This window comes from Streptomyces sp. NPDC050287 (assembly GCF_044459385.1).
Taxonomy (GTDB): Bacteria; Actinomycetota; Actinomycetes; order Streptomycetales; family Streptomycetaceae; genus Streptomyces.
Window position 1 is genome coordinate 715467 of sequence record NZ_JBITIY010000004.1, and the last position, 56090, is coordinate 771556.

The 56090-nt window shown below is 71.6% G+C and carries 54 protein-coding genes (2 of these 54 cut by a window edge); 22 read left to right on the forward strand and 32 right to left on the reverse strand.

Annotated elements, in window-relative coordinates; all coding sequences use genetic code 11:
• Positions 1-404, reverse strand: partial view of an aldehyde dehydrogenase family protein gene (locus tag ACIBK3_RS18175; RefSeq protein WP_399366673.1) — the start only. 1051 nt of this gene lie to the left of the window's left edge; only the first 404 of its 1455 coding nucleotides appear in the window; it begins with the start codon at positions 402-404; its stop codon lies off the left edge, out of view.
• 103 nt (positions 405-507) lie between these two features.
• Here ACIBK3_RS18175 and ACIBK3_RS18180 point away from each other — a divergent pair, with 103 nt between their 5' ends.
• Positions 508-945, forward strand: coding sequence for a MarR family winged helix-turn-helix transcriptional regulator (locus ACIBK3_RS18180; RefSeq protein WP_399366675.1), 438 nt, complete (start codon positions 508-510; stop codon positions 943-945).
• Positions 946-1080: 135 nt separating this feature from the next.
• Positions 1081-1461 (forward strand): anti-sigma factor antagonist, encoded by a 381-nt coding sequence (locus ACIBK3_RS18185; RefSeq protein ID WP_399366677.1) that lies wholly within the window; start codon positions 1081-1083, stop codon positions 1459-1461.
• Positions 1462-1503: 42 nt separating this feature from the next.
• On the opposite strand, the gene ACIBK3_RS18190 is transcribed toward ACIBK3_RS18185, so the two are convergent.
• Both ACIBK3_RS18190 and ACIBK3_RS18195 read right to left on the reverse strand, forming a co-directional pair.
• A complete protein-coding gene (locus ACIBK3_RS18190) occupies positions 1504-2457 on the reverse strand; it encodes a ribose-phosphate diphosphokinase (protein ID WP_399366679.1) in 954 nt (317 codons plus the stop codon).
• A gap of 488 nt (positions 2458-2945) precedes the next feature.
• Positions 2946-4136, reverse strand: a complete 1191-nt coding sequence (locus ACIBK3_RS18195) for a cytochrome P450 (protein ID WP_399366681.1) — start codon at positions 4134-4136, stop codon at positions 2946-2948.
• Positions 4137-4279: 143 nt separating this feature from the next.
• Between ACIBK3_RS18195 and ACIBK3_RS18200 the strand changes: the two genes are divergently transcribed.
• The gene (locus tag ACIBK3_RS18200; protein ID WP_399366683.1) at positions 4280-4942 is read left to right on the forward strand and encodes a DUF4230 domain-containing protein; all 663 of its coding nucleotides are present in this window, start codon (positions 4280-4282) and stop codon (positions 4940-4942) included.
• Here the strand turns inward: ACIBK3_RS18200 and ACIBK3_RS18205 are convergent, their stop codons facing one another.
• Genes ACIBK3_RS18205 through ACIBK3_RS18230 form a run of 6 tightly spaced genes read right to left on the reverse strand, consistent with a single transcriptional unit; the run spans position 4943 to position 8742 of the window.
• Positions 4943-6706, reverse strand: a complete 1764-nt coding sequence (locus ACIBK3_RS18205) for a complex I subunit 5 family protein (protein ID WP_399366685.1) — start codon at positions 6704-6706, stop codon at positions 4943-4945.
• Positions 6706-7056 (reverse strand): cation:proton antiporter subunit C, encoded by a 351-nt coding sequence (locus ACIBK3_RS18210; RefSeq protein ID WP_030931374.1) that lies wholly within the window; start codon positions 7054-7056, stop codon positions 6706-6708. The genes ACIBK3_RS18205 and ACIBK3_RS18210 overlap by 1 nt, the downstream gene beginning before the upstream one ends.
• 16 nt (positions 7057-7072) lie before the next feature.
• A complete protein-coding gene (gene mbhE / locus ACIBK3_RS18215; protein ID WP_399366687.1) occupies positions 7073-7843 on the reverse strand; it encodes a hydrogen gas-evolving membrane-bound hydrogenase subunit E in 771 nt (256 codons plus the stop codon).
• A complete protein-coding gene (locus ACIBK3_RS18220) occupies positions 7840-8100 on the reverse strand; it encodes a hydrogenase subunit MbhD domain-containing protein (RefSeq protein ID WP_399366689.1) in 261 nt (86 codons plus the stop codon). The genes mbhE and ACIBK3_RS18220 overlap by 4 nt, the downstream gene beginning before the upstream one ends.
• Entirely contained in the window at positions 8093-8545 is a 453-nt protein-coding gene (locus tag ACIBK3_RS18225) for a monovalent cation/H+ antiporter complex subunit F (protein WP_399366691.1), read from the reverse strand. The genes ACIBK3_RS18220 and ACIBK3_RS18225 overlap by 8 nt, the downstream gene beginning before the upstream one ends.
• Positions 8542-8742, reverse strand: a complete 201-nt coding sequence (locus tag ACIBK3_RS18230) for a hypothetical protein (RefSeq protein WP_399366863.1) — start codon at positions 8740-8742, stop codon at positions 8542-8544. The genes ACIBK3_RS18225 and ACIBK3_RS18230 overlap by 4 nt, the downstream gene beginning before the upstream one ends.
• A gap of 278 nt (positions 8743-9020) precedes the next feature.
• On the opposite strand from ACIBK3_RS18230, the gene ACIBK3_RS18235 reads away from it, so the two are divergent.
• Together ACIBK3_RS18235 and ACIBK3_RS18240 are read left to right on the forward strand one after the other, a co-directional pair.
• Positions 9021-9581 (forward strand): VanZ family protein, encoded by a 561-nt coding sequence (locus tag ACIBK3_RS18235; RefSeq protein ID WP_399366693.1) that lies wholly within the window; start codon positions 9021-9023, stop codon positions 9579-9581.
• Between the two features lie 136 nt (positions 9582-9717).
• Positions 9718-10947: a ricin-type beta-trefoil lectin domain protein gene (locus tag ACIBK3_RS18240; protein ID WP_399366695.1), complete on the forward strand. Its 1230-nt coding sequence runs from the start codon at positions 9718-9720 to the stop codon at positions 10945-10947.
• Positions 10948-10956: 9 nt separating this feature from the next.
• On the opposite strand, the gene ACIBK3_RS18245 is transcribed toward ACIBK3_RS18240, so the two are convergent.
• From ACIBK3_RS18245 to ACIBK3_RS18255, 3 genes are all read right to left on the reverse strand, one after another.
• Positions 10957-11193: a hypothetical protein gene (locus tag ACIBK3_RS18245; RefSeq protein ID WP_399366697.1), complete on the reverse strand. Its 237-nt coding sequence runs from the start codon at positions 11191-11193 to the stop codon at positions 10957-10959.
• Between the two features lie 43 nt (positions 11194-11236).
• Entirely contained in the window at positions 11237-12253 is a 1017-nt protein-coding gene (locus ACIBK3_RS18250) for a DNA topoisomerase IB (RefSeq protein WP_399366699.1), read from the reverse strand.
• Positions 12254-12316: 63 nt separating this feature from the next.
• Positions 12317-13126 carry an SDR family oxidoreductase gene (locus ACIBK3_RS18255; protein WP_399366701.1) on the reverse strand — a complete coding sequence of 270 codons (810 nt, stop codon included), beginning with the start codon at positions 13124-13126 and terminating at the stop codon, positions 12317-12319.
• 158 nt (positions 13127-13284) lie between these two features.
• Here ACIBK3_RS18255 and ACIBK3_RS18260 point away from each other — a divergent pair, with 158 nt between their 5' ends.
• The 3 genes from ACIBK3_RS18260 to ACIBK3_RS18270 all read left to right on the forward strand — a co-directional run bounded on the left by ACIBK3_RS18260 (position 13285) and on the right by ACIBK3_RS18270 (position 16337).
• Positions 13285-14322: a PHP domain-containing protein gene (locus tag ACIBK3_RS18260; RefSeq protein ID WP_399366703.1), complete on the forward strand. Its 1038-nt coding sequence runs from the start codon at positions 13285-13287 to the stop codon at positions 14320-14322.
• Positions 14323-14438: 116 nt separating this feature from the next.
• Positions 14439-15095, forward strand: coding sequence for an HAD family hydrolase (locus ACIBK3_RS18265; RefSeq protein ID WP_399366705.1), 657 nt, complete (start codon positions 14439-14441; stop codon positions 15093-15095).
• 57 nt (positions 15096-15152) lie between these two features.
• Positions 15153-16337, forward strand: a complete 1185-nt coding sequence (locus ACIBK3_RS18270; protein WP_399366706.1) for an aromatic acid exporter family protein — start codon at positions 15153-15155, stop codon at positions 16335-16337.
• Between the two features lie 353 nt (positions 16338-16690).
• Here the strand turns inward: ACIBK3_RS18270 and ACIBK3_RS18275 are convergent, their stop codons facing one another.
• The gene (locus tag ACIBK3_RS18275) at positions 16691-17341 is read right to left on the reverse strand and encodes a M15 family metallopeptidase (protein ID WP_399366708.1); all 651 of its coding nucleotides are present in this window, start codon (positions 17339-17341) and stop codon (positions 16691-16693) included.
• A gap of 116 nt (positions 17342-17457) precedes the next feature.
• Between ACIBK3_RS18275 and ACIBK3_RS18280 the strand changes: the two genes are divergently transcribed.
• Positions 17458-18486 carry an SDR family oxidoreductase gene (locus ACIBK3_RS18280; RefSeq protein WP_399366710.1) on the forward strand — a complete coding sequence of 343 codons (1029 nt, stop codon included), beginning with the start codon at positions 17458-17460 and terminating at the stop codon, positions 18484-18486.
• A 114-nt stretch (positions 18487-18600) separates the two neighbouring features.
• On the opposite strand, the gene ACIBK3_RS18285 is transcribed toward ACIBK3_RS18280, so the two are convergent.
• From ACIBK3_RS18285 to ACIBK3_RS18300, 4 genes are all read right to left on the reverse strand, one after another.
• Complete coding sequence (locus ACIBK3_RS18285; RefSeq protein WP_399366712.1) at positions 18601-18915, reverse strand: hypothetical protein; 315 nt, start codon at positions 18913-18915, stop codon at positions 18601-18603.
• Between the two features lie 64 nt (positions 18916-18979).
• Positions 18980-20269, reverse strand: a complete 1290-nt coding sequence (locus ACIBK3_RS18290) for an ROK family protein (protein ID WP_399366714.1) — start codon at positions 20267-20269, stop codon at positions 18980-18982.
• A gap of 118 nt (positions 20270-20387) precedes the next feature.
• Positions 20388-21491 carry a phosphotransferase family protein gene (locus ACIBK3_RS18295; protein ID WP_399366716.1) on the reverse strand — a complete coding sequence of 368 codons (1104 nt, stop codon included), beginning with the start codon at positions 21489-21491 and terminating at the stop codon, positions 20388-20390.
• 169 nt (positions 21492-21660) lie between these two features.
• Complete coding sequence (locus ACIBK3_RS18300) at positions 21661-22632, reverse strand: DUF3626 domain-containing protein (RefSeq protein ID WP_399366718.1); 972 nt, start codon at positions 22630-22632, stop codon at positions 21661-21663.
• A gap of 86 nt (positions 22633-22718) precedes the next feature.
• Here ACIBK3_RS18300 and ACIBK3_RS18305 point away from each other — a divergent pair, with 86 nt between their 5' ends.
• From ACIBK3_RS18305 to ACIBK3_RS18315, 3 genes are all read left to right on the forward strand, one after another.
• The gene (locus ACIBK3_RS18305) at positions 22719-23213 is read left to right on the forward strand and encodes an FBP domain-containing protein (protein WP_399366720.1); all 495 of its coding nucleotides are present in this window, start codon (positions 22719-22721) and stop codon (positions 23211-23213) included.
• Positions 23214-23361: 148 nt separating this feature from the next.
• Positions 23362-24615, forward strand: a complete 1254-nt coding sequence (locus ACIBK3_RS18310) for an aromatic acid exporter family protein (protein WP_399366721.1) — start codon at positions 23362-23364, stop codon at positions 24613-24615.
• Between the two features lie 126 nt (positions 24616-24741).
• Complete coding sequence (locus ACIBK3_RS18315) at positions 24742-25938, forward strand: lactonase family protein (RefSeq protein ID WP_399366723.1); 1197 nt, start codon at positions 24742-24744, stop codon at positions 25936-25938.
• On the opposite strand, the gene ACIBK3_RS18320 is transcribed toward ACIBK3_RS18315, so the two are convergent.
• Positions 25906-26631 (reverse strand): DUF2470 domain-containing protein, encoded by a 726-nt coding sequence (locus tag ACIBK3_RS18320; protein ID WP_399366725.1) that lies wholly within the window; start codon positions 26629-26631, stop codon positions 25906-25908. The two genes, ACIBK3_RS18315 and ACIBK3_RS18320, sit on opposite strands and share 33 nt — an antisense overlap.
• 80 nt (positions 26632-26711) lie before the next feature.
• The gene (locus ACIBK3_RS18325) at positions 26712-27551 is read right to left on the reverse strand and encodes a pentapeptide repeat-containing protein (protein ID WP_399366727.1); all 840 of its coding nucleotides are present in this window, start codon (positions 27549-27551) and stop codon (positions 26712-26714) included.
• Positions 27552-27726: 175 nt separating this feature from the next.
• Between ACIBK3_RS18325 and ACIBK3_RS18330 the strand changes: the two genes are divergently transcribed.
• Positions 27727-27927, forward strand: coding sequence for a DUF5999 family protein (locus ACIBK3_RS18330; RefSeq protein WP_399366729.1), 201 nt, complete (start codon positions 27727-27729; stop codon positions 27925-27927).
• 1 nt (position 27928) lies between these two features.
• Here ACIBK3_RS18330 and sigJ read toward each other — a convergent pair whose 3' ends face one another.
• The 9 genes from sigJ to ACIBK3_RS18375 form a co-directional block, all read right to left on the reverse strand.
• On the reverse strand, positions 27929-28819 hold the full coding sequence (sigJ, locus tag ACIBK3_RS18335; protein ID WP_399366731.1) for an RNA polymerase sigma factor SigJ: 891 nt from the start codon (positions 28817-28819) through the stop codon (positions 27929-27931).
• Between the two features lie 320 nt (positions 28820-29139).
• Positions 29140-30441 carry an alpha/beta fold hydrolase gene (locus ACIBK3_RS18340; protein ID WP_399366733.1) on the reverse strand — a complete coding sequence of 434 codons (1302 nt, stop codon included), beginning with the start codon at positions 30439-30441 and terminating at the stop codon, positions 29140-29142.
• Positions 30442-30774: 333 nt separating this feature from the next.
• Positions 30775-31800: a LacI family DNA-binding transcriptional regulator gene (locus ACIBK3_RS18345; protein ID WP_399366735.1), complete on the reverse strand. Its 1026-nt coding sequence runs from the start codon at positions 31798-31800 to the stop codon at positions 30775-30777.
• A gap of 79 nt (positions 31801-31879) precedes the next feature.
• Positions 31880-33304, reverse strand: a complete 1425-nt coding sequence (locus ACIBK3_RS18350; RefSeq protein WP_399366737.1) for a BNR repeat-containing protein — start codon at positions 33302-33304, stop codon at positions 31880-31882.
• A gap of 56 nt (positions 33305-33360) precedes the next feature.
• Positions 33361-33681 carry an L-rhamnose mutarotase gene (locus tag ACIBK3_RS18355; protein ID WP_358599061.1) on the reverse strand — a complete coding sequence of 107 codons (321 nt, stop codon included), beginning with the start codon at positions 33679-33681 and terminating at the stop codon, positions 33361-33363.
• A gap of 17 nt (positions 33682-33698) precedes the next feature.
• Entirely contained in the window at positions 33699-34784 is a 1086-nt protein-coding gene (gene rhaS, locus ACIBK3_RS18360) for a rhamnose ABC transporter substrate-binding protein (RefSeq protein ID WP_399366739.1), read from the reverse strand.
• Positions 34785-34797: 13 nt separating this feature from the next.
• Positions 34798-35805, reverse strand: coding sequence for an ABC transporter permease (locus tag ACIBK3_RS18365; RefSeq protein WP_399366741.1), 1008 nt, complete (start codon positions 35803-35805; stop codon positions 34798-34800).
• Positions 35798-36883, reverse strand: a complete 1086-nt coding sequence (locus tag ACIBK3_RS18370; RefSeq protein ID WP_399366743.1) for an ABC transporter permease — start codon at positions 36881-36883, stop codon at positions 35798-35800. The genes ACIBK3_RS18365 and ACIBK3_RS18370 overlap by 8 nt, the downstream gene beginning before the upstream one ends.
• 52 nt (positions 36884-36935) lie before the next feature.
• Positions 36936-38453, reverse strand: coding sequence for a sugar ABC transporter ATP-binding protein (locus ACIBK3_RS18375; protein ID WP_399366745.1), 1518 nt, complete (start codon positions 38451-38453; stop codon positions 36936-36938).
• Positions 38454-38703: 250 nt separating this feature from the next.
• On the opposite strand from ACIBK3_RS18375, the gene rhaI reads away from it, so the two are divergent.
• The 6 genes from rhaI (at position 38704) to ACIBK3_RS18405 (ending at position 46508) form a co-directional block, all read left to right on the forward strand.
• Entirely contained in the window at positions 38704-39864 is a 1161-nt protein-coding gene (gene rhaI, locus ACIBK3_RS18380; RefSeq protein WP_399366747.1) for an L-rhamnose isomerase, read from the forward strand.
• 152 nt (positions 39865-40016) lie between these two features.
• Positions 40017-42056, forward strand: coding sequence for a bifunctional aldolase/short-chain dehydrogenase (locus ACIBK3_RS18385; RefSeq protein ID WP_399366749.1), 2040 nt, complete (start codon positions 40017-40019; stop codon positions 42054-42056).
• The gene (locus ACIBK3_RS18390; RefSeq protein ID WP_399366751.1) at positions 42053-43516 is read left to right on the forward strand and encodes a rhamnulokinase family protein; all 1464 of its coding nucleotides are present in this window, start codon (positions 42053-42055) and stop codon (positions 43514-43516) included. The genes ACIBK3_RS18385 and ACIBK3_RS18390 overlap by 4 nt, the downstream gene beginning before the upstream one ends.
• A 69-nt stretch (positions 43517-43585) precedes the next feature.
• Complete coding sequence (locus ACIBK3_RS18395) at positions 43586-44341, forward strand: (Fe-S)-binding protein (protein WP_399366753.1); 756 nt, start codon at positions 43586-43588, stop codon at positions 44339-44341.
• Complete coding sequence (locus ACIBK3_RS18400; RefSeq protein WP_399366755.1) at positions 44338-45843, forward strand: LutB/LldF family L-lactate oxidation iron-sulfur protein; 1506 nt, start codon at positions 44338-44340, stop codon at positions 45841-45843. Before ACIBK3_RS18395 ends, ACIBK3_RS18400 begins: the two co-directional genes overlap by 4 nt.
• Entirely contained in the window at positions 45840-46508 is a 669-nt protein-coding gene (locus tag ACIBK3_RS18405) for a lactate utilization protein C (protein ID WP_399366757.1), read from the forward strand. The genes ACIBK3_RS18400 and ACIBK3_RS18405 overlap by 4 nt, the downstream gene beginning before the upstream one ends.
• Here the strand turns inward: ACIBK3_RS18405 and ACIBK3_RS18410 are convergent.
• A complete protein-coding gene (locus ACIBK3_RS18410) occupies positions 46481-49504 on the reverse strand; it encodes a family 78 glycoside hydrolase catalytic domain (protein ID WP_399366758.1) in 3024 nt (1007 codons plus the stop codon). The genes ACIBK3_RS18405 and ACIBK3_RS18410 overlap by 28 nt on opposite strands.
• 445 nt (positions 49505-49949) lie before the next feature.
• Here ACIBK3_RS18410 and ACIBK3_RS18415 point away from each other — a divergent pair, with 445 nt between their 5' ends.
• The 3 genes from ACIBK3_RS18415 (at position 49950) to ACIBK3_RS18425 (ending at position 54137) form a co-directional block, all read left to right on the forward strand.
• Positions 49950-50807, forward strand: coding sequence for an AAA family ATPase (locus tag ACIBK3_RS18415; RefSeq protein ID WP_399366865.1), 858 nt, complete (start codon positions 49950-49952; stop codon positions 50805-50807).
• A complete protein-coding gene (locus ACIBK3_RS18420; RefSeq protein WP_399366760.1) occupies positions 50804-52162 on the forward strand; it encodes a VWA domain-containing protein in 1359 nt (452 codons plus the stop codon). Before ACIBK3_RS18415 ends, ACIBK3_RS18420 begins: the two co-directional genes overlap by 4 nt.
• 187 nt (positions 52163-52349) lie before the next feature.
• A complete protein-coding gene (locus ACIBK3_RS18425; RefSeq protein ID WP_399366762.1) occupies positions 52350-54137 on the forward strand; it encodes a hypothetical protein in 1788 nt (595 codons plus the stop codon).
• A 76-nt stretch (positions 54138-54213) separates the two neighbouring features.
• Here ACIBK3_RS18425 and ACIBK3_RS18430 read toward each other — a convergent pair whose 3' ends face one another.
• The 3 genes from ACIBK3_RS18430 to ACIBK3_RS18440 form a co-directional block, all read right to left on the reverse strand.
• Positions 54214-54573: a cupin domain-containing protein gene (locus tag ACIBK3_RS18430; RefSeq protein ID WP_399366764.1), complete on the reverse strand. Its 360-nt coding sequence runs from the start codon at positions 54571-54573 to the stop codon at positions 54214-54216.
• Between the two features lie 274 nt (positions 54574-54847).
• Positions 54848-55825 (reverse strand): threo-3-hydroxy-L-aspartate ammonia-lyase, encoded by a 978-nt coding sequence (locus ACIBK3_RS18435; protein ID WP_399366766.1) that lies wholly within the window; start codon positions 55823-55825, stop codon positions 54848-54850.
• Positions 55822-56090 carry the 3' portion of a transcriptional regulator gene (locus ACIBK3_RS18440; RefSeq protein ID WP_399366768.1) on the reverse strand. Its footprint extends 427 nt past the window's final position, so only the last 269 of its 696 coding nucleotides appear in the window; its start codon lies off the right edge, out of view; the stop codon is at positions 55822-55824. The genes ACIBK3_RS18435 and ACIBK3_RS18440 overlap by 4 nt, the downstream gene beginning before the upstream one ends.

Below are 56090 nucleotides of genomic sequence, written 5' to 3' on the forward strand. Positions count from 1 at the left end.
GGGGTGTCGCGGTTCGAGCCGTGCAGGGAGTGGGCGAGGGCGGCGAAGTGCTCGTAGTCGTTGGCCGCGTTCGTGATGTCGACGGCGTGGCACAGCGAGATGGGCTTGCCGACGTCCAGGCTCTCCAGCTGGGCGAGTTCGTCGGCGTTCTCGCGGATCAGCTCGGCGATCCGGTGCAGGATCCGGCCCCGCTCGCGGCCGCTCAGCCCGGACCAGGCGCCCCCGTCGAAGGCCTCACGGGCGGCCCGTACCGCCGCGTCCACGTCGGCGGCGCCCGCCTCCGCGACGGTGGTGACGACCGCGCCCCGGGACGGGTCGACCACCTCGGTGCGCGCGCCGTCGGCGGCCTCGCGCCACTGTCCTGCGATGAACAGCCGGCCGGGTTCGATCTCGAAGGTGGTCATCACCACTCCTCAGCTTCATTGCCAAGATTTCAATCAACAGGATTCCTGTTGGTTCGCAGTCTCTTTACAGACAGGTTTCCTGTCAATGCTCTAGTGTGAACTCATGCTCGACACCCAGGTGACCAAGGCGCCCCCGTCGCTTCTCTACATGGTGAAACAAGTGGAGCTCGTCGTGCGATCCCACCTGGACGAGCTGGTCAGGCCGTCCGGGATCACCGCGCTGCAGTACACGGCGCTCACCGTCCTGGAACGGCACGACGGACTGTCGGCCGCCCAGCTGGCCCGGGACTCGTTCGTCACCGCCCAGTCGATCGCCGACGTGGTGCGGTCACTGGAGAACCGGGGGCTGGTGCGCCGCGAACGCAATGCCCGCAACCGGCGCGAGCTGCTGATCCTGCTGACCGACGCGGGCCGCGCGCTGCTCGCCCGCTACGAGGGGCTCGTACGGGAGCTGGAGGAGCGGATGGTGCGAGACCTCACACCGCACCAGACGCAGCAGTTCCGCCAGGCGCTTTCCAAGTCCTGGCACGCCCTGTCGTAAGGCGGCCGTTGCAATTCGAAGACATATGTCAATCGAACATGCTCAAATGCACTCCATCGAGGGTAACTTGCAGTGCGGGGAACGGATTTGCGTGCACGCCCCGTCGCTGAGGAACCGGTTGGAGGCGATGTCGTCGTGGAGCAGGACCCCGCACCGCCCGCCCGGCATGTGCGCGTCCACCAGGACCGGGGGCACACGGTGCTGGAGTTCCACGGGGAGATCGACATCGCCGCGGCCATGGAGATCATCCCGTACCTGGACCGGGTGACCGGGCGGCCCGAGGCCCGGCTGGTGATCGACCTCAGCGGCGTGGAGTTCTTCGACTGCTCCGGACTGCGCCTGCTCTACCGCGCCCGCAGCCGGATGCTCGACAACGGCGGACGCCTGCTCCTGGTCTGCACGCACCCCCTCACCCTGCGCGTGCTGCGGGTGACCGGGCTGTCCCGGCTGCTGCCGCCGATGCCGACGCTGGACGCGGCGCTGGAGCAGCCCGAGGCCGCGTCCGGCTCGGTGTGACCCCGGTCGACCGGGCCGGGGGGCTCGCCGTGGCGGCCCCGGCTATTCCGTGCGCGGTGCGTCGAACAGGGAGCTGACCGACTCGCCGTTGTGGATACGGCGTACCGCCTCCGCGAGCGCCGGGGCGACGGTGAGGATGCGCAGCTTGTCGGTGCGCTCCTGCTCCGGGACCGGCACCGTGTTGGTGCACACGATCTCCAGGACGTCCGGCTGCTCCCCGATCCGCTTCAGCGCCCCGTCCGCGAACAGGCCGTGCGTACAGGCGACCCGGATCGAGCGCGGCCCCAACTCCCGCAGCCGCTCGAGGAGTTCCAGGACCGTGCTGCCCTTGGCGATCTCGTCGTCCAGCACGATCACGTCCCGGCCGGCGACCTCGCCGATGACGGCGTTGATGCTGACCCGGTCGTCCGCGAACCGCTGCTTGGCGCCCGCGGCAACCTGGGCGCCGATCATCCGGGCGAACGCGGCGGCCTCCTTGGCGTTGCCGAGGTCCGGCGAGACGACGGTGGTCCGGGTGAGGTCGTACTGCCGGAAGTGCGCGGCGAGCTCACGCAGCGCGTGCAGGTGATCGACCGGGACCGAGAAGAAGCCGTGGACCTGGGGCGAGTGCAGCGTCATGGCCAGCACCCGGCTGGCGCCCGCTGCCACCATCAGGTCGGCGACCAGCCGTCCGCCCAGCGAGATACGGGGCTGGTCCTTCTTGTCGGAGCGGGCGTAGGAGTAGTGCGGCATGACCACGCTGATCCGCCCGGCCGAGGCCCCCCGGGCCGCGTCGCACATCAGCAGCAGCTCCACCAGGTGCTCCTGGACCGGCCTGACCAGCGGCTGGATCAGGAAGACATCGCGCTCCCGGCAGTTGGCCTGGAGCTGTACCTCCAGGCAGTCGTTGGCGAACCGGCTGACCCGGGTGGGGCTGAGCGGCACACCGAGATGCGCGCAGACCTCCTGGGCGAGCTCAGGGTGGGCACTCCCGCTGAACACGGCGATGTCTCGCACGCTCTGCTCCTCGCATGATCATTTCGACTGCCCGGCTCATGCTACGGGCCTCGCGAACACCGGTCGCGGACCGTCCACGCGGGCGAGCCCTCGCCGCGCACGCCACCGACGGCTCCTTCCACCCCGTGCACGGCGGATCGGCCCGGCCAGGGCGTCGCCGGGCCGGTCGAGAGCATGGCCCGGCTGATCCCGCCGGCGCCCACCGCCCCGGTCCCGCGCGGCGCCCACCGCCCGGTCCCGCGGCCGCAGCCGCGGCCACGCGGCAACCGGCCTCCTGGAAGCCGCGTTCGCGGGGTTCCTCGGGCGGGACGACGGCGTGGCTGATCGCCGAGGAGCTTCCTGCCCGGCGGGTGGGTGAGATCGAGGTACGGCTGCCCAGGCCACCCCAGGGGGAAGGAGCGTCGTGGTCACGGCTCTCGGAGGACCGTGACCTCAGGCGTACGCCCCGGGCGAGACGCGGGGGGCGGACGCCGCGCGGACACCACCGCTCACCAGAACACCGGCAGCCGGCGCGGACTGCGCGTCATCTGTCCCTCCCGCCACTCGATGGTGTCGAGGGTGAACCCGGCGCGCAGTCCGGGGAACCGGGCGGCCAGCCGGTGCAGGGCGAGGCCGAGTTCCAGGCGGGCGAGCCAGGCGCCGAGACAGTGGTGGGGGCCCGCGCCGAAGACCACGGTGGGCGAGGCCAGGGGTGCGAACAGGTCGGGCGGGCCGGGCGGGAAGACGTCCGGGTCGCGGTTGGCGGAGTTGGTCTGGACGGCGACCACGCTGCCCGCCGGGATGGTCACCCCACCGATCTCGACGTCCTCGGTGGCCCGGCGGATCAGTCCGGGCAGCAGCCTGCCCTCACTGAGCGGAACCGTCCGCAGCAGCTGCTCGACCGCCCTCGCCGCCGCCTCCTCGTCCGCGCCGAGGGCCGGCCAGGCGTCGCGTCCGTCGGTGAGGAGGCGGACGACGATGTTGCCGAGGGCGGTCATGGTGGTCTCGTGACCGGCCACGACCAGCCCCAGGACGAGCATCACCAGCTGCCGTTCGTCGACGCCGAGCTCGTCGCCCGCCGCCACCAGGCCGCTCACCAGGTCGTCGCCCGGATCCTTGCGGCGCTCGGCGACGAGATCGGCGGCGAACACACCGAACTCCCGCATGGCCAGGCCGACCTCCTCGGCGGTGTGCGCGCCGCCGGACAGGGCGTGGTCGGCCCAGAAGCGGATGCGTTCCCAGTCCGCGTGGCCGAGACCCATCAGCCGGGAGATCACCGACACCGGCAGGGGACGCGTGAACCCCTCGATGATGTCCGCCGGTTGAGGCCGCCGGGCGAACTCGTCGAGGAGGGTGTCCACCACCGAGGCCACCCAGGGCCGCCAGCGGGCGATCGCCCGGGGGGTGAACGCCCGCTGGACCGTGCCGCGCAGCCGCTGGTGCGGCGGCCCGTCCTGGTTGAGGAGGCCGTCGGGGGCGTCCAGCAGGTTCGGTACGACGAGCAGCGGCGGGGCGTCCTCGGCGTGCAGGGACTTCCGGTCGAACCGGGGGTCCATGAGCACCTGCCGCACCTCGGCGTACCGGGTCACCAGCCAGACGGGGGTGCCGGTGGCCAGGGTGCCGGGACGGGGCGGGCCGGGCTCGGGGAAGGTCATGCGGTGCATGGGGCGAAGGGGCCGGGAGGTGCTGTCTGCGCTCATCCGGGTCTCCAGACGCGCCGGTAGGGAGGGTTTTCCCACGCTAGTGCGCCCCCGTGCCCCCGTCAGCGGTGTCAATCGGCCAACAAAGCGGTCTGCCAAGCCCTTTGGGGGGAATTCGAACAGAAGGAAGGAGGGCCGTCGCCATGACGACTCCCATCAGGCGCGTGTCCAGACGCATGCCCGGCTGGGCGAAGGCGGTGAGTGCCGTGGTCCTGGTGCTCGTCGTGTTCTTCGCGGGGATCCGGCTGAGTGTGCTGCCGGGCCTCAAGGACCTGTTCGGTACCCAGACCCACGACCGTTCCGGTCCCGCACTGCTCCAGTCCATCCAGGACATCAGCCGTTACGACGCCGCCTCCGGCAATTTCCAGGTCGTCGTCGACCTGGAGAAGGACACCAAGTTCCTGCCCGACGCGATCCGCGGCTCCCGCACCCTGTACGTCGGGGCGGGCTCCGTCGACGCCTACGTCGACCTCGGCAAGGTCGGCGAGAACGACGTGACGGTCAATGACGCCCGTACGTCTGCGACCCTGCGGCTGCCGCACGCCCAGCTCGGCAAGGCGGCCCTCGACGCCGACCGCTCCTACGCGGTCTCCAAGCAGCGGGGTCTCCTCGACCGCCTCGGCGACCTCTTCTCGGACAACCCCAACAGCGAACAGGCCGTGCAGAAGCTCGCCGTGCGGCACATCACCGAGGCCGCGAAGGAGAGCGAGCTGACCAGGCGGGCCGAGACCAACACCACCACCATGTTGAGGGGCCTGCTGGGTTCCCTCGGTTTCAAGGAGGTGCAGGTCAGCTACGGCAGCTGATCAGGAGCCGAGGATCCCCGGCAGGGCGAGGACGCCGAGCAGGGTGGCGCCGGCGAGTACCCAGGCCACGTAGTCGCCGACATGGCCGGACTGCAGGCGGCGGAGCGGCCGGCCCCACCCGGGAGCGGCGAGCAGCCCCGGCCGGCTGACGGCCAGGGCGGCGAGGGCCGCGGCCAGCACGGTCGAGGCCACGCCCAGCAGGACGCCCACCGGGGTCCAGTGCACGGAGGCGACCAGGACTCCGCCGGACCCGGCTTCGTTCACGGCGTGCGCGGCCACGTCGGCGAAGCCGGGGGCCAGTCCGAGGGTGAGCGCTCCGGCGAGCAGCACCGCGGGGACCGCCGTCATGGTGTCGGGGATCCGGCCGAGCCGGCGGGGTGTCTCGGGCCGTTCACCGGAGCCCTTCGTCTCGTATGTGTCCCCGTCCTCGGGCCTGGGACCCAGACCGAGGAACACCCGTGCGGCGACCCGCAGGACCGCGCCGGCGGTGGCGGCGGAGGCCAGGACGTAGAGCACGGTGAGCGGTCCGCCGACGGCCTCCTCCGTGACGGACTTGCCGAGCGCCGTGCCGAAGGGCGGCAGTCCGGCCAGGCCCAGCGCCCCGGCTGCGAACAGCACCGCGACACCGCGCAGTTCACGGGCCTTCCCGTGCAGGGCGTGTTCGTCGACGCTGCCGTACCGGTCGAGGAGGATGCCGGCGCAGGCGAACAGGGAGGCCTTCACGAAGGCGTGGCCCAGGAGGTAGACGGCGATCCCGTCGTCCGCCTCGGGCTTGAGGATGCCGATGCCGATGAGGAAGAGCCCCATGTGGGCGACGGTCGAGTAGGCCAGCAGCCGCTTGATGTGCCGCTGGTACCAGCACATGACCGCGCCGACCACCGCCGTGAGCGCGCCGAGCACCACCAGCGCCCGCTCGAAGTCCGCCGCCGGGACCCCGCCGGGTCCGGAGAACACCGTTCCGTACACCCGCCACACCCCGTAGGCGCCGAGTTCGACCATCACGCCGGACAGCAGCATGCACACGGGTGTCGGCGCCACGGCGTGCGCGTCCGGCAGCCAGAAGTGGAACGGTACGGCGGCCGCCTTGACCAGCAGCCCGGTCAGGACGAGGACGAAGGCGGCGAGGACCAGCGCGTCGGGCCGGCCGTGCGCGTCGAGGCCCCGCCCGATCTGGGTCATCGCCAGTTCCCCGGTGCGGGCGTACAGCAGGGCGATGCCCATCAGCATCGCGTACGCGCCGAGCGAGTTGACGACCCCGAAGGTCAGCGCCCCCTGCACGGCCCGGGCCTCCTCGACCCGGTGGCCGGTGAGGGCGTACGCGACGACGCTCATCAGCTCGAACCACACGAACGCGTTGAACAGGTCGCCCGCGATCGCGAAGCCGCACATGCCCGTCTGGAAGAGCAGCAGCAGCGCGGGGAACGAACCGGCGTGGCCGCGCGGCGGTTCGTCGAAGTAGTGCCACGAGTACGCGAGCGCGGCCAGCGTCAGCAGACAGGCGAGGGCGGCCATGCCGAGGCCGGGGCCGTCGCCGGTCAGGACGATGCCGACGCTGCGGCCGTTCACGGGCGTCCAGCCGCCGGCCCACTCCAGCACGGGCGGCGTGGAGTCCAGGAGCAGGACCAGCGCGAGGGCCGCGGTGCCCGCGGCGACCAGGCAGCCCACGGACTCGGCGACGAGGCGGGACACGAACCGGCCGCCCGCCACCAGCAGGGCGGCACCGAGCAGTGGAACGGCGACCAGGAGCGGCAGCAGGTCGTTCATCAGCCGCGCAGCTCGGAGAGTTCGTCGGGGTCGAGGGTGCCGTGCCGCTTGGCGACCTGCACCACGAGGGCGAGCAGCAGGGCGGTGACGGTGGCGCCGACCACCACGTCGGTGAGCGCCAGCGCCTGCACGACCGGATCGACGACCGGCCGGGAGCCCGGCCGGATGTCGGAGAAGACGGGTGCGGTGGCATCGTCGCGATAGCCGACGGCCAGCAGCAGGACGTAGGTGGCGGCCTGGCAGACGGACAGGCAGCCGACGGCGTGGATGAGGTTGCGGCTGGTGGCGAGGCCGTAGCAGCCGATCAGGAAGACCCAGACGGCGACCAGGTACGGCAGGACGTGCGTCACGGCGGTCACTGGGGGCTCACTTCCCGCGCTCCTTGTCGGTCGGGGTCTCGACGCCGGTGGGATCCTCGATCTCGACGGCCTGGTCGAGGAACCGGGCGAGCAGCACGACGACCGCGCACGCGACCTCCATGCCGATGGCGGCGTTCAGCAGCGGCACGGTGCCGCCGGAGGAGAGCGTGTTGAAGGTGCCGTACGGCAGCAGGGTGTTGGCGAGGAACGCGGTGCCGCCGATCAGGCCGGCGAGGCCGGTGACGAGGTAGGCCGAGGCGGCGATCGCGTCGCCGGCCTCGTACAGGCCGATCGGGCGGACGCGTTCCAGGGCGCGGTAGTCGGCGCCCAGGTAGAGCAGGTGGAGGGCGGTCGCGGCGACCACGCCGCCCTGGAAGCCGCCGCCGGGGCTGAGCTGCCCGTGCGCGATCACGTAGAGGCCGGTGAGCAGGGCGACGGGCAGGACGAGCAGGGCGTAGCGGCGTACGGGGCGGGCGACCGGCTCGGGCGCGGGGCGGGCGCGGTGTTCGTCGCGGGTCTGCCGGAGCAGGACGACGCAGCCCAGGACGGCCGCGAAGAGGATGGTCATCTCGCCGAGGGTGTCGAAGGCGCGCTGGTCGAAGTTGACGGAGGCGACGGTGTTCGCGGTGTGCCGGGTGAGGGCGGCGCGCACGGCCCGGTCGCCGTAGGGGTGCCGGTCACCGCCGAAGCGCGGCAGGTCCAGGCAGGCGGCGACGAGCAGGGCGGCCAATCCCGCGCCGCCCGCGGCCACCAGCCACAGCCGGATCCGCCGGTTCACCGTCCGGGTCCGTCCTTGCGCGCGCGCCGCCGGACCTTGCGGACCGTGAGCAGCAGCAACAGCGGGGTGATCGCGGAGCCGACGGCCAGTTGCGACAGTCCGACGTCGGGTGCCTGGAGCACGGTGAACAGGACCGCGAGGACGACCCCGAGGACGGCCAGCACGAGGGCCTGCCGGACGGGATCGCGGACCAGGACCGCGGTGGTCGCGGCCACGGCGACCAGCAGCAGCGCGACGACGATCACCGCGTCAGCCACGACGCACCCCCCGGAACCCGCCGGACAGCGCACGCGAGGCGATGACGTTCCCGCCGATCAGCAGCGCCCCGACGGCCAGCAGCTTGACAAGTGCGCGGCTCGGCCCGGTGGCCACGCACAGCGCCAGCACCACCGCCGCCCCGACGCCTGCCGCCACGTAGGTCACTCCCCAGGCGCGCGGTGGGTCTTCGGCGAGTTCGTCGCCGAGCAGCCGGGCGAAGACGAGGGTGCCGACCGGGCCCAGCAGCGCGAGGACCAGGGCGAGATCGACGTAGGACGGGCGGTCGTAGCCCTGCGCGAGCAGGAGCAGGGCGGGGCAGGCAAGGGCGGTGGACAGGTTCTGCGCCACCACCCGCCGCCGCAGCGGTCCGGTGGCCACGCCCCACAGGGTGGCGCCCAGGCCGCCGGCGAGTGTCAGAGCCGCCGCGAGTTCCCAGCCGTTCACCGCCCGGTCACCGCCCGCCGCGCTGCCCGGGCCGCCAGCGCTCCGACGGCGGCGGCACCCGCGCCGACGGCGAGTTCCAGCGGGTCCACGGTGCTGATGAAGACCAGCCACAGCACCGCGAGCGCGGCCCACCAGGCGAGGAGTTCGGCCACGACGGGGAGCGTCGTACGCGGGCCGAGGAGGAGTGTCGTACGCAGGTGGTCGAGGAACGTCGTACGCGGGTTCACGCGGCGTGCCTCCTTCGGCCCTGCTCGCTCGCCGGTGCGGCGAAATGTCCGGCATGACACTTCCGCGCCATCCAAACACCGCTCCCGGCCCGAGGTGCGGCGGCGCGCGCTTGTCCCTGCCCGGGGTGCCCCGACCGCAGGAAGGGAAACCGCGGGCGGCGGACACCGGCGTCCGGGCAGATGACATCCTCGGGCGGTTCGCGGGTAACCGCCCTACGACACGGGGAAGTTCACGACTGGAGGACGGCATGGCCTGGGCAGCCTCACGTGCGCGAACAGCGTTGCGCACCCGCACCGCCAAGACCGAGCGCCCCCCGCAGCAGCCGAGCCGGGAACGGCGTCCGCTCCCCTGGCCCCTGCGGCTGCTGGCGATGCTGTGCGCGTTCGTGTTCATGGTGGCGTTCGCCGTCGCCCTGGCGCGACTGACGCTGGAGCCCTCCCCCGCGTCGGTGGATCTGACGCACACCAACCTGCATCCGGGCCGATCCCTGCGGGCCTATCTGGACCAGCCCGAGCTGCGGGACGCCGTCAAGCAGATCGGTGGCAACCTGCTGCTGGGCATCCCGTTCGGCGTTCTCGTGCCGGTGCTGGCCCCCCGTACGCGCGGGATCCTGCGCATCCTGCTGCTGACCGCGGTCGTGATGCTCATGGTGGAGTTCGCGCAGGGCGCGCTGATCACCGGACGCGCCTTCGACATCGACGACGTCATCCTCAACACCGCGGGCGCGCTGATCGGTTACGTCCTGCTGGGGCGGCGGCTGAGCCGGGCGGTGCACGCGCGAAAGCCGAAGCGGAAGCAGAAGGTGTGAGCGGCTGGACATCGGTGAACTATTGGTCTGCACCAAGCCATTGACGGCGAGTTAACTCACTTCTTAAATCAAGAGGCGACGCACACTTCCCCCCACCTCAGTCGGCGCACCCGGCCGCCGTACGGAAGGGAGAGCCGTGGCCCGTCCACGCCTGCTCCGCAGTTGCCTCCTCGCCGCCCTGTCCGCCGTGCTGGTCGCGTCCGCCGCGACCGGCACCGCGCAGGCGGATCCGCCGGCCCTGGCCGCGGCCGCGGTGACGTTCTCCGACACCTTCGACGGGCCGGCCGGAGCCGCCGTCGACTCCTCGAAGTGGCAGACCGAGACCGGCGACAACGTCAACAACCACGAGCGGCAGTACTACACGTCCGGCACCAGGAACGCGGCGCTGGACGGCCAGGGCCACCTGGTGATCACGGCCCGCAAGGAGAACCCGGCCGACTACCAGTGCTGGTACGGGAGATGCCAGTACACCTCGGCCCGGCTCAACACCTCCGGGAAGTTCACCGCGCGGTACGGGCACGTCGAGGCGCGGATGAAGATCCCGCGCGGGCAGGGCATGTGGCCCGCGTTCTGGATGCTGGGCACGCCGGTCAACTGGCCGGACTCGGGGGAGATCGACGTCATGGAGAACGTCGGCTTCGAACCCTCCACCGTGCACGGGACCATCCACGGCCCCGGTTACTCCGGCTCCGGCGGCATCGGCGCCGCGTACTCGCTTCCGAACGGCCAGGCCTTCGCGGACGCCTTCCACACCTTCGCGGTCGACTGGGCGCCGGACTCGATCACCTGGTCCGTGGACGGAAACGTCTACCAGCGGCGCACACCGGCCGACCTGGGCGGCCGGACCTGGGTGTTCGACAAGCCGTTCTTCCTGATCATGAACCTGGCGGTGGGCGGCTACTGGCCCGGCGACCCGGACGGCTCCACCGTCTTCCCGCAGCAGCTGGTGGTGGACCACGTCTCGGTGACGACCGGCGACACGGCCACCGGCGCGGCGATCAGAGGACTGGCCGGAAAATGCGTGGACGTGGACGGGGCGAACTCCGCCAACGGCACCCCCGTCCAGCTCTACGACTGCAACGGCACCGCCGCCCAGCAGTGGACCGTGGGCGGCGACGGCACCATCCGCGCGCTGGGCAAGTGTCTGGACGCGGCCTCGGGCGGCACGGCCGACGGCACGCCGGTGCAGCTGTGGGACTGCGACGGAAGCGGCGCCCAGCGATGGACGGTCAGCGCGGCGCGGGACATCGTCAACCCGCCGGCCGACAAGTGCCTCGACGCCACCGGCAACAGCTCGGCCAACGGCACCCGGCTGCAGATCTGGACCTGCACGGGCGGGGCCAACCAGAAGTGGACGGTCGGCTGACCCGGCCGGTCAGTGCCGGTGCCAGGTGAACTTGTCCCCGCCCACCCAGCGGACCACCTCCGGGTCGTCCAGGTCGTGGATGTGGATACCGAACGCCGCGGCGGCCTCCAGGACGTCGGTGACGGCCCTCGCCTCGCCGACGACCTCGCCGTCGATCTCGACGATGCGGAACGGCGGTGTGCCCGGCTGTACACCGAGCACCAGGATCCGCGGATGGGCGATGTGCGGGCTCGCGCTTTCGGTCATGGAAAAAGCGTAGAACGCGAAGCGCCGGAGCGAGAGGCGTGCGTCACCCGCCCAGCAGATCGAGGACCGCCGCCTCGACCGCGCCCTGGGTGGCCGGACGCCCGAAGTGGCCGTGTTCGCCCAGCCGGGTGAGCGCGGGAGCGATGGTCTGTCCCTCCTCGAACAGTTCGAAGACCTTCGGGTCGATGTAGGAGGCGCGGCACACCGCGGGGGTGTTGCCGAGGTAGTGGCTGACCTCGCGCACGGCCCGGCTGGTCTGCCGGCGCCGGGCTGCCGGGGTGGCTCGGGAGTCCTCGGCGGTGACGGCGAGCGCGACGGCGGCCAGGACCGTGGCATGCCAGGTCCGGAAGTCCTTCGCGGTGATGTCGGTGCCGGACAACCGGCGCAGTGCCTCGTTCAGGTCCCCGCCGTGCAGGTCGTGCCAGGCACCCCGCTCCCAGTACACGAGCAGCCGGTCCCCGCCGCGCGGGCGCCGCAGCAGCCGTCGTACGACGGCCAGTGCCTGTTCGTCGGCGAGGGCGCGGACCATCTCGGTGCCGCCCTTGGCCGGATAGCTGAAGGTGATCTCGCCGCGGCCGCAGGTGACGTGCTCGCGGAGCATGGTCGTCAGGCCGTAGGTCTCGCTCACCCGGGTGTGCCGATCGCTGCCGATCCGGAAGAAGCCGAGATCCAGCAGGCGCACCGCGCAGGCGGTGACCCGGGCCCGGCTCAGGCCGCGGCCGGCGAGGTCGACGGCGACCCGGGCCCGCAGCTCGGGCAGGGATCGGGCGACCTCGCGCACGTGCTCGTGCTTGGCCTGCTCCTGCTGGGCCCGGAACTGTTCGTGGTACAGGTACTGGCGGCGCCCGGCGTCGTCGGTGCCGACGGCCTGGAGGTGGCCGTTGGGCCAGGGGCAGATCCACACGTCACGCCAGGCGGGCGGGATGGTCAGGGAACGGATCCGTGCGAGGTGGTCCGGGTCGGTGAGGGACCGGCCGTCCGTGTCCCGGTACTGGAAGCCGCGGCCCCGGCGGACGCGGGTGAAGCCGGGGCGGTCGCAGGAAGTGGTGCGCAGTCTCACGGGCGTCGGTCCTGGGGTGGGTGCGCTGCCGCTGCCGTCGGGTTCAAGATCCCCGCTCCCGCCTCAGGGGCGCCGCCACTCGTCGCTGCCCAGGTGCGACCCGGCCTGCGGGCCCATCCGGAGCATGCCGCCGTCCACGCTCCAGGAGGCGCCGGTGACGTACGTGGCCTCGGGACCGGCGAGGAAGGCGATCACGGCCGCGACCTCGCGGGCGTCGCCGGGGCGGCCGAGGGGGACGCCGGGACGGTTCTCGGTGTGCGGGTCGGAGTCCTCCTGGCCGGTCATCGGTGTGGCGATCTCACCGGGCGCCACCGCGTTCACGGTGATGCCGTACTCGGCCAGCTCCAGGGCCATGACCTGGGTGAGCAGTCCCAGGCCGCCCTTGGCCGCGCAGTACGGCGCCGCGCCCACCCGCGGCTGGTGTTCGTGGACGGAGGTGACGTTGACGATCCGGCCCCCGTCGCCCTGCCGGATCATGTGCCGGGCCGCCTTCTGCCCACACAGGAAGGGGCCGACGAGGTCGACGTCGAGGACCTCGCGGACGTCGGCCGGCTCCAGGTCGAGGAAGGGCGTCATGGTGCCCGTACCGGCGTTGTTGACCAGGACGTCGAGGCGGCCGAGCCGGTCGCACAGTTCGTCGACGGTCCCGGCGGCGGTGGGCAGCCGGGTCAGGTCCATCTGGGCCACGGCGGCCCGCTGCCCGTGGGCGCGGACCTCCTCGGCGGTCTCCTCGGCGCCTTTGAGGTCGCTGTGCCAGGTGATGCCGACGTCCATCCCCGCCCGGGCCAGTCGGACGGCGGTGGCCCTGCCGATACCGGAGTCGGCACCGGTGATCAGGGCCACCTTGCTGCGCGGTGCGGTGGGAGCGGACATGTCAGGCCTCCTCGTGGACGCGGGCGAGGTGATGAGGCATCGCAGTACCCGGCCGGGTACTGGACAAACCGCCCCGGGCCGCACCGCCCGCGGAAGGCGCCGGCCCGCCCGTCGTGCGGCCCCCGGGGAGCTGGGGAACTCTGGAGGTGGAGGTGACCATGGACCCCGTCGAGGCCCTGGACCGGATCGCGTTCCTGCTGGAACGGTCCCGTGAGCCCACCTACCGCGTGCGCGCCTTCCGTACGGCGTCCCGGGTGCTGTCCGCGCTGCCCGACGAGGAGGTGCGCGAACGGGCCCGCGCCGGGACCCTGGAGATGCTCAAGGGCGTCGGCCCGAAGACCGCCCAGGTGGTGCGCGAGGCGCTGGAGGGCCGGGTCCCCGGCTATCTGGAGAAGCTGGCCGGCGAGGCGGAGACTGCGCTGGTCTCGGGCGGAGAACGGCTGCGGGCCCTGTTGCGCGGGGACTGCCACCTGCACTCGGACTGGTCGGACGGCGGCAGCCCGATCGAGGAGATGGGCCGGGCGGCGGCGGGCCTCGGCCACGAGTGGGCCGTGCTGACCGACCACTCGCCCCGGCTGACCGTGGCACGCGGTCTGTCGCCGGAGCGGCTGCGCCGCCAGCTGGAGGTGGTGGCGGAGCTGAACGAGACCTGGGCGCCGTTCCGGCTGCTGACCGGAATCGAGTGCGACATCCTCGAGGACGGCTCGCTCGACCAGGAGCCCGAACTGCTCGATCAGCTGGACGTCGTGGTGGTGTCCGTGCACTCCAAGCTGCGGATGGACGCCCGCTCGATGACCCGGCGCATGGTGGCCGCCGTACGCGATCCGCACGCGGACGTGCTCGGGCACTGCACCGGGCGGCTGGTGACGGGGCGGGGGCGGCCCGAGTCGGAGTTCGACGCGGACGAGGTGTTCGCCGCGTGCGCCGAGTCCGGCACGGCCGTCGAGATCAACAGCCGGCCCGAGCGGCTCGACCCGCCCCGGCGGCTGCTGCGCACGGCCCTGGAGGCGGGCGTGCTGTTCTCGGTCGACACCGACGCGCACGCGCCCGGCCAGCTGGACTGGCAGATCCACGGGTGCGCGCGGGCCGAGGAGTGCGGGGTGCCGCCGGAGCGCGTGGTCACCACGTGGTCGATGAAGGAGCTGCTGGCCTGGACCCGTCAGGGCCGCACTCCGGACCGCTTGGCGAGCGGCTGACCGGGTACTCGCCGTGACGCCCTGCATGCCGCTCGGTCGGTACGGACGACACGGCGGGCGCAGGGGTACGGGCGCATGGGCGCGAGGACGGACGTGTGGGACGAGAGGACGGGCGCATGGGACGGGCCGCGGTGTTCGACGTCGACGGGACCCTCGTCGACACCAACCACCTGCACGTGGTGACGTGGTGGGAGGCCTTCCGGCAGGCCGGGCACGAGGTGCCGATGCACGCCGTCCACCGGGCCGTCGGACTCGGCTCCGCCGACCTGATCGCCCACCTCCTCGGCGACGACCGGGACAAGGGCCGGGACGAGGAACTCAGCGCCGCCCACAAGGCGTTGTACGGACAGTACTTCGACCGGCTGCCGGCGTTCCGGGACGCCGGGCGACTGCTGCACCGCCTCCACCGGGACGGCTGGAGGGTGGTGCTCGCCACCTCGGCGGGCGGCGCCGAACTGTCCGCGCTGCGCCGCGCGATCGACGCGGACGACGCGATCTCCGACACGGCGAGCGCCGACGACGTCGACGAGGGCAAGCCCTCCCCCGAGCCCGTCCGACACGCCCTGGACCTGGTCGGCGTGCCTGCCGAGCAGGCGGTCTTCGTCGGGGACACCGTCTGGGACATGCGCGCGGGCAGCCGGGCCGGGGTGCGCTGCGTGGGCGTCCTGTGCGGCGGCATCCCCCGTACCGACCTGGAGAAGGCCGGGGCGGCCGAGATCTACGACGACCCCGCGGACCTGCTGGCCTCCCTGGCGGACAGCCCGCTGGCGTGACCCGGGTGACGTGACCCGGGTGCGTGAGGGAACTGTCCGCGCGGATACCCACCGTGCATGACGCGTGTGACAGATGCGGTACGACCCCACGGTGGCCGTCCGGCCGATGCGCTGCGGCGGGAGGCGCGTACCGTCCTGCGGGCCGGCCGGGCCGCCTGGCACGGTCCCGGCCGGGAGCGCGATCTGGTGGTCCAGTCGCTCAAGGCGGCCGCGGCGGCGCTGATCGCCTGGTACGTGGCGAGCGACTGGCTCGGCGACCCGATGGCCTTGATGGCGCCCTGGGTGGCGCTGGTGCTGGTGCAGGCCACCGTCTTCAGCTCGCTGCGGCAGGCCGCACAGCAGTGCACGGCCATCTGCGCCGGGACCCTGCTGGCGTCGGGGGCCCAGGCGCTCACCGGGGACACCCTGGGCGCGCTGGCCCTGTGCGTGCCGGTGCTGATGCTGCTCTCGAACTGGCCCCGCTTCGGCGACCAGGGCATCTACGGGGCGACGACCGCCGTCTTCACCCTCGCCTCCGGCACGGTCTCGGCGTCGGCGGTCGGGCATCGGGTGGGGCAGGCGGTGCTGGGCGCGGTGATCGGGGTCGCCGTCAACGCCCTCGTCTTTCCGCCGATCCATCTGCGGGACGTCCGGGAGAACCTGGCAGCGCTCCCTCAGGAGGCGGGCGATGTGCTGCACCGCATCGCCGACGACCTGAGCGAGGGCGACTGGGACGGGCAGACCGCCGCCCACTGGTCGAGGGGCGCGGCCCGGTTGGAGCGGCGCCTGGACGCGCTGCGGTCGGCCCGCGGCTGGAGCCAGGAGAGCCTGCGGCTGACCGCCGGCCCCCTGCGCGCCGTCCGTCGGCTCCCGCCGCAGTCCGTACCGCCCGCGGAGGAGGACGAACGCTGGAGCCGGGTCACCGGCCACATCACGGCCCTGACCCGGACGCTGACGGTCGCGGCCGACGACGGCCGCACACCGGCCCCGCCCGACGGCCCGGCACTGCGCTCGTACGCCCGTCTCCTGGAGCTCATCGCGGACGCGTGCACCGCTCAGAGCCGCCGGCTGCTGGACCCCCGCGAGGACACCCGTCCGGACGGCGGGACCGAGGGCGCGATGTGGGACCTGTACGAGCGGTTGCAGGAGGAGCTGCGTGAGCACGCCTCCCAGGGGGCCGCCCCGGTGACCGTCCTGGGCACCTTGTTGCTGCAGGCCGAGAACCTCTGGACCGAGACCGTTCCGGGCGCCGGGGAGCAGTGACCCGGATCACCCCGGAACACGGCCAACCGGGGAACACCCAGGGGTGGTTGCCCGTTGAACAAACCGTGGGTGCGGATGGGACAGTGTCCCCGGGCCTCACCTTTTGCCCACAGGGACGATCGTTCGGCTGAAGCCCTGTGGAGCCTTTCGCCGAGAGGCGACCGCCATCCGCGCCCACACCTGAGCCGCCCCGACCGTGATTCCCCCGTCCGGTCGGGGCTTTCCCTTGTCCCGGGGGTCGGCCTGAAGGACTGGGCGAAGGACCGGCAGCAGGTGGCCCGCCCGTGGGAGCTGTCGGCGCACCTGACGGGCGTGAACGCGTTCCCCGCCTGACACAGGGGCCGGCCGACGGGTCAGGCGAGTTCCTTCGGCCTGTAGAGGGCGGCGGACGCCCCGGCCGCCAGGGCCCAGTAGCGGTCGCCGTACGACCAGTGCCACCACTCCGTCGGGTAGTTGACGAGCCCGGCCGCCTCCAGCGCCGATCCCAGAACGGCGCGGAGGGCCCGGGCCTCGGCGGTGATGTTCGCGGCGGCGGTGTAGCAGGCGCCGTCGCTCTGCTCCGGACTGGCGTTCATCTCGGTGCCGAGGTCGAGTTCGCGGCCGTCGGCGTCGGCGAGCGTCAGGTCCACGGCGGCGCCCGCGGAGTGCGGGGCGATCTCGGGCGGGGACACAAAGCGGCTGGCCGCCGTGCGGATGCTGTCGGCGGACCAGTCCGGGTAGCCGGCGCGCAACTCGTCGGCGTACTCCTCGAAGTAGCGGCGCTGCAGCGCCGGCGGCCGGTACCCCTCGACGAAGAGCAGCCGCAGCCCGCCGGGCAGCAGGGCCTGTGCCCGCAGCAGCCGGTCGAGAAGGCCCTGCCGCAGGTGGACCTCGGCGCCGTGGGCGTCCTCGTGCTTGCGGTCGTCCACGAGCAGGGCGCCACGTACGTCGACGAGCGCTTCGCCGCACTCCTCTACGGGGACGGCGGCGACCCGGGCGTCGGACATCAGGATGATCTCGCTCATGAGGCGATCATCGCGTGGCGTTTTCCCGGCCGGAAGGGTGCCGGGAGCCGCGTGTATCGCTTTTGGCCGGGTACTCGGGGGGCGCCCCAGCGACCCACGGCCGTGAGGAGTCGACGGTGACCACTTCAACGGACAGCAGGATCGTCGTCACGGGCGCCACCGGCAACGTCGGCACCAGCGTGGTGCGCCTTCTCTCCGAGGATCCGGAGGTCGCCTCCGTGCGCGGGCTGGCCCGCCGGCTCCCCGACTGGTCGCCGCCGAAGACGGACTGGTCGACGGTGGACCTGGCGTCCGACCAGGCCGATCTGGTCAAGGAGTTCGAGGGTGCCGCGGCCGTGATCCATCTGGCCTGGGCGTTCCAGCCCACCCATGATCCGGCGGCGACCTGGCGCACCAACGTACTCGGCTCGATCCGGGTGTTCGAGGCGGTGGCGGCGGCCGGGGTGCCGACGCTGGTGCACGCGTCGTCGGTCGGCGCGTACTCTCCGGGGCCGAAGGAGCACGCGGTGGACGAGTCGTGGCCGACCCATGGCTGGCCGGACGCCGCGTACTGCCGGGAGAAGGCCTATCTGGAGCGGGCCCTGGACACGTTCGAGCGGGACCACCCCAAGGTCCGGGTCGTACGGATGCGCCCCGCGTTCCTCTTCAAGCGGGAGTCGGCGAGCGAGCAGCGCCGCATCTTCGGCGGGCGCTTCCTGCCGGGGCCGCTGGCCCGGCCCGAGCTGCTGCCCGTCCTCCCGGCCATCCCCGGGCTGCGTGTGCAGGCGCTGCACACGGACGACGCGGCGAAGGCGTACCGGCTGGCGCTGCGCCCGGACGTCCACGGCGCCTTCAATCTGGCGGGCGAGCCGCCCGTCGACGTGGAGCTGCTGGGCGAGATGCTCGGCGCCCGTCCGGTCCGGCTGCCGCGCACCGCGGCCCGCTCGGCGATCGCCGCGGCGTGGGGCCTGCATCTGCTGCCGGCCTCCCCCCAGCTCTTCGACGCGGTCCTCAGGCTGCCCCTGATGGACTGCACCCGTGCCCGTACGGAACTGGGCTGGCGCCCGGAGCACACGTCGACGCGGGTCCTGGAGGAGTTCCTGCACGGCATGCAGCAGGGCGCCGGGGCGAAGACGGAGCCGATGCAGGGGCGCAAGGTGGGCTGACCGGAACCTACCCCTGAGCGGTCCGTTACCTACCCCTGAGCGGTCCGTTGTGCGGCCGCTCAGAGGTATGCGCGGCCCTTCAGAGGTAAGCGGTCACGACGTACGCGGTCACGGTCATGCGGAAGGTTCGTCCGGAACCGGGTGCTCGGGGTTCGCGGAGCCCGAGTGCGGGGTTCCTCGCCGGCCGGTCCCGGACTCGTCCGTGTCGGGGACGTCGCCCGCTGACTCGTCGGCGTCCGTCGACGTCGACGCACTGGATCCACCCGCCTTCGCGGCCTTCGCGGCGTCGGCGGCGTCGGCGGTGTCGCCCTGCGCACCGCCGGAGCCGACCTCCCAGGGGTCCTCGCCGTCGTGAGCCTGCTGGTCCGGCATGTCCCGCGGGACGGGCACTCCGTTCTCGCCGGGTCCTTCGTTGCGGTGGTCGTCCACGGCGCACTCCCTTGCCTGGGGTTCGGGGCGCCACGCGAGTACCTCCGCGCTGACCAGCGAAACGTCAGTGCGGCGCCCGCTCCGCCAGCGCCGTGCGCCAGGCCGGCGCGGGCCCCTCCGGCACCGGCTCGGGACGCCGCCCGCCGCGCGCGAAGAAATCGGCGAGCGGCAGGATCGCGGCCCCGACGGTGACCGCGTCCGGCCCGAGGCGCCCGAGGTCGACCGTCACCTTCTCGGCCGGGTGCCGCAGGGCGTACGCCGTCGCGTGCCGCCGTACGGCGGGCAGGAACCGTGCGCCCACCTGGAGCCCCGCCCAGCCGCCGATGAGGATGCGCTCGGGCTGGAAGAGGTTGATCAGGTCGGACAGGCCGGCGCCCAGGTACTCGGCGGTCTCCTCCAGGACGGCGAGCGCGACGGGGTCGGCCTCGCCGCCCTCGGCCGGATAGGCGGCGGCCAGCATCGCGGTGAGCGCGGTCTCCTCGTCGGTGCCCTCGGGGGGCTGTCCGCCCTCCTCGCGCCAGCGTCGCAGCAGCGACTCGGCGCCCGCGTAGGCCTCCAGGCAGCCGAGCGCACCGCACCGGCAGCGCCGACCGCGCACCCGTACCGTCAGATGTCCCCACTCGACCGCGCGCCCGTGCTCCACCTCGGGTGTCACCAGGCAGGCGCCGACGCCGGAGCCGAAGAGGACCACGACCGCGTTGCGGGCGCCGCGTCCGCCGCCGAACCACATCTCGGCCTGGCCGAGGGTACGGGCCCCGTTGTCGATGAAGTACCGCACGCCGTCGGGGAGTCGGGAGCCGGTGCGCAGCAGCGCTTCGAGCGGGACCGCGTCCCAGCCGATGGTCTGCCCGTGGACGACGGCTCCGTGCTCCGGGGTGTGTTCGACGATGCCGGGGACGCCGATGCCGACGCCGAGGAGCTGCTCGGGAGCGACACCGGTCTGCGCCAGCACCTCGGAGACGCCGTCGCGGATGTGGCCGACGATGCCCTCCACCTCATACCGCTGTTGCGCCAACGGGCGTTCCGCGCGGGCGAGTTCGGTGAGCGTCAGGTCGAACAGCTCGATCCGTACCCGGGTCTCGCCGACGTCCACGCCGATCATGTGGCCGCTGCCGGGAACCACCCGCAGCAGGGTGCGCGGGCGGCCGCCGTCGGAGTCGACGCTGCCGGCCTCCTCGATCAGACCGTCGGCGACCAGGTCGGCGACGACGTTGCTCACCGAGCCGGAGCTCAGCCCGGTCGCCGGGCCGAGGTCGAAGCGGCTGAGAGGGCCGTCGAAGTACAGACGTTGCAACACGGCCGTGCGGTTGGCCCGCCTGAGGTCGCGTACCGTACGCCCGTTCCGCACCGCCATGTGGCTCCTTCCGAACCCGCCCCCGACCGGCAACATACCTCTGCCGGGCCGTCGGACGCGTCTTTCCTTCTTTTCTTAATTCAGGTTCTGAACCAAGCGGTTTGACTCAGTGGTTCAACTAAGCGGTTCTGAACTCAGCACGCGTGAGCGCGTCGATCTCCTCCAAGGCCGCGACGAGTTCCGGAGCGACCGTCTCCTGCACCCATCGAGCCTGGTCGACGTCCGCGCCTCGCGGGATCGTCTCCGTGAGCATGATCAGGTAGAGGTAGGCGCGGTAGAGGGCGAGGCGGAGGCGGGCGGGGCCGTCGAACTCCGCCCGGCCGCCGGCCTCCCGGTAGCCCGCGAGGAACGCGTCGTCCTTCTTGATGTCCCCCAGCAGGGCCAGGGAGACGAAGTCGGCCAGCGGGTCGCCCCAGAACATGCGCTCCCCGTCGATCAGTCCGCCGATCCGGGGCGCCTGCCCCGTCGGGCGGTCCACCAGGATGTTCCCCGGCCACAGGTCGAAGTGGACGAGACGGGGGACGGTGACCTCGTCCAGTACGGGGTGGGCCGACCGCAGGGTTCGGGCCATCTCGTCGACGGGGCGGGGCAGGCGGGGCCGGTAGTGGCGGGCGTCGGCGAGTACGGCCTCCGTCATGGCGGTGAAGGCGGTGCGCCAGTCGGGGGCGAGCGGGCCGAGAGCGCCGGACGGATAACCGAAGTCGGGCCCGGTCACCTCATGCAGACGGGCGACCTGGCGGCCCAACTCGGTGCGCAGATCAGTCTGTTCGGCCTCGGTGAACTCGCCGTTCCAGGGCTCGCCCGGCAAGGCCGTCATCAGCAGGTGCGTGTCCGTTTCCCCGCGGAGCGGGATGACGTGCGGCGCCGCGACACCGGCCTCGGCGGCCCCACGGTAGAACTCCGCCTCGGCGAGCAGCAGTCCGCGCTCGTGGCGCAGACCGGGAACGGTCGCGGCGGGCGCGACCTTCAGCACATACCGGCTGCCGTCGGTGAGCAGGAGTTCCTCGACGGCGTTGTACGTGCCGCCGGTCAGCGGACGGACCCGCGCGAGCCGGTCGGGGTCGAGGCGGGCGGCGTCCAGCACACCCCGCGCCCGCTGCCAGGCACCGGCTGCGCCGGCCGAGTCCCCGGGGCCCGCCTGCCCCGCCGGAGCCCCGGCATCCGACCAACTCGCCGAGTCCGCCGAGTCCGCCGAGTCAGCCGAGTCCACGGTGTCCGCCACGCGCGCCCGCCCCTTCCCTGTCTCCGGTCAGCCGACCGCGCACACGTCCTCGGCGTGGCGGCCTTCCCCACCAGCCCGTTGAGCCACTGCTCGACAACCGACCCGTCGGCGTCCGGCACACGCTCGGGGTACAGCGTACGGAACGCCTCCCGGAACCCCGGTCGGGCGCCTACGCCCTGGGCATGCCGGCGCCGCGGGCCCCGCCCCCGGCACCCGCCGCCGCCACGTCATCGGCCACCACCGCGATTCGAGCGGGGGTTGCGGCAGGAGCCGTACCGCCGGAGCAGGCCGTACCCGCGCCCTCCGGTGCGCCGAAGCGGGCGAGGGTGTGCCAGACCATCTTCAGATCCTGGAGCCGGTACCGACCTGTGCGGGCGGCGTCTCCGATGATCCGCGGATCGATCCAGCCGTCCTCGGCGATACGGGCGCCGAGGTCGGCGTACTCCCGGCCGCGGTAGTCGGCGTGGCGGTACAACTCGGCCACGGCGATCCGGTACCCGGGGTGCCACTCGACCGGGCAGGGCAGCAGCCGGGCCGCCGCCTCGACGGACGTTCCGCGATAGCACGCGTCGAGGACCAGCGCCTCCACGTCCTGCGCGAGGCGGACACCTGCGTGGACCTGGGCCTCGATGTAGTCGTTGAGGGCGTCCTGCTCGTCCGCCTCGGCCAGCGCGATCAGGGACATTCCCGCCGCGACCCCGAAGTCGGCCGGCTCGGCGGCGCTGTCCGGGTAGCAGAAGGTGGTCCGGGCGAGCGCGGCACGGGTGAGCCGGAAGTGCGAGGAGCCGAAGCGCGGGGCGGCGCCGACCACCTGACGGCGGAAGTTCAGCGCCCCGTACACGGGACGCTCCCAAGCGTCCGCGTCGTCGTAGGCGCCCGCGAAGATCCGGCTCTCCCAGCGCCAGCGGTCACCGCCGGAGTGTGCGGTGAGACCGCCGTTGCTGGTGCCCGTGACGAACTGCGAGTGGTACGTGCCGTCCTGGGCCAGCGCCTCGACGACGTTCCGTGCGCGCACCAGCCGGTCCGGGTGGAAGTTCAGCGTGACGCGCACGTCGGGAGCGACGGCCACCCCCTCGGAGAGAGCTGCCACATGAAGCAGTGCGGCTCGCGCCCGCGGCGACGGGACATCTCCGAATTCCATTGGCTTCTCCCCACCTTGCCTGCGTACCCTAGCCGGAAACCTAGCCCCCCTAGGTTTCAGTCACCGTGTCCCGCAGGAGGCTCCCTATGAGACCACTCACCGAGCACGACATCCGCAACTCATTTGTCAACTGCTCGAAGGGAGAGGCAAAGCGGCTGGCCGTACCGCGGAACCTCGGTGAACTCCCCTGGGACCACCTCGACTTCCTGGGCTGGCGAGATCCCGGCGCACCCGACCGCAGCTGTCTGGTCACCGAACTGACCGGGAAGCTCGTCGGCGTGACCCTGCGTTTCCCCTCCTCCCAGCACGGGTTCCTGCACCGCAGCATGTGTTCGCTGTGTCTGACCACCCATCCGGGAGGCGGTGTCTCGCTGATGACCGCCCGCAAGGCGGGTCCGGCGGGCCGCGAGGGCAACTCGGTCGGCCTGTACATGTGCACCGACCTCGCCTGCTCCCTCTACGTCCGCGGCAGGAAGATCCCGGACTCCGGGGCCCGCTTCGAGGAGAGCCTCACCCTGGAGGAGCAGATCGCCCGCACGACGCGCAACCTGTCGGCCTTCCTCGACAAGCTGTACACCTGACCCGCCGACCCACGCCCGCTCGGGCTCCGGCTCTCTCGCCGGTCTACGGCACACTGGCGTACCGGAACGACAACCTACGCTTCCTTGCGGACAATTACGGTCCTCAATGCGTACTTTCGGTACATCTGTGAAAGGGGCAGCCCAAAGGATGCGAGATGTACGTGAGTGGGCGGCGCCCCTCGTGCGGTTCGTGCGGCTGCACCGGGACCCCGCGGTCGTGCAGGCGCTGCGGTCGGCCACCGCGGCGACGGTCGCCTATGTGGTCGCGCTGCGCCTCAGCCCCGAGGCGGCTCCGCTCACCGCACCGCTGACAGCCCTGCTGGTCGTCCAGGTCACCCTCTACTCCACGCTCACCACCGGTATCCGCCGGGTGAACTCCGTCGTTGCCGGGGTCCTGGTCGCCATCGCCTTCAGTCTGCTGGTGGGCCTGACCTGGTGGAGCCTGGCGCTCGTGATCCTGGCGGCGCTGGCCGTCGGGCACCTGGTGCGGGTCGACGAGTTCGTGAACGAGGTGGCGATCAGCGCGATGCTGGTGCTCGGCGTCACCACCGTGGGGAACACGGCGTGGGCGCGTGTCCTGGAGACGCTGATCGGCGCGGTCGTCGGCCTCGGCTGCAATCTGCTGCTCGCTCCCCCGGTGTGGGTGGGCGAGGCCGGGGCGTCCATCGAGGGACTGGCCCGCCGGGTCCGGCAGCTGATGCTGCGGATGGGCGAGGAGGCCGCGGGCCGTACGCCCGTAGAGCACGCGACCGAACGGCTGCACGAGGCACGCCGGCTCGACCACGACATCGTCGAGGTGGACGCGGCCCTGCGGCAGGCCGAGGACAGTCTGCGGCTCAATCCCCGGGTCAAGGAGGGCCTGCTGCACCGGGTGGTGCTGCGTACCGGGCTGGACACGCTGGAGATCTGCACGGTCGTGCTGCGGGTGCTCGCGCGCACCTTCACCGACCTCGCCAAGGAACGCGACCCCGACCCGCTGTTCGGGCCGCAGACCGGCGCCGCCGTGGAGCAGCTGCTGTCGGAGATCGCCGATGCCGTGGTGAGCTTCGCGGTGCTGGTCACCGCGGATGTCAGCCAGAACGCCGACGCGGCGGAGTCCCGGCTGACCGCCGAGCTGCGGCAGGCCTCGGCCACCCGCGACAAGCTGGCCCAGCTGCTGCTGGAGGAGGTCCAGCGCGACGCGAGCCAGTGGCAGCTGGAGGGGGCGGTGCTGACGGAGGTGAACCGCATCCTCGACGAGCTGGACACGGAGCACCGCTCGCGCAGGCTGCTGGAGGAGCTGGACCGCACTTCCCGCGAGCAGCGCGAACGGATGCCGCGCCTCACCCGGCTGCGGGACAGCCTGCACGTGCCCGCCCAGCTGCGCCGTGATCGCACGGCGTCCGGACGCCAGTCCAGGTGACGTCGCTCGTCGGCACGCCCCACGCTCGCGCCCAGCGCAACGCGGGAGGCTGGTGTTGCACGTGACGGGCGATCCGCGTCAAGGTGGCTGTTCGCGACCGCGACGAGCGAGAACCTGAGGTGGGACATGAGCACGGGCGGCTGGAGCAGGCGGCGCTTCGTCGGTGCCCTCGCGGGGACGGCCGCCGGGTCGGGGCTGCCCGCATGCGGCGACGTCCCGCCGTCGGGGGCAGGATCGAGCGCCGCGGGCTCCCCGGGCACCGCGGCCACACCTGGCGCGACCGGCCGCCCCACAGGTCCCCGACCGCTCTGCCTCGGCACCTACACCTCGGTCGAGGGCGGCGGCAAGGGCATCGGTCTCGCCGCCTACGACGCCGACAGCGGCCGCATCACGGGAACCGGAACCCTCACCGGCGTCGGCGACCCGTCGTATCTCGCGGTGCACCCCGACGGGCGCACGCTGTACGCGGTGAACGAGCGCGAGGACGGCGCGGTGACCGCCGTACGCCTGGCCGACCGCGAGGTCCTGGGAAGCCGGAGCACCGGCGGTGCGGGTCCCTGCCATCTGTCGGTGCATCCGGGCGGGCGCTGGCTGCTCAGCGCGAACTACGGCTCCGGCAGCGTGGCCGTGCATCCGATCGACGCCTCGGGCGCGCTCGGTGAGCGCACCGACCTCGTCACGCACTCCAGTCCGTCGCCCGGGCCGGGGCAGGAGGGGCCGCACGCGCACCAGGTCGTCACGAGTCCCGACGGCGGCCATGTGCTCGCCGTGGATCTGGGCACGGACACGGTGTACACGTACCGCCTGGACGAGAAGTCCGGCCGGCTCAGCGAGGTCGCGCGGGCCCACACCCGTGCGGGCGCCGGACCGCGGCACCTCACCTTCCATCCGAAGGGCCGCCACGCCTACCTGGCGAACGAGGTGGACAACACGGTCGCGGTCTGCGCCTACGATCCGGGCACCGGCCGGCTCACGGTGGGCGAGGCCCAGTCGACGGGCACGGGCTCGGGCACCAACTATCCGGCGCAGATCCTGGTGACCTCGAACGGCGCGTACGCCTACCTCGCCAACCGCGGCCACAACAGCCTCACGCGGTACGCGGTGGAGGCGGAGGGGGCCCGGCTCAGGCTGCTGGACACGGTGCCGGTGTCGGGTGACTTCCCGCGGCAGATCGCCTTCTCGCCCGACGGGTCGCTGCTGTTCGCGGCGAACCAGAAGTCGTCCACGGTGAGCGTGTTCCGGGTGAACGTGCGCGACGGTGGACTCCGGCTCGCGGGCGAGCCGTTCAGCTCACCCGTCGCCGTCTGCGCGCTGCCGCTGTAGCGCCCGCGGGGTGGAGGCGGCACCGGCCTGGCCGAGCAGGACGTGTATGCGTTCGGTGAGCCGGGCGACGTCGTCGGCGGGGGCGTGGAACGCCAGTCGTACGTCTCCGTGGGCGCGGGCGCGCTCGATGCGCAGCGTCAGTCCGTGCCGGTCGACGGCGAGGGGCCGCACGCGGACGGCGCCCCGCAGGCTGTCGGAGTCCACCAGCCGGGTCAGCCGTTCGACCGCGTCGGCGTGGCGGTCGGCGAGGTGGGTGAGCAGGCGGGCCTCGGCGGTGGCCAGCGGGTCGGGCGCGGCGGCGGTGAACTCGTCGAGGTCGACGACACTCGCGCCGGACTCCTGGCGCAGCACCACCCGCGAGGCTTCGAACGCCGGGCGGCCGCCCTCGGGGACGAGCCGGCCGGCCATCCAGAGCCGGGCACGGATCCGGCGGCGTATGGGGACGGGCGCGACGTCGGCGAACTCCACGACCGCGGACGGCTCGCCGCGCGGCGCGCAGACGGCCGCCGCGAGCAGGGTGCTGTCCTCGGGCGCCTCCAAGAGCACCCGGCCGTCCTCGGTCACGGTGTGCGCGCCGACGAGCTCCTCGCGTCCGCCTTCCGCGGTCACCGCACAGGACCACGCGGTGGCGAGCACCGACCGGGCCCGCTCCGCCACGGACGGCGCGGCGCGCCGGCTCTGGCTGTCATCCATCGGAAACTCCTTAGGTAAGGCTTGCCTAACCTATCGAAGATCGGGGGCGAAGCCAATCATGGAGAGACCCCGCGATGTCGTCAGGGCCGCGCCCTCCAGTGCACCGGCCGCGAGACCGACTCCGGCAGTCGTGTGCCCGGCCCGCCTTTGGCCGCGTTCAGCTGGGGCTGGGTGAGGAAGAAGGCGCCGGTGAGGTCCGCGTCCGTGAGGTCGGCGTCGCGCAGGTCGGCACCTATCAGGTCCGCGCCGCGCAGATCCGCGCCGGTGAGGTCGGCGGCGATGAGGTAGGCGCCCCGAAGATCGGCTCCGGCGAGGTCGGCTCCTCGCAGACGGGCGCCCATCAGGTCGGCGCCTCGCCGGTTCTTCTTCCTGCCGCCCGTGCCCGCTCGCGCCAGCTCGCTGGTCCTCAGCAGCAGGACGTTGACCTCCTGACGGTGGGCGCCGACGTCCAACGCCAGGAGTTCTTCCGGGGTTTGACGGGTGAGCTCCTCGGTCTTGCGCAGGGCGCGGCGCAGGTCGGCGACGACCGGGCGGGCGGCCGGCAGGGTGAGAGCCTCGGTGAGGTACCACAGCAGTTCGTGGAGCTGGCGGACGACCGGGAAGACATCGGCCATCCGCCGGACCTGCTCACGCGATCCGGTACGCCAGTCCTGTCCGCCGAAGGTGAGCTGCGAGACCTTCTGCCCCGCGCCGAAGCAGTCGTAGACCGTGCAGCCGGTGAAGCCGCGGGTCCGCAACTCGGCGTGGATACCGCAGCGGTGGTCGCCCCGGAGGTTCGGGCAGGGCTTTCCGGCCTGCTTGTCGATCGCGAAGTCCGCCGAGGCGGCGAAGGGCAGGGCCACGCAGCACAGGCCGAAGCACCGCTCGCAGTCCCCGCGCAGGCCGGCCGCTTCGGCCCGGTCTCTCGTATGGTCTGGCATCCCGCCAGCGTACTTACCCGCAGGTCATGTCCCGGCCGCCGCCCGTCGGAACAAGAACTCACCGACGCGTTTCCGCCGCTGTGGGGGTCTCCTCATCCAACGGAAAACAAGCTCGGCTATCACAGTGGTACGAGCCGACCGAGGCAGGAGCCCATCCGGATCGAGGAGAGACGTCATGTGCAGTCACCAGCCGGCGTGCCCCGCCGCGGACAGTCCCGACCACCGCACGGCCGTCATCGTCTCGGCCCACCCCGAACAGGGCTGGAGCCTGCTGTGCAACGGCACCATCGTCTTCGACGACACCGGTGCACTCCTGCCGGACGGGCGGGTGGTGGGCCCGCGCCGCCCCTCGCTCGCGCTGGGCGTGGCCGCCTGACTCAGTCGAGGGCGTCCGGCAGTTCGAGGCCCGCGAGACGCTCGGGGTCGGCCAGGATGTACATCTCGGTGATCCGGCCGTCGACGACGGTGACGCCCATGACCGACTGCGCCCGTCCCTCGACGACGTTGACGAAGCCGACCGCGTCGTTGATGAGCGCCATCCGCGCGAGAGGGGCGAACTGCCGGAACAGCATGGCCTGTTCGGCGACCGTCCTGGCTCCGTGCACCAGCTTCGACGCGGCCAGCCCGGCCAGCGCCCCGGAGTCGACCCGCAGGACGACATCGGGGTGGAGTACGGCGACCAGCGCCTCGAAGTCCCCGGCCAGGCTGGCGGCCAGGAAGGCGTCGAGGACCTGGCGCTGCCGGCCCAGGTCCAGCTCGGCCGAGGGAGTGGCTCCCTGTACCCGGCGCCGGGCGCGGCTGGCGAGTTGACGGGTGGCGGCCGAACTGCGGTCCACGATCGGCGCGATGTCGTCGAAGGGCACCGCGAACAAGTCGTGCAGCACGAACGCGAGCCGCTCGGCGGGCTCCAGGGTTTCCAGGACGATCATCAGGGCGATGCCCACCGCGTCGGCCTGGAGAACCTCCTGCTCCGGGTCGGCCTGCACGAGAGGGCGGATGACGGGGTCGGGGACGTGGGTGTCGTCCAGGGGGTCCTCGCGACGGGCGGTGCGCGAGCGCAGCATGTCGAGGCAGACCCGGCCGACCACGGTGGTCAGCCAGCCGCCGAGGTTGCGGATCTCCCCCGCGTCGACACGGCTCAGCTTCAGCCAGGTCTCCTGAACCGCGTCCTCGGCTTCGGCCAGGGAGCCGAGCATGCGGTAGGCCACCGCTCGCAACTGCCCGCGGTGTTCCTCGAAGCGGTCCGCCAGCAGTTCCGTCTCGTTCATACCGTCCCCCATGTCCGGCCGGCCCTGTGCCCTGTGAAGCCCGATGATCCAACCACGCCCGCGCCGCGCTGTGAAAGCCGTTTCCGCACAGGCACCCGATCGGCGTCGCCGGGCCCTCACCCTGGGCCGAGGGCCCGGGGCTACCGTGCGAAGACCTCGAACGCGACGCCCGGCCTCCCGTCGAACCGCTCACCGGTCGCGGCGGCCTTCCCCGTCAGGAAGCCCCCTGCGTACGCGGGCCGGTCCGGACCCTGACATCAGCCGGTGACAGCAAGCCGGTGACGGCGGGCGTCCGGCGTCCGGCGCCATGGGAGGTGGCCTCACACCTCGTCGCGGGTCAGCGCCAGCAGGCGGTCCAGGACGCGGGGGCCGCCCGCCCGGAGGCCGTCGTGCTCGAACTCGTCGGTGACCCAGGTGCGCAGACCGCGGATCGCGCGGGCCGTGGTCAGGGCGTGGGCGGTGTCCACGTACATGTCGTCGTGGTAGACGGCCGCCGCGACCGGCACCTCGTTGGCGGCGAGGCGGGCCGGGTCGTACAGGGGCGTCCAGTCGGTGCGGGCGGCGAGCAGGTCGGCGGTCTCGCGCAGCGGGCGCAGCGCCGGGTCGCAGTCGAACGTCCAGGGGTGGACGGACTCGCCGGTGAACAGCACAGGGCCGTCGCCCGCGAGGGTCTTGGCGGCGTCGAACTGGGGGAACTCGGCGCGCACCCGTTCTGCCGCCCAGGCGGTGGGGCGCTCGTCCTGGCCGTAGGTCGCCTCGTGGATCAGGGCGTAGAGCGGGTGGCCCGCGTACGACAGGAGGCCCTGGACCTCTTCCTGGAAGGCGTCGGACAGGGCGGTGCCCTGCGGGGTGCGGACGAAGGCGTGTTCCAGGAGGTAGTGCAGGCGGTGGCTGCCCTCGCCGCCGCCGAGGAGGATGCCGAGGGACTGGAAGGCCTCGGCGGTGAGGCGGTAGCCGCCCGGCAGGACCGGCTCGTGGTGCAGGACGTACTCGGCGATCTGCCGGGCTCGTTCGATGTCCTGCGGGTAGCGGGCGTAGTGCGCGGCGACCTTGCGTTCGATCCGGGGGTAGGCGGCCCGGTAGACGTCGTCGGCGTGGGCGTCGAGGGAGGGCAGGCCGCCGGTGATCACGGCGGCGCGCAGGCCTTCGGGGGCGGTGGAGAGGTAGCGCACCGCGCAGAAGCCGCCGAAGCTCTGGCCGAGGACGGTCCAGGGGGCGCCGCCGGTGACGGACGGGCGGATCGCCTCGCAGTCCCGCACGATAGCGTCGGCGCGGAAGCGGGCGAGGTAGTCGGCCTGTGCGGCGGGGCCGCCGCGCAGCGGGAGGGTCTGCCGGTTGGCGGGGGTGGAGTGGCCGGTGCCGCGCTGGTCCAGGAGCAGGACGCGGAACTCCTTGAGCGCGCGGCCGAGCCAGGCCTGCTTGCCGACGAAACGGTTCGCGCCGAAGCCGGGGCCGCCCTGCAGGTAGACCAGCCACGGCAGGTCCTGGTGCGCCTTGTCGCTCCCGACGACCTCGCGGGCGTAGAGCTCGATGCTCTCCCCCGCCGGGTCGTCGTGGTCGAGGGGCACGGTGAAGCGCCGGTCGGTGAGGACGACGCCGGGCTGGCGGTAGGTGAGGCTCAACAGGGCTCCCGGGACGGACGGATTACGGGCGCGTCCCAGTTCAGCACATGTTCCTCCGGCGGCCGACCCCCGGGATCATGAAATCGTGCTGAATGGCGGTTCAGCGTGCTGAGCGGGCCGGGCGTCAGCTCCCCCGGGTCGGCCTGCTCAAAGGGGGAGCCCTGCGTCACCTGTTTCAGCGCGCCGACAGGGCCGGGCATCACACCCCGGTCGTCCCGCTCACGCGCCGGCGCCCCCCTGCCCGGCCGGGTACGGCGCGCCGACAGGGGCCGGGGATCACCACCCGGTCGGCCCGCTGCTCAGGGCCCGGCGCCCCGCCGACCCGTCACTGGTTCAGCGTGCCGACAGGCTCGAGCGTCGTACCACCAGTTCGGGCTGGAGCACCACCCGGCGGTGCTCGTGCGCGCGGGGTGCGGTCTCCGCCTCGGTCTCCTCGAGGAGGAGCTCGGCGGCCAGGGCGCCCATGGTGACGGCGGGCTGGCGGACCGAGGTGAGCGGGACGGCCGCGGCGGCGGCGAACTCGATGTCGTCGTAGCCGACGATCGCGAGGTCGTCGGGGACGCCGACACCGGCCGCGTACATGGCCTGCAGGACACCGAGGGCGAGCAGGTCGTTGGCGCAGAACACGGCGGTGGGGCGGTCGGCGAGGCCGAGCAGGCGCGCGCCCGCGTCCCGGCCGGCGGCCACGTCGAGCCGGTCCGTGGGCAGTTCGCGCAGCGCGCCCGGGCCGAGACCGGCCTCGGCGAGCGCGTTCAGGGCGCCCGTCCGACGGTCACGGACCTGGTTGAGTCCGGGCGGCCCGCTGACGTACGCGAGGGAGCGGTGGCCGGCGTCGACGAGGTGGCGTACCGCGAGGGCGCCGCCCGCCACGTCGTCGACGGAGACCGAGCACTCGGTGGTGCCCTCGGCGACCCGGTCGACGAGGACGAACGGGATGCCGTGGCGGCGGAACGTCTCGATGTTGCGGCCGGACGCGTCCGCGGGCGTCAGCAGCACGCCCCGCACCCGCTGCTCGGCGAAGAGCGAGAGGTAGTCGGCCTCCTCGCCCGGGTTCTGGGCGCTGTTGCACACCATCACACCGAGTCCGGCCTCACGCGCGGCCCGCTCGGCACCGCGCGCGACGTCGACGAAGAAGGGGTTGCCCATGTCGAGGACGAGCAGCCCCATGATCCGGCTGCGGCCCGCGCGCAGCTGACGCGCGGACTCGCTGCGGACGTAGCCGAGCCGGTCTATCGCCGACAGCACCCGCGCCCGGGTCTCGGTGGCGACCGTGTCCGGGCGGTTGATGACGTTCGACACCGTGCCGACGGAGACCCCGGCGGCACGGGCGACGTCCTTGATACCCACCGAATGCGCCATCAGGCAGGTACCTCCAAGGCGGCGAGGGACGACAGGAAAGCCTTCACAGTACCGTCCTGACGTCGCAAGACGGACCCGGTCACGCGGGCAGTGCGAAGTCGACGACGTGGAGCGCCGAGGGCGTGGTGCCGCTGGACTTCTCCTGGTACATGAACGACAGGACGTTGTCGGCCTTGATCCGCAGCTCGTCGATGACGACCTCGCCGAAGGCGTTCAGGTCGCTGCCGTCGTACAGCAGCGTCCAGTCGGTGTACCCGGAGGACTTCGAGGCGCCGGCGATACGCCCGTAGGGGAAGACCGCGTACGCGTTGTCGTACTTGTCCAGGACCAGCTTGGTGCGCTGACTGGAGTTGAGCGCGACCGGGATCTCCGTCTTGGTCCAGGTGCCGGAGGAGTTCTTGCGGACGTGGAAGGCGCGGCCGTTGGCGGTGCGGTCGCCCACGTAGTTGGTGGTGCACTGGCCGAAACGGCCGGGGACGTAGCTGATGATCGCGTGCGGGAGGCCGGAGGAGTCGGTGGACTGGCTCTCCTGGTTCATCAGCGAGTGGTCGGGGTTGAGGGAGTCGACGACCAGGCCGCTGTCGGTGACGGCCACGGTGTCGGAGCTGCCGGTCGTCCCTACGACGGTGCCCGCGTCGTTGCGCCAGGTGCGGCCGCGGTCGGTCGAGTAGACGTAACCGGTGTCGTGGTTGGTGATGCCGCCGCTGTTGCACATCACGGCGGCGTTCTGCTCGCGCCAGGTGAAGAAGGAGTGCAGGCGGCCGTTGACGTCGTAGTCGATGCCGTGCAGGTACATGTTGCGGGCGGTCGAGGAACCGTGCGAGCTGGTGTACGTGCCCGTGGAGCTGGACCACTCCCCCAGTGCCGTCCAGGTCGAACCGTCGTACTCGGCAAGGGCGTTGCGGCCGTTCCCGGAGATCCCGACGCGGTAGCTGAGCTGCAGCTTGCCCTCGGGGGTGGAGATGAACTGGGGGTAGGTGAACTGCGAGGTGAGGGCGAGACCGTCCATGGACGTCTGGACGGAGCCGAAGACCGAGGCGGTCCAGCTGGTGGTGGCTGGATTGTCCATCAGCCCGGCGACGGACTTCACGTAGAAGTAGCCGTTGCTGTGCGAGTCCATGTTGAGGTGCAGACGGCCGTCGACCTTGGAGACGCCCATGGAGATGACGTTGTGCGAGTCGCTGGCCTTGAGGACGTGTGACAACGTGACGGTCGACCAGCTGCTCCCGCCGAGAACACGGCGGCCGACCACGGCGTTGCCGGTGGAGGTGTACCAGGTCGCGTACTGGTAGCCCTTGTAGGTCAGCAGGCCGTTCTTCTGGAACGAGTTGTTGTTGACCAGCCCGTCGTAGGAGACGAAGAAGATGGCCTGACCGTCGAGTTGGGTCGTGCTCTTCTTGGTGACGGAGGGGCCGGGGTCGGCGGCACGGGCTGTGCCGGAGGTGAAGACGGGGGTCATGACGGCTCCGGCGATGGCGGCGCCCAGCAGTGTACGTCTCTTCATCTCGGGGGACTCCATTGTCGTGCGAAGGAAGAGGAGGAGAGGGGGACGAGCGGGGATCAGGCGAGGTGGAACACTTCGGTGAGGGGTTTCATGGCCTCGTCGGGTCTGGCGCCGTCCAGGGACTCGAAGAACGGCGCCATCTCCGCCTGCCAGCGGGCGTTGACCTCGGTGGCTTCCATACCGGCCTGGGCCGCGGCGAAGTCCTCGGTCTCCAGGTAGCCGACGAGCAGTCCGTCATCCCGCAGGAAGAGCGAGTAGTTGTGCCAGCCGGTGGCGGAGAGTGCCTCGAGCATCTCCGGCCACACGGCGGCATGGCGTTCGCGGTACTCGGCGAGCCGGTCCTCACGGACCTTGAGGAGGAAACAGACGCGCTGCATGAAGTACCGCTCCCGAACTAGAAGTTGAACTGGTCGATGTTCTTCGCGTCGAACACGGTCGGCTTGCCGAGGCTGATCACGCCGTCCTTGCCGATGGTGTACTCGCCCATGTCGCCGGCCTTGAAGGTCTCGCCCTCCTTGCCGGTGATCTGCCCCGAGACCAGCGCGACGGCGGTACGGGCGGCCAGCGCGCCGAGCTTCGCCGGGTCCCACAGCTCGAAGCCCTCGACCGTGCCGTTCTTGACGTACTTGCGCATGTCGTTGGGCGTGCCGAGACCGGTCAGCTTGACCTTGCCCTTGTACTTGGAGCCGGACAGGTACTGGGCGGCGGCCTTGATGCCGACCGTGGTCGGGGAGATGATCCCCTTCAGGTTCGGGTACTGCTGGAGCAGGCCCTGGGTCTGCTGGAACGACTGCTGGGCGTCGTCATTGCCGTAGGCGACCTTGACGAGCTTGACGTCCTTGTACTTCGGGTCCTTGAGCTCGTCCTTCATGAAGTCGATCCAGGTGTTCTGGTTCGTCGCGGTCTGCGCGGCGGACAGGATCGCGATCTGGCCCTTGTAGCCGATCTGCTTCGCGAGCAGCTGCACCTCGGTCCGGCCCAGGTCCTCGGCGCTGGCCTGGGAGACGAAGGCGTTGCGGCAGTCGGGGTTGGTGTCGGAGTCGTAGGTGACGACCTTGATGTCGTTCTTCATGGCCTGCTTGAGGGCGGTGCACAGGGCGCCGGGGTCCTGCGCGGACACGGCCATCGCGTTGACCTGCTGCTGGGTCAGGGTGTTGACGTACGACACCTGGCCCGCGGTGTCGGTGGCGCTGGTCGGGCCGACCTCCTTGTAGCTGGAGCCGAGCTCCTTGACGGCGGCCTCGCCGCCCTTGTCGGAGGTGGTGAAGTACGGGTTGTTGACCTGCTTGGGCAGGAAGCCGATGGTCAGGCCCTTCTTGAGGGCCGCGCCCGGGTCGGCCTTGCCGGCCGAGGTGGCGGAGCCGGTGCTCTCGCTCTTCACGTCCTCCTTGGTGGTGCCGCCGCAGGCGGTGGCGGCCAGGGCGAGGGAGGTGACGGCGGCCAGGGCCGCACAGGTGCGGCGGAGGGTCGACTTGCGCATGGCGATGAGTCCTTTACGAGGGTGAGCTGAGGGACGATGTCGGAGTCGAGGCGGCTCTGTGGCCCGCCCTCGCTACGGAGATCTGCCGTGCGACCCGGGGGCCGAGCACGGAGAGGACCAGCAGAACGCCGGTGACGACGATCTGCGACTGGGCGGAGACGTCCTGGAGGCTCATCACGTTCTGCAGCGCGCCGAGCAGGAAGACTCCCGCGATGGCGCCGCCGAGCGTGCCCTTGCCTCCGTCGAAGTCGATACCGCCGAGCAACACGGCCGCCACGACGGACAGTTCGAGGCCGGTGGCGTTGTCGTAGCGGGCGCTGGCGTAGTGCAGCGCCCAGAAGATGCCGGTGAGGGAGGCCATCAGGCCGGTCACCGTGAACAGGATGAGTTTCTGCCGCTTGACCCGGATGCCGGCGAACCGGGCGGCCTCCTCGTTGGCGCCGATCGCGAACAGCGACCGCCCGAACGGGGTGGCGTGCAGGGCGACCACGGCGATCGCGAGCAGCACCACGAAGGGCAGGAACGCCTGCGGGACGAAGGTGTCCCCGATGCGTCCGGCCGCGAAGTCCAGGTACTGGGTGGGGAAGTCCGTCACCGCGTCGGAGCCGAGGATGATCTGCGCGATGCCCCGGTAGGCGGCGAGGGTGCCGATGGTGACGGCCAGGGACGGCAGCCCGAGGCGGGTCACCAGCAGGCCGTTGACCAGTCCGCAGGCCACGCCGAGCAGCAGGCAGATCGGGATGATCGTCTCGATCGTCATGCCCTGGTTCCACAGGGCCCCCATCACCGAGCCGGACAGACCGGCCGTGGAGGCCACCGACAGGTCGATCTCGCCGGAGACCACCAGGAGGGTCATCGGCAGGGCGATCAGTGCGATGGGCAGCGTGTTGCCGATCAGGAACGACAGGTTGAGGGCGTTTCCGAAACCGTCCACCGTGGAGAAGGACAGCAGGAGCAGAACGATCAGGAGGGCGCCGACGACGGTATCCCAGCGGACGGCACGGGTGAGCGACTCAGGCATGGCCGGCGTCTCCCTTCTTCGGTGCCTTCGCGGTGGTGGTCCTGGCCGCGGCGGCCTTCTTCTTCAGGGCGGTGGCCACCCGGAGCGCGACGACCCGGTCGACCGCGATGGCGAGGATGAGCAGGACGCCGTTGATGGCGAGCACCCACACCGAGCTGACGCCGAGGGCGGGCAGCACGCTGTTGATGGAGGTCAGCAACAGCGCGCCGAGGGCGGCGCCGTAGACGCTGCCGGAGCCGCCGGTGAAGACCACACCGCCGACCACGACGGCGCTGACGACGGTGAGTTCGTAGCCGTTGCCGGTGCCGGAGTCGACGTTGCCGAACCGGGCCAGGTACATCGCCCCGGCGAGTCCGGCGAGGGCACCGCAGAAGGTGTACGCGGCGAGGATCCGCTTGCGGACCGGGATGCCGGCGAGCCGGGCGGCCTCCGGGTTGGAGCCGAGGGCGTACAGCTCGCGGCCGCTGCCGAAGTGCTTGAGGTAGTACGCGGTCGCCACCAGCACCACCAGGGCGATCATCGCCAGCCACGGCACCGCGGACAGGCCGCCGGAGCCGAAGTCCACGAAGCCGCCCGGCAGGTCGGCCGCCGTGATCTGCCGGGAGCCCACCCAGATGGAGTCGATGCCGCGGATGATGTAGAGCGTGCCGAGGGTGACGACGAGGGCGGGCACCTGCCCGAGGCTGACCAGGAGGCCGTTCAGCAGGCCGAAGCCGATGCCGAGCAGGACCGCCAGGACCACGGCGACGACCGGGTTGCCGCCGCCCTGGAGGTAGTCACCGGCGGCGAAGGCGCTGATGCCGAGGGTGGAGCCGACGGACAGGTCGACGTTGCGGGTGATGACGACCAGTGACTGGCCGGTGGCGACGAGCACCAGGATGGTCGCGTTCAGCAGCAGGTCCTTGATGCCCTGCTCGGACAGGAACTCGCTGTTGCCGGCCTGGGTGACGGCGATCATCACCAGGAAGACGACCAGGATGGCCAGTTCGCGCATCTTGAAGACGCGGTCCACCAGCCGGGTGCCACTGGACCTGGGCACCTCGGCGACGGGCGTCTCGTTCGGGGTGAGCACCGTCATGCGGCAGCCCTCCCGGTGGGCGGGGACAAGAGGGCAGCCCTCTTCGTGGCTGTCATGCTGCGGCCCTCCCGGTGGCAGCGGCCATCACGGATTCCTCGGTGGCTTCGGAGCGCGGAATCTCGGCGGTCAGGCGTCCCTCGTGCATCACCAGCACGCGGTCGGCCATGCCGAGGATCTCGGGCAGGTCGGAGGAGATCATCAGTACGGCGACCCCGTCGGCGGCCAGCTCGCTGAGCAACCGGTGCACCTCGGCCTTGGTGCCGACGTCGATGCCGCGCGTGGGCTCGTCGACGATCAGCACCCTGGGGCCGGTGGCGAGCCACTTGGCCAGGACGACCTTCTGCTGGTTGCCCCCGGACAGCGTGTTGACGGTGTCGGCGATCCGGGCGTACTTGACCTGGAGCTTGACGGCCCAGTCGAGGGAGCGGCTGCGTTCGGCGCCGCGGTCGACGAGGCCGGCCTTCACGGTCGTACGAAGACCGGTCAGGCCGATGTTGCGCTCGATGGACATGTCCATCACCAGGCCCTGCGCGCGCCGGTCCTCGGGCACGAGGGCGAGCCCGGAGGCCATCGCGGTGGACGGGGCGCCGTTGGTGAGCTTGCGCCCCTGCACCTCGACCTCCCCGGCGTCCCAGCGGTCGATGCCGAAGACGGCCCGGGCCACCTCCGTACGGCCCGCGCCGACCAGACCGGCCAGGCCGACGATCTCGCCGTGCCGCACCTCGAAGGACACGTCGGTGAAGACGCCCTCGCGGGTCAGCCGGCGCACGCTCAGGGCGACCTCGCCCGGGCGGACCTCCTGCTTCGGGTAGAGCTCGTCGAGGTCGCGGCCGACCATCCGGCGGACGAGATCGTCCTCCGTCATGCCGACGATCGGCTCGCTGGCGATCCAGGCGCCGTCGCGCAGAGTCGTCACCCGCTGGCAGATCTGGAAGATCTCCTCCAGCCGGTGGCTGATGAACAGCACGGCGGCGCCCTGCTCGCGCAGGGTGCGCACGACACCGAAGAGACGGGCCACCTCGCTGCCGGTCAGGGCGGCGGTCGGCTCGTCCATGATCAGGACGCGGGCCTCGAAGGAGAGGGCCTTGGCGATCTCGACGATCTGCTGATCGGCGATGGACAGGCCGCGCGCGGGACGGTCGGGGTCGAGTTCGACACCGAGCCGCCGCATCAGGGCCAGGGTCGCGGAGTGCGTGGCCTTGTGGTCGATCCGGCCGAGCGCGCGCCGCGGCTGGCGGCCCATGAAGATGTTCTCGGCGATCGACAGGTCGGGGAAGAGGGTGGGTTCCTGGTAGATGACGGCGATACCCGCGTCGCGGGCGTCGCCGGGGCCGTGGAAGAGGACGGGCTCGCCGTCGAGCAGCACCCGGCCGGCGTCCGGTCGGTGCACCCCGGCGAGCGTCTTGATGAGGGTCGACTTGCCCGCGCCGTTCTCACCGGCGAGCGCGTGCACCTCACCGGGGAACAGTTCCAGGGACACGTCCCTCAGTGCGCGCACCGCTCCGAAGGACTTGGAGACGTCCTTGAGCGACAGCACCGGGGTCGGACCCGCGTCGGACGGGTAGGTCATGAGGGGCTCCTCGACGACGCCGGCGGAGGCCGTCACAGCGTCGTGAAAGGTTTCAACTTGGTTGCCGGGACGTTAGGCGCGCCAGACATGTCACGTCAATGGGTCAGTGTCGAAAAAGTTTCGATAGCCCAAGGTCACGGTCAGGGCACGGTGAACGAGGTGTGCCGCAACCCTTGACACCCCTGCTGGGGACCCATAGCTTCGCGGTTTGAATCGATTCATACAGAACGGCTGGCAGAGGAGCCCCCAAGTGACCGAGTTGGCTGCGGTGAAGGCCGCTCTCAAGTCCCAGGCAGTCGAGACGCCGTCGTGGGCGTACGGGAACTCGGGGACGCGCTTCAAGGTGTTCGCGCAAGCGGGTGTCCCCCGCGACCCGTGGGAGAAGCTCGCGGACGCGGCGAAGGTGCACGAGTTCACGGGCGTGGCGCCGACGGTCGCGCTGCACATTCCCTGGGACCGGGTCGAGGACTACGCGGCGCTGGCGAAGTACGCCGAGGAACACGGCGTGAAGCTGGGCGCGATCAATTCGAACACGTTCCAGGACGACGCCTACAAGCTGGGCAGCATCTGTCACGCGGACCCCGCGGTGCGGCGCAAGGCGCTGGATCACCTGCTGGAGTGCGTGGACATCATGGACGCCACCGGCTCGCGCGACCTGAAGCTGTGGTTCGCCGACGGAACGAACTATCCCGGGCAGGACGACATCCGCGAACGCCAGGACCGGCTCGCCGAGGGTCTGGCCGAGGTGTACCGGCGGCTCGGCGAGAACCAGCGGATGCTGCTGGAGTACAAGTTCTTCGAGCCCGCCTTCTACTCGACGGACGTGCCGGACTGGGGCACGGCGTACGCCCACTGCCTCAAGCTCGGCGAGAAGGCACAGGTCGTGGTCGACACCGGGCACCACGCCCCCGGCACCAACATCGAGTTCATCGTCGCCACGCTGCTGCGCGAGGGGAAGCTCGGCGGGTTCGACTTCAACTCGCGCTTCTACGCGGACGACGACCTGATGGTCGGCGCGGCCGATCCCTTCCAGCTGTTCCGGATCATGTACGAGGTGATCCGCGGGGGCGGGCTCACGCCTTCCGTCGCGTTCATGCTCGACCAGTGCCACAACATCGAGGCGAAGATCCCCGCGATCATCCGGTCCGTGATGAACGTCCAGGAGGCCACGGCGAAGGCGCTGCTCGTGGACCGGGAGGCGCTGGATGCGGCGCAGCGGTCGGGGGACGTGCTGGAGGCGAACGCGGTGATCATGGACGCGTACAACACGGATGTGCGGCCGCTGCTTCGTTCGCTCCGCGAGGAAATGGGGCTCGACCCCGACCCGACGGCCGCGTACCGGCGGTCCGGGTGGGCCGAGAAGATCGTGGCAGAGCGGGTGGGTGGTCAGCAGGCTGGTTGGGGGGCGTGAGCGGCTGTTTCGCGTCTGCCGGGTAAACCCGGTCGCAGGCTGCGGGCCGAGTGTGGCTGATCGCGGCCACGCGGCGGAGCCGCATATCTATACAGACCCGCGCCCCTGAAGGTGCGCTCACCTACACCCTCGTCAAGAAGGACTGAACAGACATGGCACCCCATCCCGAAGCCGCCGCCCTCCTCGCTCGTTCCCATCGGCTCGGTTCCGATCCCCGTAACACCAACTACGCCGGCGGCAACGCGTCCGCGAAGGGCACCGCCACCGACCCCGTCACCGGTGGTGATGTGGACCTGATGTGGGTCAAGGGGTCCGGTGGGGACCTCGGGACACTGACGGAGAGCGGGCTGGCCGTGTTGCGGCTGGACCGGATGCGGGCGCTTGTCGACGTGTATCCGGGGGTGGAGCGCGAGGACGAGATGGTCGCCGCGTTCGACTACTGCCTGCACGGCAAGGGCGGGGCCGCTCCCTCCATCGACACCGCGATGCACGGGCTCGTCGAGGCCGCGCACGTGGACCACCTGCACCCGGACTCCGGGATCGCGCTGGCCTGCGCGTCCGACGGGGAGAAGCTGACGGCCGAGTGTTTCGGCGACACGGTGGTGTGGGTGCCGTGGCGGCGGCCCGGGTTCCAGCTCGGGCTGGACATCGCGGCGGTCAAGGAGGCCAACCCGCAGGCGATCGGGTGCGTGCTCGGCGGGCACGGGATCACCGCGTGGGGTGACACGTCCGAGGAGTGCGAGCGCAACTCGCTGCACATCATCCGGACCGCGGAGACGTTCCTCGCCGAGCGGGGCAGGCCGGAGCCGTTCGGGCCGGTGATCGAGGGGTACGAGGCGCTGCCCGAGGAGGAGCGGCGGGAGCGGGCGGCGGCCCTGGCACCGTACGTCCGGGCCGTCGCCTCCCAGGACAGGCCGCAGGTCGGGCACTTCACCGACTCCGACGTCGTCCTCGACTTCCTGGCATCCGCCGAGCATCCGCGGCTCGCCGCGCTCGGCACCTCCTGCCCGGACCACTTCCTGCGCACCAAGGTCCGGCCGCTGGTCCTCGACCTGCCGCCGACGGCTCCCCTCGACGAGGCGATCGCGCGGCTGAAGGAGCTGCACGCCGAGTACCGTGAGGAGTACGCCGCCTACTACCAGCGGCACGCCGAGCCCGACTCCCCCGCGATGCGCGGCGCCGACCCGGCGATCGTGCTGGTTCCGGGCGTGGGCATGTTCTCCTTCGGCAAGGACAAGCAGACGGCCCGGGTGGCCGGCGAGTTCTACGTCAACGCGATCAACGTGATGCGCGGGGCCGAGGCGGTGTCGACGTACGCGCCGATCGAGGAGTCGGAGAAGTTCCGCATCGAGTACTGGGCGCTGGAGGAGGCCAAGCTCCAGCGGATGCCGAAGCCGAAGCCGCTGGCGACCCGGGTTGCGCTGGTGACCGGCGCCGGCAGCGGGATCGGGAAGGCGATCGCCGAGCGGCTGGTCGCCGAGGGCGCGTGCGTGGTGATCGCCGACCTCAACGCGGGGAACGCGCAGGCCGTCGCGGAGGAGTTGGGCGGCGCCGACAAGGCCGTCGCCGTGACCGTCGACGTCACGTCCGAGGAGCAGATCGCCGAAGCCTTCAAGGCGGCGGCGCTCGCCTTCGGCGGGGTGGACCTGGTGGTCAACAACGCCGGAATCTCCATCTCCAAGCCGCTCCTCGAGACGTCGGCGAAGGACTGGGACCTCCAGCACGACATCATGGCCCGCGGCTCCTTCCTGGTCTCGCGGGAGGCGGCCCGGGTGATGATCGCGCAGGAGCTGGGCGGCGACATCGTCTACATCGCTTCCAAGAACGCCGTGTTCGCCGGACCCAACAACATCGCCTACTCCGCGACCAAGGCCGACCAGGCCCATCAGGTGCGGCTGCTCGCCGCCGAGCTGGGCGAGCACGGGATCCGTGTCAACGGGGTCAACCCGGACGGGGTCGTGCGCGGCTCCGGGATCTTCGCGGGCGGCTGGGGCGCGAAGCGGGCGGCCGTGTACGGGGTGCCGGAGGAGAAGCTGGGCGAGTTCTACGCCCAGCGGACCATCCTCAAGCGGGAGGTGCTGCCCGAGCACGTGGCCAACGCGGTCTTCGCGCTCACCGGCGGGGAGCTGACGCACACCACGGGGCTGCACGTCCCGGTCGACGCCGGCGTCGCGGCCGCCTTCCTGCGATGAGCGGGGCCGTGAAGTCGTACGCCGCGGTCGACCTCGGCGCGTCCAGCGGACGGGTCATGGTCGGCCGCGTCGGCCCCGACAGCCTGGAGCTGACCGAGGCGCACCGCTTCCCCAACCGGCCGGTCAGGGTGCCGGAGGGGCTGCGGTGGGACATCCTCGGGCTGTACCGGGGTGTCCTCGACGGGCTGCGGGCGGCCGGTGCCCACTGCGGTGGACGGCTCGACTCGGTCGGCATCGACAGCTGGGCCGTGGACCACGGCCTGCTCGACGCCGACGGGGCGCTGCTCGGCAACCCGGTGCACTACCGGGACGCGCGGACCGAGGGCGTCGCGGAGAAGGTGTGGGCGACGGTGCCGGCGCCCGAACTGTACGCGGCGACCGGGTTGCAGTACGCGCCCTTCAACACCCTGTACCAGCTGATCGCGGCCCGCTCCTCCGACCAACTGGCCCACGCCAAGCGACTGTTGCTCGTTCCCGACCTGCTCTCCTACTGGCTCACGGGCGAGCAGGGCACCGAGCTGACCAACGCGTCGACGACCCAGCTGATCGATCCCCTCACGCGCGAGTGGTCGTACGACATCGCGTCCCGGCTCGGTGTCGACCTGGACCTGTTCGCGCCGCTGCGGCAGCCCGGCGATCCGGCGGGCGTGCTGCGGCCGGACGTGCTGGAGGAGACCGGGCTGGCCGGGCCGGTGCCGGTGACGGCGGTCGGGTCGCACGACACCGCCTCCGCCGTGGCGGCCGTCCCGGCGGCCGGTGAGCGGTTCGCGTACATCTGCACCGGCACCTGGTCCCTGGCCGGGCTGGAGCTGGACGCGCCGGTGCTGACGGAGGAGAGCCGGCTGGCCAACTTCACCAACGAGTTGGGGCTCGACGGCACCGTCCGGTATCTGCGCAACATCATGGGCCTGTGGCTGCTCCAGGAGTGCGCACGGGACTGGGGGGAGCCCGAGTTGGGCGAGCTGCTCCTCGACGCGGCCAAGGTGTCGGCCCTGCGGTCGGTGGTGGACGCGGGGGACGCCGCGTTCCTGGCGCCGGGCCGGATGCCGGAGCGGATCGCCGAGGCGTGCCGTGCCTCCGGGCAGCCGGTGCCCGCCTCGCCCGCCGAGATCACGCGCTGCATCCTGGACTCCCTCGCCCTTGCCCACCGCCGGGCCGTTCAGGACGCGCAGCGGCTGGCCGACCACCCGGTCGACGTCGTGCACATCGTCGGCGGGGGCACCCGCAACGCCCTGCTGTGCCAGCTGACCGCCGACGCCTGCGGGCTGCCGGTCGTCGCGGGCCCGACGGAGGCGGCGGCCCTGGGCAACGTCCTGGTGCAGGCCCGGGCCCACGGGCTGGTGGGCGACCTGGCGGGGACGCGCGAGCTGCTCGTGCGGACCCAGCCGCTGACCCGGTACGAGCCGCAGGGCGACCCGGCCCGCTGGCGCGAGGCCCAGGCCCGGCTCACCGTGGGGTGAGGGGGACTCCCCGGGCGGCGGACCCGGGGATACGCTGACTCATCCGATGATCGACCATGAGGAGCCGCGATGCGTGTCGCCCTGTTCCTGACCTGTGTCAACGACACGCTCTATCCGGACACCGGGCGCGCGGTGGTGAAGCTGCTGACCAGGTTGGGCGTAGACGTCGACTTCCCGATGGCCCAGACCTGCTGCGGGCAGGCCCACTACAACACCGGCTACCGGCATGAGGCGGAACCCCTGGCCCGGCATTTCTCCGATGTCTTCGGGGAGTACGAGGCGATCGTGACGCCGTCCGGGTCGTGCGGGGCGATGGTGCGGGAGCTGTATCCGCGGATGGGTCAGCGGGCCCGGGCCGAGGGCCGCGGGGACTCGCTCGCCGCTACCCTGGCGCCGGTGGTGCCGAAGACGTACGAGCTGACGGAGTTCCTGGTGGACGTGCTGGGGGTGACGGACGTCGGGGCGTACTACCCGCACACGGTGACCTACCACCCGACCTGCCACGGGCTGCGCTCTCTGGGGCTGGGCGACCGGCCCCGGCGGCTGCTCCAGGCGGTGAAGGGGCTGGAGTTGGTGGAACTGCCGGGCGCCGACGAGTGCTGCGGTTTCGGCGGCACGTTCGCGCTGAAGAACGCCGATGTCTCGGCGGCGATGGGCGCGGACAAGGTACGCAACGCCGAGTCGACCGGCGCGGAGGTGCTGTGCGCGGCCGACAACTCCTGTCTGATGCACATCGGGGGAACGATGACCCGGCTGAAGACAGGCATGCGGCCGGTGCACATCGCGGAGATCCTGGCGAGCACTCAGGAGGAAACAGCGGCATGAGCGGAACATTCGTGGGGATGCCGGCCTTTCCTCAGGCCGCGCACGAGGCGGTCAACAATCCGACCCTGCGCGGCAATCTGCGCCACGCCACGCACACCATCCGTGCCAAGCGGGCGAAGGCCGTCGCGGAGGTCTCCGACTGGGCCGAGCTGCGCGAGGCCGGGAAGCGGATCAAGGACCACACACTCCTTCATCTCGACCGGTATCTGGAGCAGGTGGAGGAGTCGGTCACGGCGGCGGGCGGAATCGTCCACTGGGCCGCCGACGCCGACGAGGCCAACCGGATCGTGGCCGGCCTGGTCAAGGAGACGGGCGAGTCGGAGGTCGTCAAGGTCAAGTCGATGGCCACGCAGGAGATCGGGCTCAACGAGGCCCTGGAGGCCGAGGGCATCCGTGCCTACGAGACCGATCTCGCCGAGCTGATCGTGCAGTTGGGCAAGGACCGGCCCTCGCACATCCTCGTCCCCGCGATCCACCGCAACCGCGGCGAGATCCGGGACATCTTCACGCGCGAGATGAGCGAGTGGGGGCGTCCGGCACCCGAGGGTTTGACCGACACGCCCGCCGAACTCGCCGAGGCCGCGCGCCTGCACCTGCGGGAGAAGTTCCTGCGCGCCAAGGTCGGCATCTCCGGCGCCAACTTCGTGGTCGCCGAGACCGGCACGCTGGTGGTCGTGGAGTCCGAGGGCAACGGGCGGATGTGCGTGACCCTGCCCGAGACGCTGATCTCGGTCGTCGGCATCGAGAAGATCGTGCCGACCTGGCGGGACCTGGAGGTGTTCCTCCAGACCCTCCCCCGCTCATCGACGGCCGAGCGCATGAACCCGTACACGTCGATGTGGACCGGTACGACCGAGGAGGACGGTCCGAAGACCTTCCACCTGGTCCTGCTCGACAACGGCCGCACCGACACCCTCGCCGACGAGGTCGGCCGGCAGGCCCTGCGCTGCATCCGCTGCTCGGCGTGTCTCAACGTCTGCCCGGTGTACGAGCGGGCCGGCGGGCATGCGTACGGCTCGGTCTACCCGGGTCCGATCGGCGCCATCCTCAGCCCCCAACTGCGGGGCACGGCCAGCGAGATCGACGCCTCCCTGCCGTACGCCTCCTCCCTGTGCGGGGCCTGCTACGAGGTGTGTCCGGTCGCCATCGACATCCCGGAGGTGCTGGTGCACCTGCGGGAACGGGTCGTCGAGGGCGGCCCGGTGACGCGGGAGGGCAACAAGGTGGTACTCAAGCCCGCGAAGGGTCATGCCGCCGAGCGGGCGGCGATGCGTGCGGCACGCTGGGCGTTCGGGCGTCCCGGCGCCCTGCGCACCGGTCAGCGGCTCGCCTCGCGCACCCGCCGCTTCCATCCGCGCACGCTGCCCGGCCCGGGCGGCGCGTGGAGCGACACGCGGGATCTGCCGCCGGTGCCGGCGGAGCCGTTCCGCGACTGGTGGCAGCGCACGCAGGGCCGGCACGGCGACAACGGCGACAACGGCGACAAGGGGACCGCGAAGTGAGCAGCAGGGAGCGGATCCTGGGCCGGGTGCGGCGTGCGCTGGCAGCCGTGCCTCACGACGACACTCCGTACGAGCAGGCGTTTTCCCGCGACTATCTACGCGAGCACGGTGACCGGAGTGTCGAGCAGACGGTCGATCTGCTCGCCGAGAACCTGGCGGACTACCGGGCGATCGTGCACCGCTGCACCCCCGCCGACCTCGCGGCGACGATCGCCGGGATGCTGGCCGCGCGGGGCTCGAAGACGGTGCTCGTGCCGCGGGGCCTCGATCCCGGATGGCTCGCGGCGGCCGACGCCGAGCAGGTGCCGGACCGCGCCGAGAGCAGTGCGCACGAGCTCGACCAGGTCGACAGCGTCGTCACCGCGTGCGCGGTCGCCGTCGCCGAGACGGGGACCATCGTGCTCGACGGCGGCCCCGACCAGGGCCGCCGCCGCATCACGCTCGTCCCGGACCATCACATCTGTGTCGTACGGGTCCCGGACCAGGTCGTCTCCTCCGTCCCGCAGGCTCTCGAACGCCTCTCCCCGGCGCGCCCGTTGACCTGGATCTCCGGGCCTTCGGCCACCAGCGACATCGAGCTGGACCGGGTCGAGGGGGTGCACGGTCCGCGCACCCTGGAGGTGGTGCTGGTGGACGGTCAGGCGAGTACGGAGGTCACCTCGTAGCGGCCGGACGGGAGGCGGTAGGAGGCGGTGCCGTCCGCGAAGCCCAGGTACTCGACGCCCTCGGCATGGGCCAGGGGTGAGCCGTCCTCGCGGACCGTGTCCGGGTCGGCGGTGGGCAGGCGCAGGGTCGCCGTGCTGTTGGCGGGGACCACGGCCCGGTAGGCCAGCCTCCCGTCCGTCGCCGTCCACTCGCTGACGATCTCTCCGTACGGCGACAGGTGCGACGCGGCCACGTGCCCGATCCGGCCGGTCGGGTCGGGATGCGGGCGCAGGAAGAAATGGCGGAAGCCGGGGTGGTGCGGGTCCTTCGCGATGCCGGCCATGCTCTCGTACATCCACTCCATGATCGCGCCGTAGGAGTAGTGGTTGAAGGAGTTCATGTCGACCGGGCCGAAGCCGTCCTCCTTCGCGTACGAGTTCCAGCGCTCCCAGACGGTGGTGGCGCCGTTGTCCACGGAGTACAGCCAGGACGGCATGGCGTTCTGGTGCAGCAGTGCGTACGCGAGGTCGGCGCGGCCCTCGTCGGTGAGGACGGGGGCGATGACGTTCACGCCGAGGAAGCCGACGGAGAGGGTGTTCTCCGCGTACTTCACCCGGGTGCTGTCGGGGTGGGCGGCCTTGTACGCCACGTCGTTGCCGACGTTGTCGGCGAGCAGGGCGACCAGTTGGCGGCGCTGGTCCCCGGTGTCGTACAGGCCCAGTTTGAGGGCCCACAGCAGCGCGGTCTGGCTGTTGTCCTCGGGCTTGCCCGCGGTGTCCCCTGGGGTCCACGGGGGCGGGTCGCCGAGGCTGGAGCGCACCGTGAGCGTGCCGCCTTCAGTGCTGAGGTACTTGGCGACGAACGCGCTCTTGATCCGGGCGAAGAGCTCGTCGTAGGCGCGGCTCTCGGCGGTGCGGCCGGTGGCGCGGGCCATGTCGGCCATGAGCCGGGCGCTGTAGCCGTAGGAGACGTCGCTGATGAGCTGGGTGCTGGTCACCTGAAAGGCGAGCCAGTCGCCGAAAACCGCTCCCTGGCCGGCGTAGGTGTCGCCGGTGCGGGCGCGGATCCAGTCCAGGTACGTCGTCATCGCCGCCCAGCTGCGGTCGATGATCGTGGTGTCACCGGACATCTGCCACACCGTCCACGGCACCACCACCCCGCAGTCGGCCCAACCGCTCGCCGGGACCGGCTCGTTGTAGCGGGCTCCGGGGGCGATCCAGGGGAACTGGGCGCCGTCCGCGCCGTAGACGCGCTGCGAGTCGATCAGGGTGTCCTGGAAGTGGCTGAGGAAGGCGACCGCGTCGGCGTTGTAGAGGCCGGTGAGGGAGAAGAGCTGGGTGTCGCCGGTCCAGCCGAGGCGTTCGTCGCGCTGCGGGCAGTCGGTGGGCACCCACAGGTAGTTGCCGCGCTGACCCCAACGGACGTTGCTGATCAGCTGGTTGATCCGGGGGGCGTCGGTGGTGACGGTACCGATGTCGCGGAGCGCGGAGGTGGCGACCTTGCCGGTGATCTCGGTGAGGGTGACGGTGTCGGTCGCGGTGACGGAGAGGTAGCGGAAGCCGTAGAAGGTCAGGGAGTCCTGGTGGGTCTCGCCGTCGGGGTCGCCCCTGAGGATGTATGTGCTGGTGGCCTCGGCGGTGCGCAGGTTGGCCCGGTAGACCGAGCCGACGGGGCCGTCGGCGCCCGCGCTGTCGTCGTTGAGCATCTCGCCGGGCCGGAAGGTGACTTCGGCGCCGGCCGGGCCGCGCAGGCTGTAGCGGGGCACGCCGACCATGTTCTGGCCGAGGTCGATCACGGCGGTGTCGCCGGGGTGCAGGGTGACGCTCGCGGTGGCCGCCTCGGCAGGATCGGTGACCGTGCGGGCGGCGTCGACGACGATACGGCCCTTGCCGCCTGCGCTGCCGTCCTGGCCCGTCACGCCCTTGCAGACGGTGACGGAGTGCGGCTCGCGGTCCCACTCGGGTACCAGGCGGGCGCTGTCGGCGGGGTAGGCGACCAGCTTCGCGTCCGGGAACCTCGTCGTGTGGTCGTGTTCCTCGACGCCCGCCCAGGCGGAGTCGTCGAAGCCGTTCTCCGTCCAGCCCGCAAGCTCCCTCCGGGCGTCGTAGGTCTGCCCGTCGTAGATGTCGTCGGCGCGGTAGGGGCCGGTGTCGGTGGCTCTCCAGGTCCCCCCGGGAGTGGTGACGACCGTCTGCCGGGATCCGTCCGCGTACCGGATCAGGAGCTTGGCCTTGAGGGCCAGGCGGTTGCCGGTCGCGGAGTAGTAGGCGCTGTTCTCGGAGATGCGGCCGTTGTACCAGCCGTTGCCCAGCACCGCGGCGAGGGTGAGGCGCCTTGGGCCCGCCAAGAGGTCCGTGACGTCGTAGGTCAGGTAGTTGACGGTGCTTTCGTAGTTGGTCCAGCCCGGGGCGAGCAGTTCCAGGGTGGTGCCGTCGCCGTGCGGTACGGCGACACGGTGGCCGTTGACGTAGGCGTCGTACACGCCGAGGGCCGAGACGTACAGCCGTGCCTGAAGGACCAGCCCGTGCTTCAGGGCTGTCTCGTGGCGCAGCAGCGGGGCTCCGGCGCTCTTGGGCTCCTTGCCCGCCATGGTGATCCAGCGGGCGCCATCCCAGCCGGTGGTGCCGTCGGTGCTGAGCAGTCCGGTCTCGAAGTGGGCGGTCGAGGCGGCGGGGACGGCGCGGTCGTGCTCGTCCCACGCCGTCACCGTCCAGTGGTAGCGGGTGGAGGGGCGCAGCGCGGGCCCTGCGTAGCGCACCGCGACCGAGTCCGGGGAGGCGACGCGGCCGCTGTCCCAGACGTCCGCGCGGGCGCCGGTCAGGCGGTCGGGCGAGGTGGCCACGAGGATCCGATACGCCGTCTGCCGGCGGCCCCGGGCCGCGGAGACCGTCCGCCAGCCGAACCGGGGCCGTGCCGCGTCCACGCCGAGCGGGTTCGTGCGGTGCTCCACGGTCAGCCCGGCCACGGAGGTCCGGCCGGGGCCCGGGGCCGCCCAGTCGTTCGCTCCGTCATTCACGCCGTTGTCCCTTCGACCGTCGGAGTTGTATCGATTCAGCAAGTTAGTGGCGGCTGCGGCACCTGTCTACGCCCCTCTCGGCGAGAGTTGGTGACACTTCCAACAGAGCGTGCCATGTCGAACGACGAGGCGATTGAAACCTTTTAAAAACGGAAGGCGGACGTCACCGGCCACGGCCGGTCTCGGCCGGCTGTCGCCCCGTGGGCGGATCCTGGAGGAAACGCTGCCCACGATCCTGCTACACCCGGGTACTGCGCACGCCGGCCGTGAGTGCGGTCGCGGTGGCGGCGTGAGTGGGGCGGAGAGGCGGAGAGAGGGCGGCCGTTGCCACTGCCGCCCTCTCCGCACAAGGGGATGGTCCGCGAAGGCCCCGTGACAGATACGGTGAACAAGCGCTTGGATAGGGACCTGTCCAGGTAGCGCCGCCGAGCTGGAGGCCCCGTTGCTGTTCACATCCGTCGACGACGTCTCCAGGCGGCTCGCCGAGACCGGCTATCTCCCCTCCCCCGCCGTCGCCACCACCGTCTTCCTCGCCGACCGCCTCGGCAAGCCGCTTCTCGTCGAGGGACCCGCCGGGGTCGGCAAGACAGAGCTGGCCAAGGCGGTCGCGCAGGTCGCTCAGGCACGACTCGTACGGCTGCAGTGCTACGAGGGCGTGGACGAGTCCCGGGCCCTGTACGAGTGGAACCACGCCAAGCAGCTGCTGCGCATCAGCGCGGGCCGCGACGAGACCTGGGACGAGACCCGCACCGACATCTTCAGCGAGGAGTTCCTGCTCCCCCGGCCGCTGCTGACCGCGATCCGCGGCGACGAGCCGAAGGTGCTGCTGATCGACGAGACCGACAAGGCGGACGTCGAGGTGGAGGGTCTGCTCCTGGAGGTGCTCAGCGACTTCCAGGTCACCGTGCCCGAGCTGGGCACGGTCACCGCGACCCGCCGCCCCTTCGTGGTCCTCACCTCGAACGCGAGCCGCGAACTGTCCGAGGCGCTGCGCCGCCGCTGCCTGTTCCTGCACATCGGGTTCCCCGACGAGGAGCTGGAGCGCCGGATCGTACGACTGAAGGTGCCCGGTCTGGACGAGGCGCTGGCGGAGTCGGTCGTCCGGGTCGTCGGCGCGCTGCGGGCGATGGACCTGCGGAAGGTGCCGTCGGTCGCCGAGACCATCGACTGGGCGGGCACCCTCCTCGCGCTCGGCGCCGACACCCTGGACGAGACCGTCGTACGGGACACTCTGGGCGTGCTGCTGAAGCACCAGGACGACATCCTCAAGGCCACCGCGAAGCTCGATCCGGGCGCCCTGTGACCGCGCCGGCCGGTGTCGCGGAACGGCTGACCTCACTGGTCGGGGCGCTGCGCGCGCACGGCGTCCGGGTCGGCACGGGTGAGACGGTGGACGCGGCACGGGCGGTGGCGGCGCTGGGACTGGCCGACCGCGAGCTGCTGCGGGAGGGACTGGCGGCGACGCTGCTGCACGGTACGGCCCAGCGGCCGGTGTTCGATCCGGTCTTCGACCTGTACTTTCCGCGAGGTGTCGGCGGCCCCGACACCGGGTCGGCGGACCGGGACGACCTGCGCGAGCGGCTCGCCGCCGCGCTGGCCGCGAACGATCAGGCGTTGCTGGGGCGGTTGGCGGCCGAGGCGGTCGACGGGTTCGGCGGCTACGGTTCCTCGCCGGCGTCGGACGGCTGGTCGTCGCACCAGACGCTGGACCGGCTGCGCCCGCAGACCCTGCTCGCGCGGGTCCGCGACGACATCCGTGCGCGGCACGGCGGCTCGGGGTTCGCCGACCGGCTGCTGGAGGACGAGATCCGCCGGCGCATCGAGGCGTTCCGCCGGATGGTGGCCGCGGAAGCCCGGCGCCGAGTGGCCGAGCGGCGCGGGCGGGACGAGATCGCCCGGCGGGCGGTGGCCCCGACCGCCGACCGGGTGGACTTCCTGTTCGCCGGGAAGGACCGACTCACCGAGCTGCGCAGGACGGTGCAGCCGCTGGCCCGCAAACTGGCCACCCGGCTGGCGGCCCGTCGGCGCCGGGCCTCCCGGGGCACGATCGATCTGCGGCGCACCCTGCGCGGGTCGCTGTCGACGGGCGGGGTGCCGATGCGGCCCGTGCTGCGCCGCCGCCGTCCGGCCCGTCCCGAACTGGTGCTGCTGTGCGATGTGTCGGGGTCGGTGTCCGGGTTCTCCGACTTCACGATGCTGCTCGTGCAGGCGCTTCACGACCAGTTCAGCAAGGTACGGGTGTTCGCCTTCGTCAACCGCGTCGACGAGGTGACCGGGCTGCTGGAGCGCGGCGCGGCCGACCCGGAGGGCCTCGGCGCCCGGATCCGCGCTCAGGCCACGCTCACGGGCTGGCACGGCAGCAGCGACTACGGGGTCGCGCTGGGCGAGTTCGCGGAGCGGTACGGCGACGCGGTCGGTCCCAGGACGACCGTCTTCGTCCTCGGGGACGCCCGCACCAACCAGAGCGACCCCAACCTGGCCGCTGTCCGGCAGATCGCCGAACGGGCGCGCCGCGTCTACTGGTTGAACCCGGAGGCGGGCTCGCAGTGGGGTACCGGCGACTCCGCGGCGCCCGCCTACGCCGAGCTGGTGGAGATGCACGAGTGCCGCACCGCCCGGCAGCTGGGCGCCCTGGTCGGACGCCTGCTGCCGATCTGACCGAGGGGGTAACCGGACTGCTCTCTTTCGTGCAAGATATTTCACGAACGCGTCACTGGTTCGTGGTTGGTGCAGGCGCCGTGGACGAGCGCACGATCAGCTCGGGGGCGACCTTGGCCGTCCTGCAGTTCATGGCGTCCTGGAACAACTTCCTGGCTCCGGCGATCTACATCTCGACAGGATCCACATGACCAGCACACTCCCCGCCGAGGACACGCCCTGGATTCCTGGCGTCCCCCGGCACCGGACCACCCGACGCCTGCCTCTGCCCGAGGGCGTTCCGCAGGGCCTTCGCGCCCATACAGTCACCACCGACGAAACAGCCGTGGTGTCAGCCGACTGCATGGTCGAGGACGAAGACTCCACCCTCCGGATCCGTCTGCAGGGCAGCGGCCCGACGACGGCAGTCCTCCTGGTGCCCGCGCCCGACGCCGTGGCCCTGTGGCTGCCCGGCAGTTCCCGCGGCCAGTCCGCCCTGCCCCCCTCATGGGCGCACGGCCTCCCCGCGACACCGTTCACCGGCTCAGCGCTCGGCTGTCTGTTGGGCCGGAACGACCGCCCCCTGATCACCTTCGGAGCCCGCTCAGGCAACGGACACCTGCACATGCGGGCCGGAATCGTCGAAGAGACGGCCGAGTTGCTGCTCACCTTCGAAGCCGACCTGGCCGACGGTTCGCTGGAGATCGTCCTCAACCCGACAACCGACCCCTTCGAGACCACCGTCGCCACCGTCGGCCGCGCCCTCGGCCTGACCCGGGCCGCAGTCCCCGCCTCCGAGTACGCCCCGGTGCTGTGTACGTGGTACGCCTTCCATCAGGACCTCGACTCAGAACGCCTTCTCCAAGAAGCCCGAACAGCGGCAGACATGGGCTTCGGCACCCTGATCATTGACGACGGCTGGCAGAACGAGGACTGCGACCGCGGATACGGCACGTGCGGAGACTGGACACCCCACCCGGCCAAAATCGAAGATCCGGCCGAGCTCGTCCGCTCCGTCGCCGAGATGGGAATGCGTACCCTCTGGTGGATCGGCACACCCTTCCTCGGACACCGGTCACAGGCCTACACCACCGGCCTTCCCGTTCTGTACGAGGAGCCGGACATGGAGGCGGCCGTGCTCGACCCCCGGTCACAACGCGCCCGCAGCCATCTGGTCGACCGGCTGACGGAGCTCATCCGCACCACCGGGGCCGCCGGGCTGAAGGTCGACTTCCTGGAGCGGTACGCCCATGACACCGCCGCGGCACCTCCCGACGACGCGGTGGACGCATCCGTCCCCGCAGCAGCACTGAGTCTCCTGGACGAAATACGCGACGCTCTGACGCCATACGCGCCAGCCCCGGCATTCGAGTTCCGGGAGCCGTCCGTCTCCGCCGAGACCGTGGAACGCGCCACGATGCTGCGCGTATCGGACTGCCCGCTGAGCCCCGTCAACAACCGCGTGGGCATCGTGGACCTGCGGCTGACGACGAACGGGATCGCCATCCACAGTGACCCCATCATGTGGGGCGGCGCGGACAGCCCGGAACGCGTCGCGCAGCACCTGCACAGCAGCTTGTTCGGCGTGCCCCAGGTCTCCGTGGCACTCGCCCGGCAGACCACTGAGCAGTTGGCCGCGCTGGGTTCCTGGATGCGTCTGTGGACGGAACACAAGGACGTGCTCCTCCACGGCACGCTGCGCGTGACCGGGATCACCGGCGACTACTCCACCATCGAGGCGAGCCGGGACAGCGTCACCATCACCGCCCAGTACGCACCCGCCTTCTCCGACGTCCCGCCATCGGCCGACCACTGGATTGTGGTCAACGCGCACGAGAGTGAAGTCGCAGTCCGCTCCGCCCGGGCCCGCACCGCACAGTTCTCCATCAGCGATTGCGTGGGCGACACGACCGTACAAGGCACAGCCACCCTTGACGGCCTGTCAGTCTTCGATGTGCCTGCCGGCGGGGTCGTGCGGTTCTCCTTCGTCTCGTAGCACCGCCCCTGGTCCTTGGTCTCAGTGACAGCGAGGCGGCCCGTGCGGAGCCATCCGGTTGGCGTTCGGTCGGGATTCAGTCGGCCTTCGCGTAGCCCGTCGCCATGCCTCCAGCGAAGTCGTACACCACACACTGTTCGTCGCCGACGACCCAGGCGTCGTGTCCGGGCGAGCACACGAAGACGTCGCCGGCGCCGAGCTCGCCCTCGGCGCCGTCGTCCATGCGGATGCGCATGCGTCCCTGGGCGACGTAGCCGTTGTGGTGGACCTGGCAGCTCTCCGTGCCCGCTATCGGCGCCACGGACTCCGACCAGCGCCAGCCCGGCTCGAAGGTCGCCACGGCGAAGTCGAGTCCGCTGAGGTGGACGGCTTCCAGGTGGCCCCTCTGGAAGTCACGGCGCTCGTCCGCCTTTTCGAGAGTCTTGATCTCCAGCATGACGGCTCTCCCTTCCCGCCGTTGTCCCACGGCCGGGGCCGGTCTCCGTCTCCCGCCCACCACGAGCGGAACCGGCGGGGGCCGTTCCCCACCACCCCATCGTCCGCCCGTCCACCCGGGATCGCCATTCGGGTGACGACACCCGTCGTCACAGCCTCGCCGTCAGGCACCCGGTCGTCAGCCCCCGTCGTCGGACCCCGGTCGTCAGGCCGCCGTCGTCAGACCCTCGCGATCGGACCCCTTCGTCAGCTCCCTCGTCATCAGGTCCCCGCCGTCAGCCCCCCGTCGCGCACAGCCGGGCGAATCGTCCCGTGTCGATGTTCCCGCCCGAGACGATCACGCCGATCCGGCGCGGGAGCGCCCCTGCCCGGCCGGCGAGCAGCGCGGCGAGCGGGGTCGCGCCGCTGGGCTCGACGACGATCTTCAGGCGTTCGAAGGCGAACCGCATCGCCTCCCGGATCTCGTCGTCGGACACCAGGGCGATCTCGTCGACGAGCCGCTGGTTGACGGCGAAGGTGAGCTCTCCTGGGGTCTCCGCGGCCTGACCGTCGGCGATGGTGCGGGGCACCGGGATCGTGACCCGCCGGCCCGCCTCCAGCGACCGCCTGGTGTCGTCCCCGGCCTCCGGCTCCACGCCGATCACCCGGATACCGGAGTTCAGGCCCTTGGCCGCGGTGGCGCTCCCGGCGATCAGCCCGCCGCCGCCGACCGGCGTCATCAGCGCATCCAACTCTTCTGTCTCTTCGAGGAGTTCGAGCGCCGCAGTACCCTGCCCCGCCATCACGTGGGGGTGTTCGTACGGTGGGATGAGGGCGAGATTCCGCTCCGCGGCCAGCGCTTCGCCGATGGCCACGCGGTCGCCGGTGTAGCGGTCGTACGTCACGATCTCGGCGCCGTAACCGGCGGTGGCCGCCCGCTTCGAGGCCGGGGCGTCCTCCGGCATGACGATGACGGCGGTGGTCCCGAGTTCGCGGGCGGCCAGGGCGACCGCCTGGGCGTGGTTGCCGGAGGAGTAGGCCGCGATGCCCCGGGCCAGCTGCTCCGGGGTGAGCCGGGAGGCCGCGTTGTAGGCGCCGCGGAACTTGAAGGCGCCCACCCGCTGGAAGTTCTCGCACTTGAGGAAGACCTCGGCGCCGACCCGCTCGTCGAGGGTGCGGGAGCGCAGCACGGGGGTGCGGTGCGCGACGCCCTTGAGCCGGGCGGCCGCGTCACGGATGTCGTCGAGGGTGACCGGCGGAGTGGTGGTCGTCACGCGTGTCCTCCAGGGGAGTCGGATGTGACCTCGGTCCCGGCACGGGCCTGGGAGAGGTAGCTGTACGCGGAGGCGCGGGAGATGCCGAGCCGCGCGGCGACCTGTTCGACCGCCCGCCGCACGGCGAAGACTCCGCGCTCGTCGAGGCCGCGGAACAGCTCCACGCGCTCCGTCCGGTCGAGGGCGGCCCACGGCCGGTTCTGGTGGAGCTGCTGGCCGTCGAGCATCACGTCGACGACGGAGCCGATGTCATTGCCGAAGGTGG

Bases quoted from the DNA above. Each gene is read 5' to 3' on its own strand.
- ACIBK3_RS18385 (WP_399366749.1), top strand. From the start codon at position 40,017: ATGGCACCCCATCCCGAAGCCGCCGCCCTCCTCGCTCGTTCCCATCGG.
- ACIBK3_RS18305 (WP_399366720.1), top strand. From the start codon at position 22,719: ATGAGACCACTCACCGAGCACGACATCCGCAACTCATTTGTCAACTGC.
- ACIBK3_RS18325 (WP_399366727.1), bottom strand. From the start codon at position 27,551: ATGCCAGACCATACGAGAGACCGGGCCGAAGCGGCCGGCCTGCGCGGG.
- ACIBK3_RS18255 (WP_399366701.1), bottom strand. From the start codon at position 13,126: ATGTCCGCTCCCACCGCACCGCGCAGCAAGGTGGCCCTGATCACCGGT.
- ACIBK3_RS18425 (WP_399366762.1), top strand. From the start codon at position 52,350: ATGACCAGCACACTCCCCGCCGAGGACACGCCCTGGATTCCTGGCGTC.
- ACIBK3_RS18180 (WP_399366675.1), top strand. From the start codon at position 508: ATGCTCGACACCCAGGTGACCAAGGCGCCCCCGTCGCTTCTCTACATG.
- ACIBK3_RS18270 (WP_399366706.1), top strand. From the start codon at position 15,153: ATGACGCGTGTGACAGATGCGGTACGACCCCACGGTGGCCGTCCGGCC.
- ACIBK3_RS18345 (WP_399366735.1), bottom strand. From the start codon at position 31,800: ATGGCGCATTCGGTGGGTATCAAGGACGTCGCCCGTGCCGCCGGGGTC.
- ACIBK3_RS18300 (WP_399366718.1), bottom strand. From the start codon at position 22,632: ATGGAATTCGGAGATGTCCCGTCGCCGCGGGCGCGAGCCGCACTGCTT.
- ACIBK3_RS18390 (WP_399366751.1), top strand. From the start codon at position 42,053: ATGAGCGGGGCCGTGAAGTCGTACGCCGCGGTCGACCTCGGCGCGTCC.
- ACIBK3_RS18315 (WP_399366723.1), top strand. From the start codon at position 24,742: ATGAGCACGGGCGGCTGGAGCAGGCGGCGCTTCGTCGGTGCCCTCGCG.
- ACIBK3_RS18395 (WP_399366753.1), top strand. From the start codon at position 43,586: ATGCGTGTCGCCCTGTTCCTGACCTGTGTCAACGACACGCTCTATCCG.
- ACIBK3_RS18235 (WP_399366693.1), top strand. From the start codon at position 9,021: ATGGCCTGGGCAGCCTCACGTGCGCGAACAGCGTTGCGCACCCGCACC.
- sigJ (WP_399366731.1), bottom strand. From the start codon at position 28,819: ATGAACGAGACGGAACTGCTGGCGGACCGCTTCGAGGAACACCGCGGG.
- ACIBK3_RS18330 (WP_399366729.1), top strand. From the start codon at position 27,727: ATGTGCAGTCACCAGCCGGCGTGCCCCGCCGCGGACAGTCCCGACCAC.
- ACIBK3_RS18430 (WP_399366764.1), bottom strand. From the start codon at position 54,573: ATGCTGGAGATCAAGACTCTCGAAAAGGCGGACGAGCGCCGTGACTTC.
- ACIBK3_RS18355 (WP_358599061.1), bottom strand. From the start codon at position 33,681: ATGCAGCGCGTCTGTTTCCTCCTCAAGGTCCGTGAGGACCGGCTCGCC.
- rhaS (WP_399366739.1), bottom strand. From the start codon at position 34,784: ATGCGCAAGTCGACCCTCCGCCGCACCTGTGCGGCCCTGGCCGCCGTC.
- ACIBK3_RS18195 (WP_399366681.1), bottom strand. From the start codon at position 4,136: ATGAGCGCAGACAGCACCTCCCGGCCCCTTCGCCCCATGCACCGCATG.
- ACIBK3_RS18370 (WP_399366743.1), bottom strand. From the start codon at position 36,883: ATGACGGTGCTCACCCCGAACGAGACGCCCGTCGCCGAGGTGCCCAGG.
- ACIBK3_RS18350 (WP_399366737.1), bottom strand. From the start codon at position 33,304: ATGAAGAGACGTACACTGCTGGGCGCCGCCATCGCCGGAGCCGTCATG.
- ACIBK3_RS18265 (WP_399366705.1), top strand. From the start codon at position 14,439: ATGGGACGGGCCGCGGTGTTCGACGTCGACGGGACCCTCGTCGACACC.
- ACIBK3_RS18205 (WP_399366685.1), bottom strand. From the start codon at position 6,706: ATGAACGACCTGCTGCCGCTCCTGGTCGCCGTTCCACTGCTCGGTGCC.
- ACIBK3_RS18365 (WP_399366741.1), bottom strand. From the start codon at position 35,805: ATGCCTGAGTCGCTCACCCGTGCCGTCCGCTGGGATACCGTCGTCGGC.
- ACIBK3_RS18200 (WP_399366683.1), top strand. From the start codon at position 4,280: ATGACGACTCCCATCAGGCGCGTGTCCAGACGCATGCCCGGCTGGGCG.
- ACIBK3_RS18320 (WP_399366725.1), bottom strand. From the start codon at position 26,631: ATGGATGACAGCCAGAGCCGGCGCGCCGCGCCGTCCGTGGCGGAGCGG.
- ACIBK3_RS18260 (WP_399366703.1), top strand. From the start codon at position 13,285: ATGGACCCCGTCGAGGCCCTGGACCGGATCGCGTTCCTGCTGGAACGG.
- ACIBK3_RS18375 (WP_399366745.1), bottom strand. From the start codon at position 38,453: ATGACCTACCCGTCCGACGCGGGTCCGACCCCGGTGCTGTCGCTCAAG.
- ACIBK3_RS18400 (WP_399366755.1), top strand. From the start codon at position 44,338: ATGAGCGGAACATTCGTGGGGATGCCGGCCTTTCCTCAGGCCGCGCAC.
- ACIBK3_RS18310 (WP_399366721.1), top strand. From the start codon at position 23,362: ATGCGAGATGTACGTGAGTGGGCGGCGCCCCTCGTGCGGTTCGTGCGG.
- ACIBK3_RS18290 (WP_399366714.1), bottom strand. From the start codon at position 20,269: ATGGCGGTGCGGAACGGGCGTACGGTACGCGACCTCAGGCGGGCCAAC.
- ACIBK3_RS18275 (WP_399366708.1), bottom strand. From the start codon at position 17,341: ATGAGCGAGATCATCCTGATGTCCGACGCCCGGGTCGCCGCCGTCCCC.
- ACIBK3_RS18245 (WP_399366697.1), bottom strand. From the start codon at position 11,193: ATGACCGAAAGCGCGAGCCCGCACATCGCCCATCCGCGGATCCTGGTG.